The organism is Candidatus Dedyshia acidiphila (genome assembly GCF_051025295.1).
Classification (GTDB): domain Bacteria; phylum Acidobacteriota; class Terriglobia; order Terriglobales; family Acidobacteriaceae; genus KBS-83.
Genome location: NZ_JBMGJV010000014.1, coordinates 56,223 through 97,522 on the forward strand (window position 1 = coordinate 56,223; position 41,300 = coordinate 97,522).

Genomic DNA, 41,300 nt, shown 5'->3' on the forward strand with positions numbered 1-41,300 from the left:
CTACTCGAGCCTCCCGGCACAGGTGCGCGAACACCTCATTTGTCGCACCGTTGAGAAACTTGTTCCCGTCACGCAGAAGCATGACATCGAGGGCTTGGTGATGGGCTAATCACTCGCATCCGCGAGTACGTCCGCACCGATTCGGCTCAACATTCGTCCGCACCAGAGAATCACGGTCCGCCACGCCCTGGATACGGCTGCGCGTAAGTAGCTCAGTCGCTGAACAGATTCTTCATTGGAAGCTGGACAACATGGGGACGGTGCGCTCACTCGTGCCCAGCTTCGCAACAGGCTTATCGTCGTCATTTCTGGATGCTGCCGCATGGATGGAAGGACGAGCTGTCTGCCGACCCGGTCGGAGCCGCTCACGCATCCAACCCTCATCTTGTCAAAGATAGATATGGGTCACCAACACCTCTCCCGACGCGATCTCCTGAAGATCGCGGCTGCAGCCGGCGCGTACTCCCTCATCCCGGGCTGCAGCGCGATCAACAAAGCTGTGTCTCAAGGCAGTGGCGGCGCTACTTCGAAGTGCGCCAGCCTTGCGGACGTCGAACACGTCGTCATCCTGATCCAGGAAAACCGTTCCTTCGATCACTACTTCGGAAGCTACAAAGGCGTGCGCGGTTTTTCGGATTCATCGCGTGCCTACAAGCAGCCGTATCCGGCGAACACGGCCGCCTCACCTGCAGGCCTGCTCTATCCGTTTCACCTGGACAGCACCAAATGGAACGCGGCATGCACCCACGACATCGACCATAGCTGGATCGTGCAGCACCAGAGCTGGAACAATGGCGCCAACGACGGCTTTGTGACGTCCCACATCCCCATCAATGCCAATGACGCAGTTCTCACGATGGGTTATTACACCCGCGGCGACCTGCCGTACCTCTACGCTGTCGCCGATGCATTCACGGTCTGCGATAGTTATCACTGCTCAGTCATCGGACCGACCGACCCGAACCGCCTGTACACAATGGCCGCGTCGATTGACCCTGGCGGCACGAACGGCGGTCCATTGCTGCAGACCCTTGTCGGGAACCGCCCTTCCCTCTATGGCAAGTTGACGTATACGACCATGCCCGAGCAGCTTCAAACGCGTGGTATCTCGTGGAAGGTCTACAGCACGCCCGACCAGAGCATCCAGAGCGGCATTGTCTCTGACAATGTCCTCGCATACTTTAAGAACTTCCAGGATTCGTCCACGCAGCTTTACAAGAACGCGTTCGGTCCGCAGTTCCCGACGGATTTCGTCGCCGATGCGACCAGCGGCAACCTGCCGCAAGTCTCATGGATCATTCCGTCGGTCGTCGAATCTGATCACCCACCCTCGCCCTCGCTGCTTGGGGAGCTCACCCTCGCCACCATCATCAACGCTCTGACCTCCAACCCAGCGCAATGGGCGAAGACTGTTCTCCTCGTCACTTACGATGAAAATGGTGGGTTCTTCGACCATGTCGCGCCGCCCACTGCGCCGCCAGGTACGCCCGGCGAATACATCACGGGAACACCTGTACCCGACCCATCCGTGCTCGGCGCAATCAACGGACCGCTTGGCCTCGGCTTCCGAGTGCCGATGCTGATCATCTCTCCCTTCAGCCGAGGCGGCTTCGTCTCATCGGATCTGTTCGACCACACCTCCGTGCTTCGTTTTCTAGAGACCCGCTTCGGCGCGGAGGTGCCAAACCTGACCGCGTGGCGTCGGTCCACAGTCGGCGACATGACATCGGCCTTCAACTTCGCAAAACCGGATACGTCCGTGCCTATACTGCCGGCGCTCAACGCCGCAGATCCCACTCTGATCACCGGCTGCATCGACGCGCTCACCGGCTCGGTCACGTATCCGATCTCTAACCCGCAAACGCTCCCCACACAGGAGGACGGCACTGCAATGCGCCCCACCTCCACCTGCTGAAGCTCCGATGTGTCCTCGCAGATCGGCTTCGAGTTAGCCTAAGCAGATGGGTTGTCAGCCATGGATCTAAACGCAGGCAGGACGCGACTTGAAGACGATTGTTAAGTAGTCAGGGTAGAAGGTGAACCTTATCCTGTAACTCGTGTGAAACTAGTCGACGCTGGAGAGATGAGCTCTGCAAGTCTCAAGGTCGTCAGAACAGCCGTGGTAGTCGATCATCTTCAACGTAAGCCGAATATGAATCACGAACCATCCTTGTGTTAGCGGCACGAGTCCGATGGACTGGCTCAACCGCGCTGTAGAGTGGCCTGGCTTCCACCATGAGGCCCTCTTCGTTCAAGCACATCCCGTTAGAGCCCCCGTCGTCACACTTTCGATGTCGGGCCCGCGGAAGCCTATGAGTGGAGCGAAGCCTGTCGGTGCTGTTCCTCGCTCCACAAATCCTGTGCGTCAGTTTCCAGAGTGCTGCGTCTGTTCCTTTTTCAAGAGATCCTGTAGGCGCTCGACCGATTTCCGAGGTCGTTTTCCGGTGATCAGGAGACTGGTAACAACACCGGTCCACGCGGAGGTGTCGCCCAGCTTGCGCTCGCCCAATGTCTCTCCCATAGCGGCTGCGCGTTCGTATCGATGACCGGTTGCTAATCCAGCTCCTATATACTCGCGATGACATTTTGCAAGTGTGTCTCTTTTCTGCCTTGAGGTGTGCCTTGGGTTCAAGACGTGCTGTTCTCGGTTTCGTTCTCTCTTTCATCGGTTTGCTACCCCTTACAGCACAGAACCCGTCACATTTGAGCAAGCGAATCGTTGAGAGCAAGCTGCCGATTGTGTTCGAGCCAGCTTCGACCGAATCTGCGGCTTCGAGTGTCGTCATTGGGCGTGTCCCGGGCGGAGCCGTGCGATTCCGGTCCGATTCAATCTCGATCGAAGCGGGAGAGACGTTCGGTCCATGGGAGATCAAGTTCAGTGGCGCGACGGGAGGAAACCCGAGACCCGCCGACCTAGAGACGAGCCAGACAAACTATCTGCTGGGCAAGGATTCAGCATCCTGGCGCACGCATGTTCCGAATTACGCCAAGGTCATCTACTCCAATCTCTACCCTGGCGTGGATGCCGTCTTCTATGGCAACGGAAGTCACCTCGAGCACGACTTCATCGTGAAGCCGGGCTCGGATTACCGTCAGATTCGTATGCACTTCAGCGCACCATCTCGGGTCCAAATCGGGAAAGATGGAGTGCTTGCGATCACTCGCGCGGGATCATCACTCCAACTGGCTGCACCTTCCATCTACCAGAACGTGAATGGCGCACGCCAGAAACGGCAAGGTGCCTTCACCATCCTGGCTGACGGCGATGTTTCGTTCGCTGTTGCAGACTACGACCCCCACTTGGATCTGATCATCGATCCTGTACTCGACTTCTCAACCTACTTGTCCCCTTTGGGGTCGGCGGGACTGGCTGTGGCCGCGGACGCAGCCGGGAATACCTACGTCGCTGGATATGGCAGTCTGGGCTACCCGGTCACGGCCGGTTCCTTTGCCGGCTGTGCTTCCTGCACGTCCTCGAACGTCGTCACTTTCGTCAGCAAACTGAGTGCAGACGGTTCGAAGCTGCTCTACTCCACAGTGCTCGGCGGCAACGAGTTCGCCCAGCCAACGGGTATCGCGGTGGACCGGAATGGCGACGCGATCGTCTCTGGCTGGACCGGATCAAATGACTTCCCTACCAAGTCGGGTCAGGCGATCCTGCCGCAGAACAACAACTACGTTGGGTTTCTCGTGTCCCTGTCTCCGGATGGTTCGTCGCTCAACTATGGCACACTGCTCGGACCGAGCCCGACCGCCACCTACGCATTGATGACTTACGCGGCAGCAGTAGCCGTCGACACCTCTGGTAACGCATACGTTACGGGCGAGACAGGAGATGGCTTCTTCATCTCGGCAGGCGCGCTCAATCAAGCTGTCGCCAGTAATAGCAATTACGACGCCTTTGACGTGTTTCTTGCGAAGTTCAGTCCCATCGGAGCGCTGGTCTATAGCGCCGTCCTGGGCACGGCTGATCCGCAGAACGGGGGCGGAGGACCGATCGGCGCCTCCGCTATCGCGGTCGATGCTGTGGGTAACGCCTACGTCGCGGGCCAGGCAGGCACGCTGTGGCCGATCACCAACGGCGCTTACCTGAGTCAAATCGCAGGGCCGATGCCGTACGCAACTCCGTTCGTGATGAAAGTCGCGCCTGATGCAAAGAGCGTTCTCTACTCGACCTATCTAAACTACGCCTACAAGATCGCAGGCCTCTCGGTTCTCCCCGACGGCAACGTCTTCGTCGTGGGCAACGATGCCGGTGACACCTATCCCACGACCGCGGACGCCTTTGAGCCCAACAACGGGAAGAACGGCAGTGCCTTTCTTACTGAACTGAATGCAGCCGGATCGGGTCTGGCCTACTCGACAATGCTCTGCGGTGGACCCGGATTTGTGAATGGGATAGCCCTCGATGCAAAGGGCAATATCTGGCTGGCGGAGCAGATCTCGAACCCAGATTTTCCCCTTGTCTCTCCGCTCCAGGGTACGTTTCCGGTCGGCGCCATCAGTAACCAGCCGGCGTCAGCCCTGATGGAGTTGGACCCTTCGGGCAAAACGGTCGAGTTCTCCACGTTTCTGGGCGGCGCAGCACAGGGTTTCGCCAGCAGCGTTGCCGTGGACCCGAACCTGCGCGTCCACGTGACGGGTGCTGCCAGCTATGGCATGTACACGACGACCGGCGTCTACGCCGGCTCCGTCCCAGTCCCGGGGCCCGGCTATGCCGGATCGTTTTACCCCTACGCCGATGTCATCGATCCGACACTTCCTTCGGCTGCCCTGTGCGCACGTCCGAACGGCGGCCTGGATCTCGCCGCGGCGCTCGGCACCTCGACCGAGAGCAGATTGACAATCACCAGCTGCGGAGCCGAGCCCCTCTCGATCACTGGCTTTAGCGCTTCCGAGAGCGACTTCTCGGTGCCAGCACCGGAAAACACCTGCCCGCCGACGCTGCCCGTCGGCCAGAGCTGCACGGTGAACGTACGCTATGCACCCACTGTTGGAGGCCCTTCGAAAGCCACGCTTTCTATCGCGTCTAACTCGCCCATCCCGGCCATGCTGACGCTCAACGGGCAAGGCGTGACTGCGCCCGTCCTGACCCTTTCTGCAAACTCGCTCACGTTTGGCCCACAACTGGTTGGCACCGAGTCGGCCCCGCAAACAATCAAGATTACAAATACCGGAAATGCGATTCTCAATGGGATCGGCTTCGGAGTCACGTTGACTGACGAAGCGGCGTTTCCACTCACCTACACATGCGATCCGTCGCTTGCTCCCGGTGACTCCTGCACATTCAGCGTCCAGTTCAAGCCGGTCGTTACCGGGACGACGAGCGGAACCTTGACGGTTGAAGGGACCGCTGCAGGCCTCTTCCAGCAGGTGAGTTTGTCGGGCACCTCGCCACAGACGCCTTTTACCTTCGGTACCCAGGCAGGCGGGAGTACGAGCAGTACTGTGCCAGCGGGCAGCACAGCCACCTATGCGTTGTCGATCAATCCCGCAGGTGGCTTCTCCGGTACCATCCAGCTCTCCTGCAGCAATCTCCCGATCAATTCCTCGTGCATCTTCAGCCCTGCGAGCCTTCCAGCTAGTGGTGGATCGCCAGTAAACTTCACCCTTTCCATTGCCACTCAGTCCAACACTGCCACCGCATCATGGCGCACAGAGAGGTTGGATCTCGCACTCGCCGGATTGATCTGCCTGATCCCCCTTGGGTCGAAGAGAAGGCGGGCCGTAGGGATGATTTGCCTCGGAGCTCTCGTTGTCATCGCTGGGGTCAATGGCTGCGGAGGCGGCGCCTCAGCCACAACAGGAACAACGACGCAGTCAGCGGCGAAGGTCTTCCCGGGCAACTACACCATCAATGTGCTGGCGTCTGATTCCTCGGGAAACAAGGCGACGCAGTCAGTCACGCTGATCGTTCAGTAGCGTATGTATACACGCGACATGCTCTGCAGGTCTTTAGGGCCGATCGGAGTTGAATCCGTACGTTCATTCATACCGATCAATCGCTCAGCAAAAACAACGCGGAGGAGGTGGCGCGAGTTTACATCAACCGCCGCACCGCAGGAATGGCTGGACGCTCGAGGCCACTCGTCGTGCTCTTACGACCATGGTCTGGCTCAGCACGGCGACACAGTGGGAAGGACTGGAAGCACATGCAGCTGGAGCACGATGGAGTCGGCACTCCGAGCCGCCAAAAAGGCTGCTGCGCGACGTTCGCGTCTCTGGGCTCTCCGAGATTTTCGGGCTGCTTGTTCGGCCGACTCAATGCGGAATCGTCTCTCACAAAATCGCGTAACCTTTGCTCGCGGCGAGGATCAGATCGGCAGACTGATCTGACTGGCTCTTGCATAGCGAGCTGCCGATCGTCGCGGGAGACTTGCTATGACCAGGTGGATCGTTGCCGCTACGCTTAGCGCGCTGGCCCTCTCGGGCGGTGTGGGCGTGACTCAGGTACTTGCGCAGTCAGCGTCCACGGCTCTGCCGCCGCGCCCTGCGATCCTGGTGGAGTTGTTCACGTCGGAGGGCTGCTCGAGCTGCCCTCCAGCGGACGCCTTGCTGCGGGAGATCACGGGTCGTGACACGGCAGCCAAGCAGCACTTGATCACGATTAGCGAGCATGTGAGCTATTGGGACTCCCTCGGATGGAAGGACCCTTACTCATCCGACGTCTACAGCAGCCGGCAGGATGCGTATCGCCAGCGGTTTGGACTCGAGAGCTCGTACACGCCGCAGATGGTCGTGAACGGCCGGGTGCCGTTCGTGGGCAGTGACCGCCGGGCGCTCGAGTCTGCGCTGGCGAAGCAGGCGAGTGTGAACGGGCTCGTGCTCCAGATCGGCAGCGCGGCAATCAGTGCGGGGCGGCTCAGCTTTACCTACAAGATCGACAACGCCGGCCTGCAGAACGGCCTCGACTTGAATGCGGTGGTCGTGGACGATTCTGATCACTCCAGCGTTTTGCGCGGAGAGAACTCTGGGCGGGAGCTGGTGCACGTGTCGGTAGCGCGTGTCTTCCTGGCGCTCGGGTCACTAACTCGCACCACGCCGGGCGAGGTGAACGTGCCGTTGCCACCCGCTACCCTGCGCACACTCAGTCCACACCGTCATCTGGTGCTGTTTGCGCAGGAGGCGGGTGCTGGGCCGGTGGCCGGCGTAGCCGCTGCGGTGCTCAGGTAGGATCGGGGCCGAAGGCCGTATGACTCGAGCGAACCCACAGGAGCGAGTGCCGGCGACGGCGGAGGCGGAGCTGATCACGGCCGTTCTCGCCGGCGGCACCGAGCTGTTCCACACACTGATTCGACCCTATGAGTTGACCGTGTATCGCATGGCGATGTCGCTGATGCGCAACGAGTCGGACGCAGAAGATGTGGCTCAGGAGGCGTTCCTCAAGGCCTTTCGCAACCTTCCGCGCTTTCGTCGCGAGTCACGGTTCAGTACCTGGCTGATCAGCATCACGCTCAACGAGGCGCGGAGCCGACTTCGGAAGGCCAGCGCGCACCGCACCGAATCGATCGACGCCGACACGGACGAGGACAGCCGGGTATCGCCCACGCTGCTGCGCGACTGGCGCGAAATCCCATCGGAGACTCTCGAACGCGCTGAGGTTCGCGCACTGTTGCGTACGGCGATAGAGAACCTCAAGCCGCTTTACCGCGAGGTTGTGCTGTTGCGCGACATAGAAGAGATGAGCATCGAAGAGACAGCGTCCGTGCTGGCGATCACGCCCAACCTCGTCAAGGTCCGGCTGCACCGCGCGAGGACGATGCTACAGAAGGCCCTAGCGCCGCAACTCGCAAGCCTGAATCCGAAACGGAGGTGGTTCCAGTGGTTCTAGAGTGCAGGCATGTCTGGGACTACATTTCGGGATACTTGGACCAGACGCTCTCAGCGGAAGTCCGGCGAGATGTGCAAGCTCATCTCGATCACTGCGGCATCTGCTCCGCGGTGCTGGACTCCACACGTAACATCCTCGTGTTAACGGCGGACGATAGGGTCTTCGAGCTGCCTGTTGGCTTTAGTGAACGGCTGCACGCTCGTTTGCGCGATGCGATGCAGGAGTAAGGGAGCGTTGTCCGCTAAAGATTTCCGTGTAGGTGATAGTGGAAGGCCGACTCCACAGCAGCGAGCACGATGGACAGGATGGAGAATACAAGTTGCAGCGCCTCGGAACGCCTCCGCCGCGCATCCGGCGGTGTGAGCCTCCACTGCGACGAGGCCCGGGCGCGTAGCGAATGAATGCGGTAGAGCGCTGCGAGATTCAACAGCGACACGCCTACGGCAAACACCAGCATGGGCAGGCGCAGCGCGGGACCGTGGATCGCTTGCGCGACACTCTGTGCTAGACCCGCCGTTGCAACGGCGCCAAGACCGAGTAACAGACGAACGCCGCTCAGCGCCATGAATAGCGTGCACGCGCTCTGCAGCAGGGCAAAGCCAAAGCTCGTGATTTGCAGTGCGAGCCCGCGGGAGCTTACCGGCACTTGCGCGTTTACCTCGTGCCCTGCGGCCATTGCTCTCCCTACCAGCCCCCCATGCTAATCCCCAGTAAGGAGCCGGTCTGGAGCCATCGTGCCCTGACTGGCACCGCACTCGAGCGGCAAGACGAAGCGCCACGCGAGTACCCCTAAATGAAGCGGCCTCTCCCGCCGTAGCAGAGAGAGGCCACTTCGCCTGTTCACTTACCTGTTTAGTCGTCGTCCCTGTCTCCGGCCGGAGCTTTCCGGTGGCGGAAGTCGCTGGCGGGGCGCACCTTCACTTCACCAGGGTAGGGCCGGGCAAAGTTGGTCGCTTCGTACCAGTTCAGGTGGTTGACCGTATCCGGGTCCTCAGAATCGGGCTTGGTGTGTTTGCCGGCGAAGATCTGGGCCTTCTTTTTCATCCAGCCAACCCGGAGGGCTGCCACCGCGGGGCTCTCTTCCTTAATCGATGCCGAGGTCTGGTTGACGCCCATGTCGAGCGGAACCAAATTCGGAACATGCGACCAGGGCTTGAAGTTATCCGCAGGCGGCTCGTTGACAAACAGCGTTCTCATCGGTGAGGCCACCAGGTCGAACTGGTTCATCGGCTGCAGGCCGAGAATCTGCTCGATGGTGCGCGTCATGTTGACCTGCGTGTAGTAGGTCGAATCAACCACACCGTCCTGCCGGACATATGGGCTGAAGACATACCCCGGGCTCCGGTGACCATCGACGTGATCGACACCGTCCTGCGCGTCGTCTTCTTCGACGAAGATCGCCGATGAGTCCCACACGCTGCTGTGGCTGATTGTGTCGACGAACCGGCCGAGCGCCAGGTCATTATCTGCCTGCATGGCTGGTGCCGTCGGCGGGCCGCCAGTGTGGTCAGAGCTGATCCACATGATGCTGAGCTGCGGTACCGTGCCGGCTGCCACATCCTTCTCGAAGTCCTGCTTCCAGACATCCACGCGGTACTGGTCGGGAATATCGAGATCGAACTGCGGATAGTTCTGCACCGTATGGCGGAACAGATTGCTCAGCGGGGTGTACGAGTGAATCGTGTTGAAGTACTTGAGCTGTGGCTCGGTACCCGACTCATAGGCCAACGTGTCGTTGTAGAACTGCGTCCAGGTCGGGTGGCAGTTTCCACTGAATCCAGGGATTTTAGAGCAGCCCGGAACGGTGAAGTAGTTCCACTCGATGTACTCGCCATAGTTCTTGAACTTGATATTCGCCTTCACAGCCGCGTCCCAGATGAAGCCCTTCTTCTGGTACGCGATTGCGTCACCACCGTTCGATGGATAGTCACGGACCCAGTCCGGCGACTGAATGTCGTCCGAATACGGAGCCATGGCCTGAACGATCCAGTTGTGACCGTCAGCCGACTGGCGGCTGGGATCGTAAAAGTTGTCGAGCAGCGGGAAGCGCTCCACCAGGGCATGCGCATTCGGAGTGACTCTTGCGCCGAACACTGCCAGGGAGGGATCACCGTTGCCGCCGTTTACGTCACCGAGAATCTGGTCATAGGTGCGGTTCTCACGAATGATCAGGAATACGTGCTTGATCAACGACGGATCGCCGATCTTCTTCGGAAGCGCGACTGGCTTCTCGTTCGGATTGCCGCCGCCTGCGGTGCGGATGTTGCGCTTCAGATCCCAGTGATTGTTCACGTAGACCTGGTCTGTCCAGTAGGCCAGCTGGTCCACGTTCGGCAAGGAGACGAGGCTGACCGTGCCGAGGTCCTCGTGCGTGTTGTAAGCCGTGACGCCGTACCTGGTTCCGAACGAGTTGTGCGGCGGGACGCCCTTGGTGCCGACGCCCTTGTCGTTCGCCACGATCAGAACACCGTTCTTCTGGTCGAGCACAACCGAACTTGGGGCGTAAGCAGTGGGGATCAGGCCGAGAACCGAGCTCTTCTTCGACACGCTGTTCAGATCAACCACAGCAATCGCATTCGCGTTGTACAGGGCAACGTAGGCGATGTTGTGATCCATGTCGACAGCAATTGAGTTCGGACCGGCACCGTAGGCGGCTTCCTTGTCACCCGGAATGCGGATCGGCAGCCCGAGATCGATGGTGCGCACTGCCTGATTCGTGGTCGTATCGACTACTGAAAGCGTGTCGTCATACGTGTTGGCGACCAGGAGGTATTTGCCCCAGAACGCCATGCCCGTGGGGTGAAGGCCGGTGTTGATCGTGTTCACTACCTGGAAGGTGGAGAGATCGACAACCGACACTGTGCCCGTTGTCGTCGCACCAAGCTTCGAGGCGACCACTTCGGTGCCGTCGGAGTAGAGCTCGCGATCATTCCCGACCGGAACGCGGCCGGCTTCGTTCGAGACGTAAGCCGTACGGCCATCGCTCGAGATCACGACACTATGGGGAACGTTGCCAACCCGGATCTGTGCGCCCTGAACCGGTGTGGCGGCACTCAGATCGATCTTCGTCAGCGTATCGTTCACATCGAGGACGGAGTACGCGGTCTTTCCATCCGGAGATACCGCGATGCCCAGCGGATACGAGGTGGCGGTGGCGTTAACCGTGTGACCGCAGTAATGTGCGTAGCTGCCGTCGTTTCCGGGTGTGGCGTAGGCGGGATCACACTTGACGTTGCTGAGCTGATAATCGAATGGAATGCCTTCGATCTTCGAGAGTGTGCCGGCAATCGGCACGCTCACGTGCGCGTAGTCAGACAGTGTCCCGTCTGCAGCCACCTTGGCGATACCGATGAAGCTGCTGTCCTGGCTGAACAGAAGGTACTTGCCGTCTGGGCTGTACGTGATGCCGACGTGGCTGCCGCTCGAATCTTTGCCGGCTGCGCTGCTGTAGCTCTGCAGGACTGCGCCGGTCTGCGTGTTGAAGATCTCGACCGGTCCGTTGCCGTTCTTGGACGAGGTGCCCATCGTGAGCACGGCGCCGGTGTGGTTGCCCGTCGGGTTCAGTGCGACAGCTTTGGCGCGGACACGAATGCCAAGATTCACCTGCTTACCGGCAGGCGTGATGATGGTGCCGTTGCTGACTACATAAGAGCCGTCCGGCTGCGGACCGACCGTGTACGTCGGAAACGGCACGGACTGCGCAAGTGCGGAAACACCCAAACCGACCGACAGGACTCCGGCCAGTGCGGTCAGACGATTCACGCGGAGGGTGGTCTGGCGATTGTGCCGTGACCTGTGGTGGTGCGTAGCTCGAGACATGGAACGTTCTCCTTCAAGCTTGTTCTGTTGAGGTGTCGGGTATTCAGGTGCACTTCCGCATGAAGAAATGTCCACGCGCTTGCGGTCACCAGATCCGTACAAGAGGCCGTCGATTCATCACCGGCCGCGCGGTGAGTCCGCGCGCAAATGGACAGTAATGCGCGGCTGAGACATCGATGTGACAATCCGATGACATGTTTGTCATGTATTGGTTTCTGGCGTGAATCGCATGACCGGCAACGTCGAGGGTCCGCGTTCGAACATCATTCCACGATCGATTCACCTGATGCTCTTCCCGGTCAGGCTTGTGGAAGACTTCCACAGCAATCATCAAATTTGGTCGTGTTCTTAACATTCACGTCTGCTGCCCGTAACAATCGCGCATTAGAACAATCGCTGCATTACGGATTTGCAATGTGAATGGCGATCGCATTTGCCGTCGCCCTGCGCCAGGTCCTTGCCCACGAGTCGAGCGCACCCGCTTGTCTCGTGCCCACCCCGCTCACCGGAGGCTCCATGCGAAAGTTTCGTTCGTTTGCCATCAGTCCGGTGACTGTCTTTGTTGCCGCACTAGCGCTGACCGGACGCGCCTGTGTCGCGCAAGTAGATCGAACCGCCATGACCGGCACCATCACAGACCCGTCCGGTCGGGTCATGGCGCAAGCTCACATACTTGCGATCGAGACCTCAACGCACCTGGTTCGCGAATCCGAGTCGTATAGCGACGGCAGGTACGATCTCGCGGAACTACCCGTGGGCCGGTATACGGTCACCTTCGATCACCCCGGCTTCCGCAGGCTGGTATATGTGGATGTCGAACAGGTGATCGGAAGGACTCGCACGCTCGATGCCATTCTGCAGGTCTCAGGCGGAGAACAGCGCATCCAGGTTTCTTCCGCGTCCGAGTTCATGGATCGAAACGGCAGCGCAATCACTGGGCTAATCGAAAAGACGCAGGCGGATGAACTGCCTCTGAATGGCCGCGACTGGTCCGCGCTCACTGCCTATGTACCAGGGGCCATCGACACCGGCGGCAGCAATCAGCGGTCCGTCCGCTTTGCCGGACGAGGTCTCGACGACAGCAACATCACCTACGACGGCGTGGATGCGACGAACGTTGTCAACCAGACGCAGCGTGCATGGGCGCGGCTTTCGATTCCGCTTGATGCGATTGCAGAGTTTCGCGTCGACACACAGCTCTCCACTGCCGAAGAGGGTGCAACTGGCGGCGCACAACTGAGCGTTACGTCACTTTCGGGTACCGACCATCTCCATGGACGTTTGTTCGAGTATCTGCGCAATGATGTCTTCGACGCCCCCCAGCCTGCGTGGGCCTCGCATGGGCAGTCGCAGCAGCCACTCCGGCTGAATCAGTTCGGCGGCTCACTGGGCGGCCCCATCGTGCATGAGAAGACCTTCTTCTATCTCGCGTCGGAAGCGTATCGGCAGGTGTGGGGTTACCCGGTAAGCGCAGATGTTCCGAGCGCCGCGTTCAGGGCGTCCGTTCTCAATTCGTCGCCCGTCTACGCGATTGTGAACGGATACCCGGACGCCGGTCCAAAGAGCGTCCTGACGCCCTACACGCCGCAAAGCGATCCCGGAGATCCGAACTACGCCGATTACGATCTGTTGACCTGCTCATGCAGGCAGACCGTGAATGAGAACTCCGTAATGCTGCGACTGGACCAGCACTTCTCATTGAAGACAACCGCCTTTTTGCGCTTCAACTACGATCGCGCAGTGGATACACAGCCCTTCGCCGCAGTCGCGACTGACCTGCAGCAGAGGGTGACGGCACCCGTCAACGGCGCGCTGGAGTTACTCCACATCTTCAATCCCAACCTCATCAATGAAGCGAAGTTTGGCTTCAACCGATCGACCTCGAACAGCTACAACCACAGCCGCACTGGATCGGTGTACCAGATCGTCGTGGCGACCGGACCGGGACCGGGCTTTGCCACCCAGAACTACGACTACAGCAGTATCTACGTCGGTAATACGTTCTCCTGGATCGACAATCTGACCTGGACCCATGGACGGCAGACGCTGAAGAGCGGGATCGAGATTCGGCATATCCAACTGAACCAGAACTACGGCGAGCATGGCACGGTTACGTTTGCCACACTGCAGCAGTTGGCCGCGAACCGAGTCAGCCGTGCGAGCCTGACCGGTGCTCTGCCCATCAACGACCTGCGCAAGAACTGGTTTGTCGGCTACCTGCAGGATGAAGTCAAGATGCGTCCGAATTTCGATCTCAACCTCGGCGTCCGGTACAGCGTCTTCCAGGTATTCAATGAGGCGCACGGAAAAGCTAACCCCTTCGACTTTGCCACCTGCGGTGCGCAGGGGTTCTGCGGGCTCGGCGCAAACTTCGGTGAGCAGAACTATGGCGACCTTGACCCGCGCTTGGGGTTCACCTGGTCGCCTGCGCAGTCGAGACATACCTTGGTTCGCGCGGGCTTTGGCATGTACCACGAGGATGGACAACTCGATGATCAAAATCTGCCCGCGAAGAACGAAGTCTCTTCCTACTCTGTGAAGAACGCGACCTACCCCATCGCTCCTTACTTCACCGGCCCTGGAAAGATCTCTCCCAACGCTGAGCAACGGGACCGCAAAGATTCCTACGTCGAGCAGTGGGATCTCTCCCTCCAGCAGGAACTGCCCATGAACCTGGTGACGACGCTCTCTTACCTTGGAAGCCACGGCGTACACCTGCTCCAAACAAACGCGGTTAATCTCATCGACCCAACGACGGGCACGGTTCCCTATCCTGCCTTCGCACCTGCAATCGGTTGGCGCGGATCTGTCGGCGCAAGCGTCTACCATGCGCTTTCGGCGTCGGTCCGCCGCCCCTTCTCGCAAGGCCTGCTGATTACCGCGAACTACGCCTACGCGCATGAGCTGGACAATGGCTCGGACGGCAGTGGCGATGGTGACAATCTGTCACCGCAGAACGCACGTTGCCTCTCCTGCGAGTGGGCGAGCGGTGCATGGGACGCTCGCCACGTGGTGAATGGGAATGCTGTGTACTCGCTCCCCTTCGGCGCGGGCAAGCCGATGCTCAATAACCGCGGACTTGTGACCGCGATCGCGGGCAACTGGCAACTCACCACGACCGCGCTCGCCCGGACGGGATTCCCAGTCAATGTGACTCTGCCCGGCAGCTACACTGCGCCCGATGGAAACTCCGGCACACAGCGGCCGGATCGCATACCAGGCGTGCCGCTGACGCCGCCCCGGAGTCGAGGCGTCGCGCAGTGGATCAACCCTGAGGCCTTTGCGCTGCCCGCCGGTGAGTTCGGCAATGCGCCTCGGAATCTGCTCCGGGGGCCCGGCACCTGGCAGGTGGACCTAGGCGCGGCAAAGACGTTCGTCTGGCGCGACCGCGCGCAAATGGAATTTCGGTCAGAGTTCTACAACGTCTTCAATCATCCGCAGCTTGGCCAGCCGCGCTCTACATTCAATCCTGCGAACACAACGGGCTTCGGCAGTATCACGGGAACGGTCAACACAAGCGTCGTATCGCCGATGACTCCGGTAGGCTCCGGGACTCCGCGCGAGATGCAGCTCGGCGTGCGACTGCAATTTTGACACCCTGATTGTTTCCTGAGGAGTGCATGCGGATACTTGTCATTGAAGATGAAGTAAAGACCGCCAGGTTCCTGAGCAAGGGCTTGGCCGAGGCAGGATTTGCAGTCGAGGTGGCCGGGCACGGCATCGACGGATTGCACCTGGCCCGTCAGTCAGAGTTCGATCTTGTCATCCTCGACCTGATGCTCCCCGGCCTGGATGGATGGCAGGTACTCACGCAACTGCGCCTGGACGCGGGGCCCGTGCTGGTTCTGCTGTTGACGGCCTGCGATACCGTCCACGAACGCGTTCGCGGCTTTGACCTCGGTGCAGACGACTATCTCGTTAAGCCGTTTGCCTTTTCAGAACTGCTGGCCCGCGTGCGTTCGCTGCTGCGTCGTGGCCCTCCCCGCGTACACGAGAAGATGCACCTCGCGGATCTCGAGATAGACCTCCTCCGCCAGCGCGCCACCCGTGCCGGTCGGCGGCTGGAACTCACCTCGAAAGAGTTCCTGCTGCTCACGCTACTCGTCCGTCGAGCGGGTGAGGTGTTGTCCCGCACCTTGATCGCCGAGGCTGTCTGGGACATGAATTTCGATACCGACACCAACGTCGTCGACGTGAACGTACGCCGACTGCGCAGCAAAGTCGATGATCCATTCCCCAACAAGCTGATCCATACCGTCCGGGGCGCCGGCTATGTACTCGATGCAAATCGCTAGCCTCGGGCCCTACTCGCGCGTCCGGCGAACACTCGCGTTTCGCCTGATGGCGGTTTACGCTCTGGTCGGCCTCTTCCTCGTCACAGTCGCCATTGCAAGTCTTTATTTCGTGCTGCGCAGTGAGCTCGAAAAGAGCAACAGTCTCTTTGTGGCCGACAAAGTGCATGTTCTGCGTACCCTCCTGCGCGAGCGGCCACAGGATGAGGAAGGCCTGCGGGAAGAGGTTGAGTTAGAGGCGGCGGCACGACGATACGAGCAGTTCTATATCCGGCTGCTTGATCAGCAGAATGCGCCGCTGCTGATGACGCCTGGAATGGAAAACCAAGTCGATCTCGATCGCTTGACTGCACAGACCCGCAACCATCCGGATCGCATCAGCCCGATGTCAGGGCGCGATCAACGTGTGTTCCGCGTGACCAGTGTGTCCGCGCCCGTAGGCGCCGATGGGAGTCGTGTATACACGCTGCAGATTGCAGTCGACGTCTCGCAGCAGGAGGCACTGCTCGCACGCTATCGCCTCTGCTTCTGGGGCATACTCTTCGCCACCTTTCTTGTCTATCCGGTGATCGGCTACCAGATCGCGCGGCACGGCATCCGTCCGATTGAAGAGATAGCGACAACGGCGCGGCACATCACCTCGACAAACCTTCGAGAGCGCATCGTCTCCGAGGGTTATCCCTCCGAGTTGGCAGACCTTGCAGCGACCTTCAACCAGATGCTCGATCGCCTCGAGGCTTCTTTCGCGCGAATCTCGATGTTTTCGGCAGATATCGCGCATGACCTGCGCACGCCGGTGAACAACATCCGCGGCGAAGCGGAGGTGGCGCTGTCACGTGCCCGCACGGCAAGCGAATACCGCGATGTAATCGAATCATGCCTCGAAGAAGCGGTTCGCCTCTCGGATCTTATTGGCGACCTCCTGTTCCTCGAGCGGGCGGAAGGCCCCTTGTCGCACCTGCGGCGCGAGCCGGTCGACATGGGTGAACTGCTCGGCAAGGTGCGCGACTACTTCGAAGCTCCAGCCGCCGACGCACAAGTGTCGCTCACCACATCCTGCGAGAAGGGGCCGCACCTGGCAGTGATCGATCGCTCGCTCCTGCAACGCGCAGTCAGCAACCTCGTCGCGAATGCTCTCGCCTATACGCCGAGAGGCGGAACCGTCGTGCTCAGCACGCAGGCGCATGCTTCTTCGATCCGCATCGAAGTTGCCGATAACGGAGTCGGCATTCCAGCAGAGGCGCTGCCCAGGGTTTTCGACCGCTTCTTTCGCGTCGATTCTTCCCGCTCACACGTCTCTGGAGGAACCGGCCTCGGCTTGGCCATCGTGAAGAGCATTGCCGTGCTCCATGGCGGTGACGTTGTCATCGCGAGCCAACCGGGGCAAGGTACTCGAGTCACACTTGAAGTGCCGATCTCTGCGGAGCCTTGCCCTGCCAGCGTCGTTAACAGTCGTCCGTTGAGAACTGCACCATAGCAGCCGAACTGCAGGTGCGCCGGTCGCGGCGAATTGCGAGAGCGAGCTCTCCCTGCCCATCGATTACACTCACAATCGCACGCGTCGATCCCGTCAGAACCTGAGGATTGGGCCGAAGGTAATCCGCAGATTGTTGTGCGCGCCTCTGTTGAAGAACACCGCATCGCCTGCTTCCAGCCGCAGTCCTAGTGGCCCGAGGCTCGCCTCCGCACCAACTGCCGGGTAGAGAGCTGCGTTTAGATTCGAAGTCCGTATGCCGAACAGGGTGCTCACGTAGCTACTGTAAGGAACCAGGCTTGGGCTCAGCCGGAAGTCCAGAAAGCCGGCCTTCAGCGTGACAAATGGACGGAACCTTCCGCGGGGCGACTCAAGCATCGGCCCGAAGTATCCCTCTGTCACGCCAATCGAAGTACGCTCAATCTGAGTCGTGTTTCCGCTCGATATGTCGTGGTACGCCTCGCTGAAGTTGAGGCCGTAGTCGTAGGCAAGCTCACCTTCAAGCACAATTTTGCGCTGCATGCGGTATCCGAATCTGCCGCCCAGGCCGAAATTGTCTGTGTTGGTCTGACTCACGCTCAAGGAGTCCACAAACACACCAGCTTCGAAACGCCGCTGCGCATGCAACGAACTTCCACTACAGACCAGCCCTAAAACGACTCCGATGGCTGCGATCAGACGCATGGATACTTACCTCTCGAAATCAGATGCCAATCCACCGCCTATGCGAGTGGCTTGCCGCCGACCCTGGCGCAAGGTTTCTGGGAGGCTGGCCCAAGGCAGGACCGTGCCACCAAGCTGGGTTCCCTCTCTCTTGGCACGTACTGCGCCCTCACTGGAAGCCACCTCCATCGTTGCGCGTGATAATGTGGTCGCCACTTACCGCAAACATTGTTCCGTACCTCCCTCGGCTTTGGCGCGGTCAGGATCCTGCTCTGAAGAGGCTTCCCGTCACGATGACTCGCTCCGCTGTGGTTCGGCTGCTCCCTGCTCTTGCGTTTTCATGTGCGGTCAGCTTGCTTGGCTCCGCTGCCTTTGCCGCCGCTCCGCTGCTGCTGAGGAATCCCTCTCTCAGTCGCGACCACATCGCCTTCCTCTATGCGGACGATGTCTGGACCGTCCCGCGGGATGGCGGAGAGGCCGCGCGCCTCACCTCGACGAATGCTGTCGTCGATGGGCCCTACTACTCGCCCGACGGCACGCAGATCGCTTACACCGCCCGCGACCATGGGCTGGCCGATGTCTACGTAGTGCCTGCATCGGGCGGAGTTCCGCGACGCCTTACCTGGGAGCCCACCGGCAACTCCGTCGTTGGATGGACACCAGATGGCAAGGATGTGCTCTTCGCCTCCGCGCACGCCAGCTACTCGGACTTTCCGCGTCTGTTTCGTGTCCACGCCGATGGAACCGGCTCGCCTGCCGTGCTACCGCTGCCCAGCGCCGCATCGGGATCGCTCTCTCCCGATGGCAGCACGATGGCCTACGTTCCCGTTGCTCAGTGGCAGAGTGCATGGAAGCACTACCGCGGCGGCCAGACCACGCCGGTCTGGCTGGTGGACATGAAGACGCTGGATCTGGTGAAGATCCCGCGCGAGAACTCGAATGACTCCTCGCCCGTCTGGCAGGGCAGCACGGTTTACTTCCTGTCAGACCGCAACGGATCAGTCTCGCTGTTCAGCTACGACGTCGCCAGCAAGACCGTCAGCCCGGTGCTGGACAACAAGGGCTACGATCTGAAGACCGTCTCCGCCGGCCCAGGCGGACTGGTCTATGAGCAGTTCGGCTCGCTGCATCTTTACGATCCCACGACTCACCAGGAACACGCGGTTCCCGTGTCCATTCACGGTGACCTGCCGTCGCTGACGCCGCATATCCGGCAGATTTCGCCGAAGGAAGCGCAGAATATCTCGCTCTCGCCGACGGGTGTCCGCGTCGTCGCGGAGGCTCACGGCGATATCTTCACCGTACCCGCAGAGAAGGGCGACACGCGCAACCTCACGCGCACGTCGGGTGTCGCAGAGCGTGATCCTTCCTGGTCTCCCGACGGCAAGTCAATCGCCTACTTCAGCGATGCCTCCGGCGAGTACCAGCTCTACGTCCGCGATCAGGATGGGCTACAGCCGCCGCACGTCATCGACCTTGGCCCTTCGCCCTCGTTCTTCTACCACCCCACCTGGTCGCCAGATTCCAAACACGTTGCCTTCGCGGACAAGCATCTTCGGCTCTGGTACGTCGATGTCGCAGGAGGCAAGCCGATCAAGATCGACACCGGCCTGCGTGGCGGCTTCGGACAATCGGCAGAGATCACCTGGTCGCCAGATTCGCAGTGGATCGCCTACACACGCGATTTGGAAAACCAACTCAATGCGCTCTTCTTCTACTCGCTGGTGACGCACTCCTCGACGCAGATCACAGACGGCATGAGCAACGCCGCTCATCCCGTCTTCGATCCCAACGGCAAGTACCTCTATTTCACCGCGTCCACCAACAACGGGCCTTCCGATGCGGGCATCGACCTCTCATCGCTCGATCGCGCCGTCAACAGTCACGCCTATGTCGTCGTTCTGGCCAAGGATGGGCTCTCTCCCGTTCCGCCGGAAAGTGACGACGAGAATAAGAAGAAAGAAGAAGAGGCGAAGAACAGCGAACCATCCAGCACCGACAAGAAAGACGCGGACAGCAAGAAACCCGACAGTACGCAGGACAAGACAACTGCCAAGGGCGACGAGAAGAAGGACGCGGCGAAAAAGGAAGCGCCGAAGCCCACTATCATCGATCTTGCAGGTATCGGCAACCGCATCCTGTCGTTACCCATCCCGGCGCGCAACTATGTCGGGCTGGCGGTCGGCAAGACAGGCGTGCTCTTTCTCGCAGAAGGTGGAGCCGTGGGCCGCGCCTCAGGTCAGGATGGTCCGCCCATTCGTACCCTCTGGCGCTTCACCACCGAAAAGCGCCAAACGGAAGCGGTGCTGAATGGGCTCAGCGATCTCAACGTCTCCTTCAACGGCGAGAAACTTCTGTACGCGAAGGAAGAACATTGGTTCCTTGTGCCGACTGCTGAGCTCAAGCCCGGCTCGCCCGACGCGCCTCAGGGCAAGCCCGTCAACAACGAGACGATGTTCGCCACCGTCGACCCGCGTGCCGAGTTTCAGCAGATGTATCGCGAGACATGGCACATTGAGCGTGACTTCTTCTACGATCCCCACCTCCATGGCCTGGACCTCGCGAAGATCGAAGCGAAGTATGCGCCGTATATCGATGGCCTGAGCTCGCGCGCCGAGTTCACCTATCTGTCGAATGAAATGCTTGGTGAAATAGAGGTGGGCCACATGTTCGTCGGCGGCCCCGCGGAACCAAAAGACGGTCCGAAGCCCGGTCTGCTCGGCGCGGACTACACGACGGATAGCAACCGTTACAAGTTCACGAAGATCTACAACGGTCAGAACTGGTCGCCCTCACTGGTTGCGCCACTGACGCTACCCGGCATCAACATCGTCGAAGGTGAGTATCTCCTCGCCGTCAACGGCCGTGAGCTTCATGCCACGGACAACCTGGACAGCTTCTTCGATGGAACCGCCGGCCGCCAGACAGTAGTACGCGTGAGTAAAAAAAGCCGACGGGAGTGATGGTCGCGACGTCACTGTCGTGCCCAGCGATTCTGAACACGGACTGCGCAACATCGATTGGATTGAATCGAACCGACGCAAAGTGGACGAACTCTCCGGAGGCAAGGTCGCTTATATCTACATGCCAAACACCGGCGGAGCGGGTTACACCAACTTCAATCGCTACTTCTACGCACAGGTGGACAAGCAGGCTCTCGTGCTCGATGAGCGCTACAACGAAGGCGGCTTTATCGCTGATTATGTGGTGAATGTGCTCGGACAGAAGCCACTTAGCGGCGCCATCGAACGCGATGGAAAGCCTCTCCACGATCCTGTTGGCGCCATCTTCGGGCCGAAGGCGATGATCATTAATCAGTCTGCGGGCTCAGGTGGTGACGCAATGCCCTGGTACTTCCGCAAGGCAGGACTCGGCACAATCGTCGGCGTGCGCACGTGGGGTGGCCTGGTTGGAATTGGCGGCTATCCCACGCTGCTCGATGGCGGCCACGTCACCGCACCGCGCTATGGCATCTACGGCCTGAAGGGCGAGTGGGAGGTTGAGGGCCACGGCATCCCGCCCGACGTAGAAGTGGAGGAGCTGCCCAAAGATGTGGCCGCCGGCCACGATGTGCAGCTTGAGCGGGCCGTGTCCATCGTGCTTGAGCAGCTCAAGGAGCATCCCGTACCGACGCCAGCCGTACCGTCCTACCCCAACTACCATCAGCACGACGATGTGGGCGCTCACTAGAGGGAGACAATTCTGGGCAAATAAAGGCCACCCAAGCGGTGGCTTTTATTTGGTGCACATACTTGCCTGGGGGAGCAGTCAAATTCGGCGCTCGCTCTACGCAAGTCGCTCCGTTAGCTGCTCCGTTGCGCTCACCTGTCGCTGTCCCCAGTAATGATCCCAGGTCTCCGGTGGTGCGTTGCGAATCGCGCCCTCGCGGTCCAGTGCGGACTCCTGCCCGGCATGAACCATCGCCCACTTCAGTGCAGCTGTGCCAGCCAGCGTCAGCAGCGGGGCGACGATCGTGCGCAGCACCTTCGATCGGCTGTGCCGAAGCAGTGCTGGCGCAGCGATGCCGGCGAGCACCGCGCCGCACCAGAAGAGCTTCGCATGCCTGCCGTGCGTCAGCGGCCGTGCGGACTTTCGTGCTTGTGCAAGGTACGTGACGAGCGTTGCGGCTTCAGCCCCTAAAGCCACATCTTCGAACGTCTCGAGCACACGATGACTGTTGTGATCGCCGTTCGCGGTTGCGCACAAGGTCAGCGCCGCGGCGGCGCTGCTGAAGACGCTCGCAGAGAACAGCGCTCCGAGAAAATGAGTATGCGCCCACGCAGGAATCGAAGTAGTCGAGAGCAGCACACCCGGATAAGCGACCATGGTGTACGCGAATGGCAGCGTTAGGAGGCTGATCACGCGCTTGGGCAGCGGGCGCTGAGCTTTCTTCAGCACCCGCGCACCGACTGGCAGCTTCCGCGCAGGGAATTCCAGCAGAGCGGCGACGAAGGCGAGCGTGCCATAGCCCGTCAGCGCCCACGCGCCCGTGTTCATGGGCGAGCTGCGCTTCACGATGCGCAGCATATGCAGAAAGCGCTCCGGGCGCCCAAGATCGATCACCAGCAGCGGTGGACACGGAATCACCAGCAGGAACGACAGGTAGCGGCCGACACGAACAGTTCTACTGAATCGTGCGGGGTCGACCAGATCTGCCACCGTGCACAGGATGAACGCGCCCGCGGAGATACCTTCAACGAAGAAGTAGACTGCAATCTCCCAGCCCCAGAAGGGCCGCTTCAGAATGGGCACGTTCTGATAGGCATGCTGGCTGGCATACTGTGCTCGCTCACTAACAAACTCCGGCCGCGTGGCCTTCATCAGTTCGTAGCTCTCGGTCAGCTTACTGAATACGGCGTCCGAGGCTGCCGCTTGCGGAGTAGGATCGCCTCTCATGCCTCACTCCGGAATGCCAGGACCGACGCGGCAGTCAAAGCCAGCGCCGTGCCAAAGCTCATCAGGTAGTTACGTTTCAAATGCGCAGACGGACGACGGGGTGCTTCCGGAAGGTTGTAGACCGACGGCCGGTCCTTCAGCAGGAAAATGGAGTTCAGGGCGCTGTACTCTCCGGCCGGCTCGTCGCCATAGAGATAGGCATCCGTCTCGCCAAGTTGGTGCAGCGTCTCTACCCGTTCCCGCGCGAACTCGCGTAGTTCACTCACCTTGCCGAACTTGATCGACTCCGTTGGACACGCCTTCGCGCACGCCGGCTGCAAGCCATCTTTCTGGCGGTCGTAGCAAAGGGTGCACTTGTGCGCGCGACCGTCGTCAATGCTGCGGTTCAGCACACCAAATGGGCACGCGACCACGCAGGATGCGCAGCCATTGCAGATGTCCTGCTGCACATACACGTTGCCAAATTCGTTGTAGATGATTGCGCCCGTCGGGCAGGCTTCCTGGCACGGCGCAAGCTGGCAATGCTTGCACACGTCGCTCATCATCAGCCAGCGCAGCGGCCCGTCATCGGCCTGCTGCTCGACGAAAGCGACATGTCGCCACGTCGTGTCGGATAGCATGACGGTGTTATCGTAACTGTTTCCTGTCCAATGGAAGCCGTCGGCAGGTAGCTGGTTCCACTGCTTGCAGGCAACCTCACATGCTTTACAGCCGATACAAAGCGTCGTATCGGTGAAGAAACCCGTCTCCTCCTCTTCTGCAGGAGGCTCCGGCCGCCTCCACGCATCGATCATGTCCGTTGCTAGATCAGCGAGCCGGCTGCCCAGGTCGGCAGCATGCCCCGGTTGCATCTCTTCCGGCGTTTCAATCATAGGGCCTGCCCTTCTGGCTGGTCGGACTTGGGCGTATCTGGCGTCCTGGCACGCGTCGGCCAGGCAGCAGGCGCATCCATGCGCACCGTGCCGCGATTCACCAACCGGCCCGGACGTACGTTCACGGTAAAGGCCTTCACCTCATGCATGCTCACGTTCGGGTCGGCGACGATCGAGGTAAGGTCATTGGCAACCGACCCGACCGTCTCTCCCGCAAATCCCCAGTGAAACGGAATGCCGATCTGATGCACGACGCGGTCTCCCATGTTCAGCGGACGGATACGTTTCGTCACCATCGCGCGCGCCTCGATCTCGCCGCGCACATTCCACGCCACCATCCACCCACCGTGCTCGATCCGCTTTTCTGCCGCCAGTTCCGGACTCAACTCAATGAACATCTCCGGTTGCAGCTCATTCAACCAGCTGTTGAAGCGGCTCATCGGACCGCTCAGATAATGCTCGGTGATGCGGTACGTGGTCGCCACGATCGGATACTCCTGGTCAAGCGGATCCTTCTCGTTCAGTGGCATGTTGTAGAGCTCGACTGTCGGATTGTCGCGCACGTTTGGATACATGGCGTTCGGCACCGGCGACTCGACCGGTTCATAATGTGTCGGCAGCGGTCCATCCTTCACGCCGGTGGATGCAAACAGCCAGCCGCGTCCATCGGCCTTCATGATGAATGGCGCGTCTCCGGCAATCGCCGCCATCCCTGCCGCATTCTCCGCAGGCCGGTAACTTGGCGGCTTATCGGGCTCGAAGTCGGGAATGTCGAGCCCGGTCCAGCGCTTCTCCTCCTCGTTCCACCAGACCAGTTTCTTGCGCTCAGACCACGGCTTGCCCTCGGGATCCGCCGATGCGCGGTTGTACAGGATGCGACGGTTCGCAGGCCAGGAGAAGCCCCAGCCCGGGTTCAAGTAATTGTCATGAGTACGATTTCGCTCCGCCGCCCGGTTGCGATCGTTTGCTGGAAACACGCCGCTATAAATCCAGCAGCCGCAGGCCGTGCTCCCGTCCCCGCGCAGATCTGCGAACCCTGCCACCTGGTTCCGGTCAGCGACGGTGTAGCCGTTCATCTCGCGCAGGATTCGGCTCACATCGGGCTCATCTTCGATCTTGCTCAAGGAGCCATCCGGCAGCCGATGTGGCTCCGCGTACTCGTAGTCCCAGGTCAGGTTCAGCAGCCCCTGGTCGCGCTTTGCCGTCGAACCGGCGTAGAGCTGCTTCAGCCGCTTGCCCAGGTTGTAGAGAAACCACGTGTCGGTCCGGCAGTCGTCCGGTGGATCCATCGCTTGGTCATGCCACTGCAGCAGTCTCTGCGTGTTCGTGAAGGTGCCATCCTTCTCCGGGCTTGTTGCGGCCGGCATGAAGAATACCTCCGTGCCGATCGTCTTCGGGTCCGGCGACTCCGGACCCGCATACCAGAATGCGGCACTCTCGATCTCGAACCAGTCGCGAACGACCAGCCACTTCAGTTGACGCATGGCAGCGCGGTGCAGCACGGCATTCGGAGCGCCGGCCGCCGGGTTCTGCCCCAGCAGAAACATGCCTTTCACCTTGCCCTCAGCCATCCGCAGTATCTGCATCAGGTGCGAGTAGTTCGCATCGATCTTTGGCACCCAGTCGAAGCCGTAGTCATTCTCAGCAGTGGCAGCATCGCCGTACCACGCCTTCAGCAGGCTGATGAAGAACCGCGGCATGTGCGACCAGTAGCCCGACTTGACGGTCTCCTTTTCGAGATACGCCTTCAAGTTTGTATGACCGCCGAACGTGGAGGGCTGCGGTAGATACCCCGGCAGCAACTCATACAGCGTCGGCACGTCGGTCGAGCCTTGAATACTCGCGTGGCCGCGCATCGCCATGATGCCTCCACCGGGCCGACCGATGTTGCCGAGCAGCAGTTGCACAATGCTGGCCGTACGAATGATCTGCACGCCCGTCGTGTGCTGCGTCCAGCCGAGCGCGTACACCAGGCACGACGTGCGCTCGCGCCCCGAGTTCTCGCACAGCGTCTCCGCTACCGTAAGGAATTGCTCAGGCGTGCAGCCGCACACCTCGGACACCATCTCCGGCGTGTAGCGCTCGTAATGCCGGCGCAGGATGTTCAACACACACATCGGATTTTCGAGCGTCGGATCGGTGAGCGGAAGCGTGTTCTCCAAGTGCCCTGCGCGCTCACTGAACGACTCCGACTTCACATGCGTCGACTTGTCGACCTTCGATTGGCCGGGCTCGCCTGCATAGTGCCAGCTCTGCTTCGATTGATCGTAGGCACGCTTCTCCGGATCGTAGCCGCTGAATATCCCGCCTAGCTCCTCCGCGTCCACATACTCATCGTTGATGATCGTGGTCGCGTTTGTATAGGCGAGCACATACTCGTGAAACCAGCGATCGTTCGCGAGAATGTAGCGAATCAATCCGCCGAGGAACGCAATGTCGCTGCCCGCGCGGATGGGTACGTACTCATGGCACATTGCAGATGTGCGCGAGAAGTGCGGATCCACATGGAGCAGCTTCGCACCACGCTCACGCGCCCGCATCGGGAAGCGAAAGCCGACCGGGTGTGCCTCCGCCATGTTCGAACCCATGAACAGGATGCAATCCGCGTTCGCTAGGTCTTCCTGCAGATTTGTCGCGGTGCCGCGACCGAATGCAGTGCCCAGACCGGGCACCGAGGCGCTGTGTCATATTCGGGCTTGGTTCTCGACCGATACGATTCCGAGTCCACCGCTAAACAACTTTTTGATCAGGTAGTTCTCCTCGACATCCAGGGTCGCGCCGCCAAGCGAAAACAGGTTCGGTACGTTGTTCACCGCCTGGCCATCATGCTTCTCGACGAAGCCCTCATCGCGCGCCTCTTTGGTGAGCTGGGCTATGCGATCCATTGCCCATGCGAGCGGGCGTCGTTCCCAGGTCTCCGAATAGGGAGCGCGATACATCACATGCCGCACGCGATGCGGATTATCGATCTGGAAGGTGTTCGATCCACGCGGGCACAATGTGCCTCCATTGATCGGGCTCTCTGGATTGCCTTCGATGTCGATGACACGGCCGCCCTTGAGGTAAATCAACTGGCTGCAGCCGACGGCGCAGTAGGGGCAAACGCTGTGCACTGTTTCGGCGCCGTGGATGCGCGCGGTCTTCGCCACGCTGTTAGGACTGAACGGCTGGCTGGCCGTTGCCCGCTCGCGCACCCTGCCAGAACCCGGCTGCTTGCCACGTCGTGTCATGCGTGTCTCTCCAGGCAGCGCAGCCTTCGGAGAATGACTCCGTCGGCCACTGGTGCTTCTAGGAAAGATGCGCGGCGGACGCGGAACGTGCCGGGGCGCCTGACATTCTTGCGCCTGCAGCCAGGTGTGGCGAGCGCAAAGTCTCGGAAAAATGTTCCAACGTGTTTTCGAGCCCAGGCGCGCGGATCATCTTCAGCAAGGCCGGAAGCATCCGCGCTACGGAATCGACGTTGCATCCAAACGCCACACTCCACGGCGATGCGCGTCACATTCTCAGGACATCAGTCCAACAGCCGGTGATTGCGCCTCCACTACGCTGCCACCGTGGCTGCTATTCAGGTATGCCGACATTCCGGCTGCAGCAATCCGCACGTGCGGCTCTTTATCCACGTGGTCATGGATGCAATCGATCTCGCACACCTCCAGCTCCGTTACCAGGTCCGTCCACCCGAGTCGCGGTTCCTGCTGCGCCGCCTCGTCCCGGGTACTGAGAATGAGCAGCGCTGGACCTGGGTAACGAGTGGGCCTGTACTTCTGGCGAGCGACAACAAAGGCCTGATGTGCGTTCAGGAAACCCGTGGACGGCTGATCCTTCGTCGATTTCGCAAGCGCAAAGAAAGCCATCTTCGCGCGAAATCTCAGCGAGTTCACAACGTCCATCATCATGTCACGCCACGGGCTGCTGATCCACTCATCCCAGCGCGTGCGCACGCGAGTCGAAAGCGCCGTCAGTCCGTCGGATCGCGCGGAACCGTCGTACAGAATCAAAGACTCCACGCAATCGTTGGCACGTTGCAGCTGCTGCGCTATCTCAAACGCGACGGAGGCCCCCGCCGAGAATCCGCAAACCGCGTACGGGCCAGCAGGCTGCACAGTCTTGATCTGCCGAATGTACTCCGCTGCCATCTCTTCAATGGAGAACAACACCAGCTCAGGGCAATCCAGACCGCGAGCTTGTATGCCATAGATCGGTCTGTCCACGGCAAGGTGACGCACCAGAGGCAGCAAGCTCATCAGAACGCCACTGATCGGGTGGACTACGAAGAGAGGAACACCCCTGCCTTCCGATCGCAGCGGCAGCAGCAAAGATCCCACGCGATCTACGTCTGGGCTGGACAGATATCGCGCCAGTCCCGCAGGCGAAGCTTCTGGTGCCAGTTCGTTCAGCGACAGCGATATATCGAAACGAATCTGTATCTCCGTCGCCAGGATCGCACCACTCAGTGAATCGCCTCCAAGCGCGAAGAAATTATCGTCACTGCCGATCCGTGCCGGATCTGTCCCCAGCACCTTTGCGAAGATCTGCCTCAACGCGTCCACGCAAGCGTTGCCACTTTCGGTCGCACCCCGAGCGTCCGTTGGCGCAGCAAACGGGTCCGGCAGCCTGCCCACATCCAGCTTCCCATTCTGTGTAACCGGAATATCGTGGATCGCAATCACGTGCGAGGGCACGCTCGCCACCGGTAGTTGCTCTTGCAATCGCCTGCGCACCGCGTCCGGCGCGGGCAGCCCCGGAGATAGCTGGAGGATGTAAGCCACCAGCATCAGGGCGCCCGACTGGCTTGTGCGCGGCACAACCATGGCTTGCTGAATATCCGGCATCGCATTCAGCAGGCACTCAATCTCGGCAGGGTTGACGCGAGTTCCTCGTATCTTCAACTCCCGGTCTTTCCTGCCTGCAATCGAGAGTTGTCCGTCTGCGCCGGTCCTGCCCACATCGCCGGTTCGATACAGGCGTTCCGCACTGGAGGCATGAAAGCGGTCCGCGGAAAGAAAGCGCGCTGCGGTCGATGCATCGTCGTTCAGATATCCGTCAGAGAGATAGGCGGTCTGGATGTAGACCTCGCCCTCCACGCCGGTTTCCACTTCGTTCCCGCTCTCATCTAGAATACGCAGAATCACATCATCGATCCCGCGACCGACGGGCACTGTCCCTTCCACTGTGGAACAGTTGCCGGGAATCTCGTAGAAGCTCATCGCCTGCGGCGTCTCCGTCGCTCCGTACAGATTCACGCCCTTCACATTGGGCGCGATCTCGCGGAAGGCACTCCACACGGACCAGGTTAAAGGCTCTCCTCCGAAGAGTGCATAGCGTAGCTCCGGCAGCGAGCCGGGCCGCGCCGCAGTAAAAATAAGTCGCGCAAGGCTGGGTGTCAGGTGCAGCACGGTCACTCTGCTCGCGCGGAGCCACGCAACCAGAGCGGTGGCATTCGTGCGCGTTGTCTCGTCAGGAACGCACAGCGTCGCGCCGCACCACAGTGGCGTGCAGATATCTCTGAGCAGGGGATCATGGCTCAGGCCAGACAGCATGCTGAACCGATCGTTCTGGTCGAACTGAAACTTCTGTATGTACCAATCGAGGAAGTGCACAACCGGCTTGTGAGTTCCGACAACGCCGCTCGGCATTCCTGTTGTCCCCGACGTGAAAGAGACGTAAGCAGCAGTCTCCGGTAGTGACCCCGCACACGTCTGCGTGGCTTCGTTGCGGGCGACGGCTCGAAGGCGTACACACAGTGACGTCTCGTCTATCTCAAGGGTGATCCTCACAGCCTCGGAAGCAGTCGCTAAGACTGCAGGAGCGTTGTCCCCAACAGCAATGATCGCTTTCGGCCGTGATCGCCGGATGTAATCCGTGAGCCGGCTTACTGGATATGCAGGGTCAAGAATGAGAAAGGCCGCTCCCGCTTTCCAGACTCCCAGCATGGCCGCGGGCAGGCCAGCCGTGCGCCCGCCGTAAATGGCCACGAGATCGCCTGCCGCGATCCCATCCGCTGTTAGCGCGCAGGCAATGTGGGCGGCTGCATCATGCAGTGCGTCATACGAGATCTCCCTCTGAGCATCCACAAGCGCAGTTCGCCCCGGGCTTGCAGAAGCCTGCTGCTCAAAGGGATGAAAGATCGACATGGCTCACTAACGCCTCTCCTAGTTACCCCGATCTACTTATGGAACGTTTTCAACCGGTGGATAAGATGAGTGTTTCTCGTTTCAAGAACACCCGATCTTTTCACTTACAAACACACCTCGTGTGCAGCCAAAGAAGACCGGATCGCTCCAGGCTCTTCATTCTGCGACTGGAAGGCTGTTTCAAAGACTCACACGGCTCTTGAGACCGCGAGCCCACTAAGTGGATTCGGTCGGTCAGAGCTATTCCGACTTATCGGCACTGCGTATCTCCCATGGCGAGCACCAGGAAGCATACGCCGTCGCCGGCCGTAACGCTCGCTTCATCTCTGTTCCTTTGCATACGGTACTGCGAAGCAGGGAAGCCGCCGGCTGCGCTGAACTCAGGCGGCCCGGGCTAATGAGCGCGCAGACGTCGCACCATGCGGTGGAGCACCGGCGGACATATCTCACGAGCTGCCGTGCGATAGAACGGCTCCTTGGACTGGAACACCTTTGGCGCATAGATCGAATTGTGCAGCACCACATTCAGATCGACGGTGTGGAAATAAACTGTCAGCGAGCGCCGATCCCGGCCCGATCCAGGGGTGACCGGACGCACGGCATGAAAGTTTTGATCGCCAATCTCAAAGAACACCGCACGGTTAAACACCGGCTCAATGGACTTCTCCATGCCGCTCGCAGCCTTGTCCCATATCTCCAACTGCCCACCGTACTCGGGGCGCCAGTCTTTGTTGAGATAGAGCAGCATCACCAGACGGCGGCGCAGCCCGGAGTAGTGATCGGTATTCCGATCCGCATGCACATCGAACTTGCCACCCGAAGGCATGATCGTTGGCCCCGCACCGGTCAGATACGGATCGGGAAGAAGTCCCGAAATGCCAGTCATCTCGGTGAGCAGGTAGAGAAAGGCAGCAGAATGTAACTGCGAAAAGAACGTGAAGGTACGATCCCCCAGGTCCACTGCACTGCGAATACTCTTCTTCTGCAACTGCGCTATGTTCTGCTCAACCCAGGTGCGAGAGGACTGCTCGTTCATCTCTCCGAGCACCGCGTCCAGCATCGCCGGCGCAAACAGGTTGTCGAGTACGAGGTGCGGATAGGGCGCGGCCGTCCTGTACTCCTGCTGCAAGCTCTCAAGGTCGCGATCGAGGTGTATATCCCCGCGCTGAAAGGACAGGATCTTGTTCGTTCTGGTTGCCTCTGCAAGTACCATGGCCGCACCGCCTGGGGCACATACTAAGTGCCACGGTCAGAATAGGCTCACAGCAACAGAGACGTGTACAAATCCTAGGTCACGTGTACCGGGCAGGAGTAAGTAGCTTCGGTAACTCCTGCAACTTCTTGCCAGAACGAAACGACCCTTGTGCCAACCTTCTCCGGCCGAAAATCCTCGGCCCGGCGCAGCCCCTCGGCCGCCATCCGTTCCCGTTGCTCACCGTCGCCCAACACGGTAGCGATGGCGTGCGCCATCTCATCCACATTCTGCGGATCGAAATAGTAAGCTGCCCCTGCGGCGACTTCCGGGATCGAGGCCGCACGCGCCGCGATCACCGGCGTGCCGGTCGACATCGCCTCGAGCAGCGGAATCCCGAAGCCCTCCACGAACGACGGAAACAGCAGAGCTGCCGCCTCCTGGTAGAGCCCGCGCAACTCGTCTTCCGCGACATACGGTCGGAAATGTACCAGCGGCCGGATCTCCGGCAGCAGCCGGGCTCGATACTCCTCCGCATGCGATGCCAGCCCCACTACTTCGAGCGGGCGGGCGCTGCTTCCCGACATCTGCACGTACCGCGTGTAGGCCTCGAGCGCACCCTCTGAATTCTTGTGCGGCGCCGCGGACGTCACCATCAGCAAATGTCCGGCGCGATCCGCCAGAGCACGCGGCGCGAACCAAGCCGGTGAAACCGTGCACGGAATGACACGCACATCTGTTCCCGGATACTGCTCAAGAATCTCTCCGCGCGTGTGCTCGGACACGGTCAGCACGATCTCCGCTCGCCGGACCGAGGGCGCCACGCGCAGCCGGCGATAGCCATCATGCAGGCGGCTGCGCAGATCGGTCTTCCGGTATTGCTTCAGCAGGATGAGATCGTGCAACACCAAAAGGAGTTTGACGTTGGGCGGCAGACGCGGCGGAGCTACATTGTAAGGCGCCAGGAACGTATCAATCGCATGCCGTCGCAACAGCAGCGGCAGAGTCGCGACCTGCCAGAGCTGATAACGGCGGCCTGCCTGCACCACCGCTAGCTCGGAGTAGTTCTTCCCTTCCGTGGCGAATCCGGTGAACTGGTTCGCGTAGGGACCGAGCAGAGTGCGGAGCTGCGCCCCCTTGCCGGTTCCGCCATTCGCGGAAAGAAAAGCCTGAGCGTCATAACCAACTCGGCGCAAGCGGCCCTCGCTTCAAGAGATGCTGACTTCAGCGTCGGCCAGCGGAAGTGGCAGCCGCGCCATGCCCACACGTCGGCTCAACCGGATGCAACGTTCCTCCACCACCATACAGAACAGCCACGCCACCAGCAGGCTGCCCAGCACATATGGCAGAAACTGGGCGCGCGCAGAGAGCCGGTCACCTGCCGCGAAGCGCACGGAGAGCAGCACCGTCGGATGCACCAGGTACAGGCTGAACGAGATCAGCCCCAGCCACTGCGCAACCCGGGTGCGGAGAAGCTTCTGCAGCGGCACTGCATGCAGCGAGAGGACGATGACACCGCACGCGCCGATCCCCGCGGACCAGTTCCGCAGCGCCGTCTGCATTGCATGTGTGTGTAACGGCCCGGGCACGTGCGCCAGCACGACCGCGGCCAGGCGCTGATCGAACAGGTAGAGCAGTGCGGACAGCACACTGACTGCATAGGCCAGCTCACGTGGGGTGCGCTGCCAGATGCGTTGCAGCAGGTCACGATGCGCAGCCAGCAGGATGCCGAGAATGAACATGGCGGCGTAATGGCCGGTGATCAGCAGGTTGTAGCGCGCGCTCGTCTCCGGGCTTGCTCCGATCGCGACGACGGACAAGCTCGACAGCAGCAGCGCAGCGCTCATCTTTGCGCCAGCCGACAGGCTCTGGACCGAGCGCACCAGCCACGGCAGCACCGCCGAAATGCGCATCTCCTGCACCAGCGACCAGACAACGAACAGGTATTGCTGCGTACTGAAGACACCGATCAGTGCCACGTGGGCCAGGATCGGCCCCGGCGCCAGGGGCCGCGACCACGTATCGCGCAGCCAGGGTCCGATGTCAGGATGGTTATGCCAGCGCGCGTCTGCGAGCAGTGCCAACGCCAGCGCGCCAAGATACGGTCCGTAGATACGCACCACGCGGCGCAGCAGAAACTGCGGGTATGCCTGTCCGCGCCCGCGGAGATATGGCAGCGCCAGCACCATGCCGCTCAGCACAAAAAACATGGTGACCGCCTCGGGACCGGCGTGGAACGGCAACAAAGCCAGGTTCACCAGTTTGTGCGCGAAGCCCGCAGCCGGGTGTGTTGCCGGCAGCCACATCTCCTGGTAGTGAAAGAGCACGACGGAAAACGCGGCCAGCCCGCGCAGAGCGTCCAGCTCGGGCAAGCGCCGCTGCTCACAGGCAGGGCTCACCGCGCTGGGCGCATGGATCGCGGTGGAAACGTCGTTCTCTTGCCCCTCCGCAGCTCCCGTCCGGCTCATGCCAATACCGGCTCGTAGCTGCGCAACTGCCTCCACCGCTGCATCTCGTCGTTTAAGCCAATGCAGGCAATCACCGCCAGCACCCAATCCATCGTGGTCGCCGTCATCAGCCAGCCATCGTCGATATTGATCAGTACGGTGTAGAACAGGATGCTCAGGTAAAGGCCGACACGCGGCGAGTACGCTGGCGAGCGCAGCAGCCGCGCTCCCTGCGCCAGCGCGCGACCAAACATCGCCAGGATGATCCCGAGCCCGACCAGTCCGGTCTGCAGCGCGATCTCAAGCGGCCCGCTCTCTGCATAGCCGATGTTGGTCCAGTGGATCGCCAGCCCCACGCGGTTGCGCTCAGGATTTTCGAGCGTCCAATACGCGCCGAAGCCATAGCCAAAGAATGGCTGCTTCATCACGGAGCGCCAGACCTCGCGATAGATATCGGTTCGTCCGCTCATGGTGGGATCTTTGTTCAGCGCGTGCGCGATCGCGTCCCAGTTGGCAATGAACAGCGTCCCGCCAATGGCCACGACGCCGATGGTCGCCACCACCAGCAGCATCGCCTCTGCCGGACGCACCCGGCGATAGAGCTTCATCCAGCCAAGAAATCCCAGCAGTGCCAGCGTGCACAACCACGGTCCCTTCGCCTGGCTCATCACCACCATGAAGAGCATCAGCAGGCAATAGAGCAAGCGCCGGCTGCGGCGGTAGCCCGCAGCGAAGACCATCGGCAGCATCAGGTAGGTCGAGCTGATCGCGAGCGTGTTCTTGTGATCGCAGATGCCGTCCCACGCGCCGCCCGCATAGCCGATGAACAGGCCATAGCTGGGCAGAAAAATCACAAACAAGATACTGAGCACGGCCAGGCACATGCCCATGAAGATCAACAGCCGCATCAGCCGCTGCTGCGTCGTGCTGGTGTAGAGATACACGCCCAGCAATGTGCAGACCGTCACCTTGAATGACATCTGCACCGTCACCACCCGATTCACCGACCACAGCGCCGATACAAAGGCCAGCGCCAGGCTTGCGAACAGCAGGCCGTTGCGCTTGAGCGCACTCCAAATGCCCAACCAGCCGACGACTACAAACAACAGCTGGTACGCCGTGTCGACGTAGACCTCGTAATGCGCTCCGCGCGGCCCCACTGCTGACGCACCGAACTGGTACGCCTCATGCGTGCGCGCCGGTCCGGCGATAATCACCGCCTGGTGCGCTATCAGGATGAGAAGCGGCCAGAAGAGCAGCCACGTGCGCGCCTCCGTCCACACCGGCGTGTCAACGACGCTGCGCGCGGCGTGCCAGCCCCCCAGCAGTGGACGCGGCGCTGTGACCTCGACCCGCGTCAGCAAGCGCCGGTCAGGACCAGCTACCGGAAATACGCCTCCTGCCTGGCTCATGCGTGTGGCGGGTTGCCGGGACGGGAATGCCGTGCCGGGACGGGAGCCTTGCGGCTCCGCGCTCTCGTCTCTAATGCAGTGACGATTGCATCGTAATTGCGGTCGGGCTGATAGTTCGCGTCCAGCAGATTGGGCCGCAGCGGCGTCCCCTCGGGCGTCCGCGGGTACGTAGGGTCATCGTGCAGCCCTTCCAGCGTGATCGACGTGGCATACGGCGCCACCAGCTCCACGAACTCGCCGTAACGCTCGGCCACCGCCTGCTCGCGATCCGCAGGCGCGATCCCGCCCGTGTCCACATCGAGCTCCGTAATGTGCACTTCGAGACCCTGCTGGCGCAACTCCTCCATGAAGCGGGTCATGCCCGGCTTGTCCGTCGGGTTCGCGCCATGCAGATGTCCCTGGATGCCCACGCCCGTGATCGGCACGCCGGACTTGTGCAGCCGCAGCGCCAGCGCGAGCAACTGGTCGCGCCGCGTCACCTCGCCCGGCACCGCATGCTCGATATAGCACTCGTTCAGCAGCAGCCGCGCCTTCGGATCGGCAGCCGCCGCTGTGTGGAAGGCGAGGTCGATGTATTCCGGCCCCAGGAAGTCGAGCCACGGCTTCTTGCGCAGCCCATCCGGCCGGTTGTCGTGGTAAATGCACTCGTTCACCACATCCCAGGCATAAATGCGACCGCGGTAGTGCTCAACGACCTTTGTGATATGGCCGGTCAGCACCTGCCGTGCGTTCTGCGCCGTAACCTCTGCGGCAAACCAGCGTGGCAGCGCATTCGACCACACCAGGCAATGCCCGCGAAATTGCAATCCGTGCTGCTCCGCCCAGGCAACAGCGGCATCGCCGCCTGTGAAGTCAAAGGTGTCCGGCGTGGGGCGAAGCCGATTCGAGAACTTCAGGTCGTTGCCATCAGCGATCATGCCGAAGCCCGACGCGATGACGGCGGCCGCCGCTGGCTCAAAGGCCAGTTCGTGCTCCACGGTATAGGTCCCGAGCAGGATGCCGCTGTGCTGCGCTGCCTGCTTCAGACGCAACGCGGGCGCCAGGTCCGGTGCCGGGATGACGGTGCGCGTGCCGGCGTGGAGCGCCTGCGGGAGCGCCAGCGCTGCTGCGCCTGCCGCCAACCCCGCGACAAAGTCACGGCGCGTGACGCGCTCACTCATACGAGCCCTCGGGAAAGAAGAAGCCTTTGAACAGTCCGCGTGTGTGCGCCAGGCAGATGCTGGCATCGCGCCGCCGTCCCCGCGCGCCCACCATCACCACGCGCAGCACGTCGTAGATCATCAGGCTCGCCCAGAGCGTGGGCAGAGAGTGACGCCGCACCAGCCGGCCCATGCCCGCGCCATAGCTGACCGCGCGATCGAGCCCCACTGCACCGCTCATCATGTCGCGCCGCGGATGATGAATGTGGAAGCTCCGGTCGAAGCGGCCGCGCAGACCGGTCGACAGCAGGCGCAGCACGAAGTCCGTCTCCTCGCCGCGCGCCAAGAGCGGGTCGAAGCGCACCCCGCTGCCATTGCCCAGCGCTGCGCCCGACAGGAAGAGGCTGGAGCAGAAGGTGGTGCGCAGGCAGTTCCACGCCGTGATGTCGCAGACATCCTGGATCCAGCGATTGCCGCTCGGAATTCCCTTCTCATCGAGCGCGCCCACCGCCAGCACGGCATACTCCGAGCTCTCCTGAAACCAGCGGTCGATCGCATCCAGCAGTCCGGCCGGGTACCAGCAATCATCATCCGGAAAGGCGATGATCTCCCCACGTGCAGCATCGAGGCCGAGATTCCGCGCCGCCGATACGTTCTGCTCCGCGGTACGAATCACCCGGAGGTCCAGCCGTCCGCGCAACCCATGAGTCAGCGCCAGCACGCGGTCGTCCGTGTTCTGGTCGACCACGATGACCTCGCAGTCCGGGCGGCGCTGCGCGATGATCGAGTCGAGTAGTAACCCGAGCTCCGTGGTGCGGCCGCAGGTGGCGACGATCAGGCTGAAGCGAATCAATGCGCGCCTCCTCGGCCGGCGGAGCGGTGGCGGACCTCAGCGGCTGTCCGGCGATACGTGTCTGCTGGGCAGAATTCGGGCATGATCTCGGGCGCGGCGGTTATGGGTGCGGGTGGCTGATCAATCCGCCCGGCTGGCCGGGCAGAAAGGTCACGGAGATTTCGGTGGCAACGTCGGCTGGCTGGCCTTCCACCATGTAGGGGTGAAACCGGTACAAGCGCGCCGCACTCATCGCGGCAGCCTCGAGTGCGCTGTCGCCCTCGCCGGCATAGAGTGGCTGCACGGTTCCGGTATGACGCACCAGTGCGTGCACCACGACGGTCTTGGCTTTCGTTTGATCCACACCTGGCGGAAACGAGGGCGTCACCATCGTCGTGCAGAGCGCAGCCATGCGTCCGGCCGGGACCGTCACCCGGCCGGGGTGCGTCACGTTGGCGTTCGGACCCGGCGTCTGGGCACGCGCCGCCGTCGGCCCTGCCAGAAGCAGGACAACGGCCAGGGACCCGGGCCGTGTGAACCGCAGTCGCTTAGGGAATGGCATAGATGGCAGCGCTCGAGGTGGAGGCAGCGATCGATGAGCCGGAAAGCGCGATGTTCTTCATCCAGCTGAACGGCACGTAGATGATGTCGTTGGCCTGCAGGTCTATGTCCGGGACCTTGCCCTTTTCCATGTCGTCCAGGCGGATCCGGCTCTCTGTCTGGCCATGGTCGGTATTGCGGATCAGGCGCACCTTCGAGGACACGGCCGTCTTGTTGACCGAACCGGCTCGCGCAATTGCCTGGAGCATGGTCAGGTGCGGGTCGTTCGCCGACATGGCAAAGCCGCCGGGCCGCGCCACGTCACCGAGAATGTACACAATCGGCGCCTTGGGCACGATCACCGTATCGCCGGGCCGCACTACCACCGGGTCGGACAGCATCTTCTCCGGATCGTTCGAGAGCAGATAGCCGATCTCCTCGCCCGTGCCATGACGCCGCAACGTCACCCGGCGATCGGCTAGGTCGGTCACACCGCCGGCCAGCGAGAGCACCTTCAGGATGGGCTGCGATGTCGTCAGCGGATAGGAGCCCGGCGTGCGCACCTGCCCCAGCACCGACACGTCCTGCGACGCGTACTCCTGCACCCGCACACTGACCTGCGGATGGCGCATGACGTTCTTGCTGATCAGCATCGACTGCACCTCGGCCGCCGCAGCTGCCGGGGTCATGCCGGACACCGGCACCTCGCCGAGATACGCCAGCGGAATCTTCCCTGCGTCGGTGACCCGCACCTGCTGTTCGAGTTCAGGTGTGTCGAGCACGCTGATCTGGATCAGGTCGCCCGGCCCGATCAGCAGGCTCTCCGTGCCGGTCGTCGGCAGCGTGGCGAGCTTGGCAGCGGCGGCCGACTGCGCCTGCCCCGGAAGCGCCGGTGCAAGCAGCAGAAGCAGGAGAGCGAAGGCCGGCCCGCGCATCAGACTGCCCTCCGATCCGAACCTGTGGCGGTGTAGCCGTAGTAGCCGTATTCGACGCTCTTCTCGTTGCGGATCCCGTTCAGCACGATCCCGTGCCGTCCCAGGCCCTGCATCTCGAGGATGTGGCAGGTCCGGCTGAGCGAAATGCGATCGGTCTGATTGTGCCGCGCCACGATCACGGTGTAGTCCACCAGCGGACTCAGCACGGCCGAGTCGGTCACCGGCAGTACCGGCGCGCCGTCAATGAAGATGTAGTCGTAGGTGCCGCGCCAGCGATCGAGCAGCGCCAGCATGGCGTCGGAGCCGAGCAGTTCGGACGGCAGCTCCGGCGGCGACCCCGCTGCAAGAAAATCGAGCGTCGCGCCGCGCCCCACCGCCAGCGTCTCCGGCTGAGGCAGGGTGATGCCATCGCTGCTCATCAGGTGCTCAAGGTGCTCGCTCAGACCCTCGGTTGCCGGCCGTCCCAGCCGCTCATGCAATACCGGCGTGCGTAGATCGGCATCCACCAGCAGCACGCGCTTGCCACTCTGGGCGAAGACGGCAGCCAGGTTCACGCTGAGCAGGCTCTTGCCTTCCTGCGGCAGCGAGCTCGTGATCAGCACCACTTGCGGCGGTGGCTGGTCGCCGCGCCGCTGCGTCAGCGTGGTGCGCAGGGCGCGCAACGACTCCGTATACGGAGCCCGCGGTGCGTCCGTCGCAATCATCGGCGCGACATCTGTTGCGAGCGCAAACTTTCCGCCATTCGGCGACAGCAGCGTCACCCGGTCGCCGCCACCGCGCCCGGTCAGCCGCTTGCTCGCGCCCGGATGGTGTGGCAGGAATGCGATGGGTGCGACAAAGCCAAGCGATGGCAGATCGCCGATGCGCTGAATGCGCGTGTCCGTCGCCTCGCGGAACAGTGCGGCGCAGACGGCGAGGAACATCCCGCCGACCATGCCGCCGCCGAGGTAAAGGATCATGTTCGGCTTGGCCGGACGCGCCGGCACCTCGGCCGGATCCACAACCGTGATGTTGCTCGAGCGGAGACCGGCGATCAGGTCGGCCTCTTCCAGCCGCTTCAGCAGGCTCGCGTAGAGCTCCCTGCTCTGCTGCGCCTCCTGGCGCGCAATCTCGTAGCCAACTGCGTTGCCATTCAGCTGCCGCGCCTCGGTCTTCTCCTGGTCATAGGCCGCTCGGTCCCGCGCCTCGACGTTCTGCGCGACTTCATAGTCGTTGCGCGCGCGCGCCTTCAGCCGCTGCGTCTCCTGCGCAATCGACTGGTTGATGTCACGCATCTTTGCTTCCAGCTCCTGGACCTTTGGGTAGCCGGGCCCGAACTTGTCGTTCGCCTCGGCCAGCTCGGCCTGCGCCTGGGCCTGCTGTGCACGGAGCCCCTGCAGCAGGGTCAGCGAGTTGTTCAGCCCGCTCGACGCGCCGCTCGTTGTCGCGCTGCCGGCCAGCCCGGAGATCAGTTCGGGATCGCCATTCTCCACCACCTGGTCGATCGCGCCCTTGACCACACGCGCCGACTCCGCCTGCGCCAGTTGCGCCGTTAGCTGCTGCAGCCGGTCCAGAGCCGGCGTGTAGACCTGCTCGCGGCCTTGCGTGTCGGTCTGCCCCAGCGTGAACATTCCCGAATCATGCTGCAGCGCCACCAGCCGCGCCTGCAGCGCCTCGCTCTGCGCCTTCAGGTCGGCGAGTTGCTTCTGCAGCCACTCGGAGGCCTTGGCCGTCGCCACCTGCCGGGTCTCGAAGTTGTAATTGACCAGATCCTTGACCAGCTCGTTGACGACCGCGGCCGCCACCTGCCGGTCGGAGCTCAGGTACTCGACACTGATCAGCCGGGTGCCGGAGACGGCCTCGACCTTCAGGTGCGACTCGAACGTCTTCACTGCGTGCGTACGGCGGCCCGGAGCCTGGGCCAGCGGTACGTTTTTCGGATCAGGCAGCCCCTTCGTCGCGAACAGGCCCATGGCCCAGCCGATGGGGTTGAACTTGGGCTGGAAGTCTGCCGTCTTTTCGAGGTCGAGTGCTTCGACCACGCGCAGTGCCAGCGCGTCCGACTTGAGGATCTGCGCCTCGGTCTGGAGCGTGATATTCGACTCGATCGCGTCGCCCGCGGCTTCCCCGCCATGGACGCTGTCCATGCCGACCGCGTCGGCGGATTCCTTCTGCACCTGGATCTGCGCGGTTGCTTTATACAGTCGTGTCGCGGTGACAAATGCCGTGATCGCCAGCACCATCGTGATCGCGAACACCAGCGCCATGATCCCGCGACGGCGGCGCAACAACTCCAGCAGGTCCGACAGCGTGAGCTCGCGCGGAGCAGCACCGTGCTGGGGCGGCGGCGTCTGCGGATCCAGCAGCGTCGACAGCGCGTGCGGCGCAGGCGAGGGCAATTCCATACGGTATCTCGTGTCCATCATAGGCAGTTCCTGCTTGCGCGCGGCCCGCGCTCCTCAGCTATGTATCTCCCGCGAACCCCAAAAGGTTCCGGAGGAGGTAGTAAAGAAACAACACGTTTCCGATGAAGTACCGGCGAGCCAGCCGGCGCGGCTCCTGGGCCAGACGGAATGCCCATTCCAGGCCCATGCGCTGCACAAACACAGGCGCCCGCCGAAACTCCCCGGCAATGATGTCCAGGCTGCCCCCCACCCCCACCGCCACCGGCACGTGCAAGGGCCGGATGTGCTCGTCGATGAAGAACTCCTGGGTGGGCGCGCCCAGTGCCACAAACAGAATCGCCGGGTGGCTCCTCTCGACCGATGCGAGCACCTCGCGGCGCTCCTCCACATCGTCGAGAAATCCACGCGGTGGGCAACTCGTGCCCGCGACGTTCAACC

28 protein-coding genes (1 of these 28 only partly in view) are annotated in these 41,300 nt (G+C 61.4%); 11 read left to right on the plus strand and 17 right to left on the minus strand.

Features of this window, described 5'->3' with window-relative positions:
* The 6 genes from AC5IJH_RS08015 to AC5IJH_RS08040 all read left to right on the plus strand — a co-directional run.
* A protein-coding gene (locus tag AC5IJH_RS08015; RefSeq protein WP_491902288.1) for a phytanoyl-CoA dioxygenase family protein crosses the window boundary here: on the plus strand, positions 1-109 show its 3' portion. It extends 713 nt beyond the left edge of the window; only the last 109 of its 822 coding nucleotides appear in the window; its start codon lies beyond the left edge, outside the window; it ends in the stop codon at positions 107-109.
* A 291-nt stretch (positions 110-400) separates the two neighbouring features.
* Entirely contained in the window at positions 401-1,915 is a 1,515-nt protein-coding gene (locus AC5IJH_RS08020) for an alkaline phosphatase family protein (protein ID WP_491902289.1), read from the plus strand.
* Positions 1,916-2,808: 893 nt separating this feature from the next.
* Positions 2,809-5,922, plus strand: coding sequence for a DUF7948 domain-containing protein (locus AC5IJH_RS08025; protein ID WP_491902290.1), 3,114 nt, complete (start codon positions 2,809-2,811; stop codon positions 5,920-5,922).
* 459 nt (positions 5,923-6,381) lie between these two features.
* Positions 6,382-7,173 carry a DUF1223 domain-containing protein gene (locus tag AC5IJH_RS08030; RefSeq protein ID WP_491902291.1) on the plus strand — a complete coding sequence of 264 codons (792 nt, stop codon included), beginning with the start codon at positions 6,382-6,384 and terminating at the stop codon, positions 7,171-7,173.
* A gap of 46 nt (positions 7,174-7,219) precedes the next feature.
* Complete coding sequence (locus AC5IJH_RS08035) at positions 7,220-7,831, plus strand: sigma-70 family RNA polymerase sigma factor (protein ID WP_491902292.1); 612 nt, start codon at positions 7,220-7,222, stop codon at positions 7,829-7,831.
* Positions 7,822-8,058, plus strand: coding sequence for an anti-sigma factor family protein (locus tag AC5IJH_RS08040; RefSeq protein ID WP_491902293.1), 237 nt, complete (start codon positions 7,822-7,824; stop codon positions 8,056-8,058). Before AC5IJH_RS08035 ends, AC5IJH_RS08040 begins: the two co-directional genes overlap by 10 nt.
* A gap of 14 nt (positions 8,059-8,072) precedes the next feature.
* On the opposite strand, the gene AC5IJH_RS08045 is transcribed toward AC5IJH_RS08040, so the two are convergent.
* Both AC5IJH_RS08045 and AC5IJH_RS08050 read right to left on the minus strand, forming a co-directional pair.
* Positions 8,073-8,507, minus strand: a complete 435-nt coding sequence (locus AC5IJH_RS08045; RefSeq protein ID WP_491902294.1) for a hypothetical protein — start codon at positions 8,505-8,507, stop codon at positions 8,073-8,075.
* A 176-nt stretch (positions 8,508-8,683) separates the two neighbouring features.
* Positions 8,684-11,650 carry a choice-of-anchor I domain-containing protein gene (locus AC5IJH_RS08050; RefSeq protein WP_491902295.1) on the minus strand — a complete coding sequence of 989 codons (2,967 nt, stop codon included), beginning with the start codon at positions 11,648-11,650 and terminating at the stop codon, positions 8,684-8,686.
* A 420-nt stretch (positions 11,651-12,070) separates the two neighbouring features.
* On the opposite strand from AC5IJH_RS08050, the gene AC5IJH_RS08055 reads away from it, so the two are divergent.
* The 3 genes from AC5IJH_RS08055 to AC5IJH_RS08065 are packed head-to-tail and all read left to right on the plus strand — an operon-like array spanning position 12,071 to position 17,419.
* Positions 12,071-15,244: a TonB-dependent receptor gene (locus AC5IJH_RS08055; protein WP_491902296.1), complete on the plus strand. Its 3,174-nt coding sequence runs from the start codon at positions 12,071-12,073 to the stop codon at positions 15,242-15,244.
* A 26-nt stretch (positions 15,245-15,270) separates the two neighbouring features.
* Positions 15,271-15,945: a heavy metal response regulator transcription factor gene (locus AC5IJH_RS08060; RefSeq protein WP_491902317.1), complete on the plus strand. Its 675-nt coding sequence runs from the start codon at positions 15,271-15,273 to the stop codon at positions 15,943-15,945.
* Positions 15,932-17,419, plus strand: a complete 1,488-nt coding sequence (locus AC5IJH_RS08065; protein WP_491902297.1) for a heavy metal sensor histidine kinase — start codon at positions 15,932-15,934, stop codon at positions 17,417-17,419. Before AC5IJH_RS08060 ends, AC5IJH_RS08065 begins: the two co-directional genes overlap by 14 nt.
* A gap of 93 nt (positions 17,420-17,512) precedes the next feature.
* On the opposite strand, the gene AC5IJH_RS08070 is transcribed toward AC5IJH_RS08065, so the two are convergent.
* Complete coding sequence (locus tag AC5IJH_RS08070; protein ID WP_491902298.1) at positions 17,513-18,100, minus strand: hypothetical protein; 588 nt, start codon at positions 18,098-18,100, stop codon at positions 17,513-17,515.
* Between the two features lie 272 nt (positions 18,101-18,372).
* On the opposite strand from AC5IJH_RS08070, the gene AC5IJH_RS08075 reads away from it, so the two are divergent.
* Together AC5IJH_RS08075 and AC5IJH_RS08080 are read left to right on the plus strand one after the other, a co-directional pair.
* The gene (locus AC5IJH_RS08075; RefSeq protein WP_491902299.1) at positions 18,373-21,042 is read left to right on the plus strand and encodes a S41 family peptidase; all 2,670 of its coding nucleotides are present in this window, start codon (positions 18,373-18,375) and stop codon (positions 21,040-21,042) included.
* Between the two features lie 19 nt (positions 21,043-21,061).
* Positions 21,062-21,769 (plus strand): S41 family peptidase, encoded by a 708-nt coding sequence (locus tag AC5IJH_RS08080; protein WP_491902300.1) that lies wholly within the window; start codon positions 21,062-21,064, stop codon positions 21,767-21,769.
* Positions 21,770-21,865: 96 nt separating this feature from the next.
* Here AC5IJH_RS08080 and nrfD read toward each other — a convergent pair whose 3' ends face one another.
* From nrfD to AC5IJH_RS08150, 14 genes are all read right to left on the minus strand, one after another.
* Positions 21,866-22,975, minus strand: a complete 1,110-nt coding sequence (nrfD, locus tag AC5IJH_RS08085; protein ID WP_491902301.1) for an NrfD/PsrC family molybdoenzyme membrane anchor subunit — start codon at positions 22,973-22,975, stop codon at positions 21,866-21,868.
* Positions 22,972-23,769, minus strand: coding sequence for a 4Fe-4S dicluster domain-containing protein (locus AC5IJH_RS08090; protein ID WP_491902302.1), 798 nt, complete (start codon positions 23,767-23,769; stop codon positions 22,972-22,974). Before AC5IJH_RS08090 ends, nrfD begins: the two co-directional genes overlap by 4 nt.
* A gap of 74 nt (positions 23,770-23,843) precedes the next feature.
* Entirely contained in the window at positions 23,844-27,077 is a 3,234-nt protein-coding gene (gene fdh / locus AC5IJH_RS08095; RefSeq protein ID WP_491902303.1) for a formate dehydrogenase, read from the minus strand.
* A gap of 273 nt (positions 27,078-27,350) precedes the next feature.
* A complete protein-coding gene (locus AC5IJH_RS08100) occupies positions 27,351-29,981 on the minus strand; it encodes an amino acid adenylation domain-containing protein (protein ID WP_491902304.1) in 2,631 nt (876 codons plus the stop codon).
* Between the two features lie 394 nt (positions 29,982-30,375).
* Positions 30,376-31,194 (minus strand): 2OG-Fe(II) oxygenase, encoded by an 819-nt coding sequence (locus AC5IJH_RS08105; protein WP_491902305.1) that lies wholly within the window; start codon positions 31,192-31,194, stop codon positions 30,376-30,378.
* Between the two features lie 74 nt (positions 31,195-31,268).
* Positions 31,269-32,369 (minus strand): glycosyltransferase family 4 protein, encoded by a 1,101-nt coding sequence (locus AC5IJH_RS08110; RefSeq protein WP_491902306.1) that lies wholly within the window; start codon positions 32,367-32,369, stop codon positions 31,269-31,271.
* 12 nt (positions 32,370-32,381) lie between these two features.
* Positions 32,382-33,641: an acyltransferase family protein gene (locus AC5IJH_RS08115; protein WP_491902307.1), complete on the minus strand. Its 1,260-nt coding sequence runs from the start codon at positions 33,639-33,641 to the stop codon at positions 32,382-32,384.
* Complete coding sequence (locus AC5IJH_RS08120; protein ID WP_491902308.1) at positions 33,638-35,032, minus strand: O-antigen ligase family protein; 1,395 nt, start codon at positions 35,030-35,032, stop codon at positions 33,638-33,640. The genes AC5IJH_RS08115 and AC5IJH_RS08120 overlap by 4 nt, the downstream gene beginning before the upstream one ends.
* On the minus strand, positions 35,029-36,192 hold the full coding sequence (locus AC5IJH_RS08125) for an endo-1,4-beta-xylanase (RefSeq protein ID WP_491902309.1): 1,164 nt from the start codon (positions 36,190-36,192) through the stop codon (positions 35,029-35,031). Before AC5IJH_RS08125 ends, AC5IJH_RS08120 begins: the two co-directional genes overlap by 4 nt.
* Positions 36,185-37,024 carry a glycosyltransferase family 2 protein gene (locus AC5IJH_RS08130; protein ID WP_491902310.1) on the minus strand — a complete coding sequence of 280 codons (840 nt, stop codon included), beginning with the start codon at positions 37,022-37,024 and terminating at the stop codon, positions 36,185-36,187. Before AC5IJH_RS08130 ends, AC5IJH_RS08125 begins: the two co-directional genes overlap by 8 nt.
* 100 nt (positions 37,025-37,124) lie before the next feature.
* Positions 37,125-37,565, minus strand: a complete 441-nt coding sequence (locus AC5IJH_RS08135; RefSeq protein WP_491902311.1) for an energy transducer TonB — start codon at positions 37,563-37,565, stop codon at positions 37,125-37,127.
* Complete coding sequence (locus AC5IJH_RS08140) at positions 37,552-38,478, minus strand: polysaccharide biosynthesis/export family protein (RefSeq protein WP_491902312.1); 927 nt, start codon at positions 38,476-38,478, stop codon at positions 37,552-37,554. Before AC5IJH_RS08140 ends, AC5IJH_RS08135 begins: the two co-directional genes overlap by 14 nt.
* The gene (locus tag AC5IJH_RS08145; protein WP_491902313.1) at positions 38,478-40,883 is read right to left on the minus strand and encodes a GumC family protein; all 2,406 of its coding nucleotides are present in this window, start codon (positions 40,881-40,883) and stop codon (positions 38,478-38,480) included. The genes AC5IJH_RS08140 and AC5IJH_RS08145 overlap by 1 nt, the downstream gene beginning before the upstream one ends.
* Positions 40,884-40,920: 37 nt before the next feature.
* Positions 40,921-41,300 (minus strand): WecB/TagA/CpsF family glycosyltransferase (locus AC5IJH_RS08150; protein WP_491902314.1); only part of this gene is annotated, 380 nt, incomplete at its 5' end.

Bases quoted from the DNA above. Each gene is read 5' to 3' on its own strand.
- AC5IJH_RS08045 (WP_491902294.1), bottom strand. From the start codon at position 8,507: ATGGCCGCAGGGCACGAGGTAAACGCGCAAGTGCCGGTAAGCTCCCGC.
- AC5IJH_RS08075 (WP_491902299.1), top strand. From the start codon at position 18,373: ATGACTCGCTCCGCTGTGGTTCGGCTGCTCCCTGCTCTTGCGTTTTCA.
- AC5IJH_RS08065 (WP_491902297.1), top strand. From the start codon at position 15,932: ATGCAAATCGCTAGCCTCGGGCCCTACTCGCGCGTCCGGCGAACACTC.
- AC5IJH_RS08050 (WP_491902295.1), bottom strand. From the start codon at position 11,650: ATGTCTCGAGCTACGCACCACCACAGGTCACGGCACAATCGCCAGACC.
- AC5IJH_RS08100 (WP_491902304.1), bottom strand. From the start codon at position 29,981: ATGTCGATCTTTCATCCCTTTGAGCAGCAGGCTTCTGCAAGCCCGGGG.
- AC5IJH_RS08030 (WP_491902291.1), top strand. From the start codon at position 6,382: ATGACCAGGTGGATCGTTGCCGCTACGCTTAGCGCGCTGGCCCTCTCG.
- AC5IJH_RS08060 (WP_491902317.1), top strand. From the start codon at position 15,271: ATGCGGATACTTGTCATTGAAGATGAAGTAAAGACCGCCAGGTTCCTG.
- AC5IJH_RS08125 (WP_491902309.1), bottom strand. From the start codon at position 36,192: ATGAGTGAGCGCGTCACGCGCCGTGACTTTGTCGCGGGGTTGGCGGCA.
- nrfD (WP_491902301.1), bottom strand. From the start codon at position 22,975: ATGAGAGGCGATCCTACTCCGCAAGCGGCAGCCTCGGACGCCGTATTC.
- AC5IJH_RS08020 (WP_491902289.1), top strand. From the start codon at position 401: ATGGGTCACCAACACCTCTCCCGACGCGATCTCCTGAAGATCGCGGCT.
- AC5IJH_RS08140 (WP_491902312.1), bottom strand. From the start codon at position 38,478: ATGCGCGGGCCGGCCTTCGCTCTCCTGCTTCTGCTGCTTGCACCGGCG.
- AC5IJH_RS08135 (WP_491902311.1), bottom strand. From the start codon at position 37,565: ATGCCATTCCCTAAGCGACTGCGGTTCACACGGCCCGGGTCCCTGGCC.
- AC5IJH_RS08055 (WP_491902296.1), top strand. From the start codon at position 12,071: ATGGCGATCGCATTTGCCGTCGCCCTGCGCCAGGTCCTTGCCCACGAG.
- AC5IJH_RS08120 (WP_491902308.1), bottom strand. From the start codon at position 35,032: ATGAGCCAGGCAGGAGGCGTATTTCCGGTAGCTGGTCCTGACCGGCGC.
- AC5IJH_RS08105 (WP_491902305.1), bottom strand. From the start codon at position 31,194: ATGGTACTTGCAGAGGCAACCAGAACGAACAAGATCCTGTCCTTTCAG.
- AC5IJH_RS08090 (WP_491902302.1), bottom strand. From the start codon at position 23,769: ATGATCGATGCGTGGAGGCGGCCGGAGCCTCCTGCAGAAGAGGAGGAG.
- AC5IJH_RS08115 (WP_491902307.1), bottom strand. From the start codon at position 33,641: ATGAGCCGGACGGGAGCTGCGGAGGGGCAAGAGAACGACGTTTCCACC.
- AC5IJH_RS08145 (WP_491902313.1), bottom strand. From the start codon at position 40,883: ATGATGGACACGAGATACCGTATGGAATTGCCCTCGCCTGCGCCGCAC.
- AC5IJH_RS08070 (WP_491902298.1), bottom strand. From the start codon at position 18,100: ATGCGTCTGATCGCAGCCATCGGAGTCGTTTTAGGGCTGGTCTGTAGT.